General features: G+C 37.2%; 45 protein-coding genes, 2 pseudogenes, 2 riboswitches and 2 other annotated features. Of the genes and pseudogenes, 8 read left to right on the forward strand and 39 right to left on the reverse strand.

Annotated features, from left to right (window positions below; translation table 11 throughout):
• The 4 genes and pseudogenes from ACEVFT_RS24230 to ACEVFT_RS24245 all read right to left on the reverse strand — a co-directional run.
• Positions 1–611 (reverse strand): annotated as a pseudogene (locus tag ACEVFT_RS24230) (ribonucleoside-diphosphate reductase); the annotation flags it as partial.
• Between the two features lie 207 nt (positions 612–818).
• The gene (locus ACEVFT_RS24235) at positions 819–1700 is read right to left on the reverse strand and encodes an endonuclease domain-containing protein (RefSeq protein WP_393951527.1); all 882 of its coding nucleotides are present in this window, start codon (positions 1698–1700) and stop codon (positions 819–821) included.
• Positions 1701–1793: 93 nt separating this feature from the next.
• A pseudogene (locus tag ACEVFT_RS24240) lies at positions 1794–2591 on the reverse strand (ribonucleotide reductase N-terminal alpha domain-containing protein); the annotation flags it as partial.
• 200 nt (positions 2592–2791) lie between these two features.
• Positions 2792–3622 (reverse strand): lipoate--protein ligase family protein, encoded by an 831-nt coding sequence (locus ACEVFT_RS24245; protein WP_009370193.1) that lies wholly within the window; start codon positions 3620–3622, stop codon positions 2792–2794.
• A gap of 212 nt (positions 3623–3834) precedes the next feature.
• On the opposite strand from ACEVFT_RS24245, the gene ACEVFT_RS24250 reads away from it, so the two are divergent.
• Positions 3835–4221, forward strand: a complete 387-nt coding sequence (locus ACEVFT_RS24250; RefSeq protein WP_004231073.1) for a rhodanese-like domain-containing protein — start codon at positions 3835–3837, stop codon at positions 4219–4221.
• Between the two features lie 208 nt (positions 4222–4429).
• Here the strand turns inward: ACEVFT_RS24250 and ACEVFT_RS24255 are convergent, their stop codons facing one another.
• Positions 4430–4945 carry a hypothetical protein gene (locus ACEVFT_RS24255; protein ID WP_342440947.1) on the reverse strand — a complete coding sequence of 172 codons (516 nt, stop codon included), beginning with the start codon at positions 4943–4945 and terminating at the stop codon, positions 4430–4432.
• 304 nt (positions 4946–5249) lie between these two features.
• Positions 5250–5326, forward strand: a riboswitch (glycine riboswitch).
• A 165-nt stretch (positions 5327–5491) separates the two neighbouring features.
• Between ACEVFT_RS24255 and ACEVFT_RS24260 the strand changes: the two genes are divergently transcribed.
• Positions 5492–6829 carry an amino acid permease gene (locus ACEVFT_RS24260; protein ID WP_393951528.1) on the forward strand — a complete coding sequence of 446 codons (1338 nt, stop codon included), beginning with the start codon at positions 5492–5494 and terminating at the stop codon, positions 6827–6829.
• A 33-nt stretch (positions 6830–6862) separates the two neighbouring features.
• On the opposite strand, the gene ACEVFT_RS24265 is transcribed toward ACEVFT_RS24260, so the two are convergent.
• The 19 genes from ACEVFT_RS24265 to comGA form a co-directional block, all read right to left on the reverse strand.
• Complete coding sequence (locus ACEVFT_RS24265; RefSeq protein WP_205444295.1) at positions 6863–7828, reverse strand: glutaminase; 966 nt, start codon at positions 7826–7828, stop codon at positions 6863–6865.
• A gap of 68 nt (positions 7829–7896) precedes the next feature.
• On the reverse strand, positions 7897–9312 hold the full coding sequence (locus tag ACEVFT_RS24270; RefSeq protein WP_342532940.1) for a M20 family metallopeptidase: 1416 nt from the start codon (positions 9310–9312) through the stop codon (positions 7897–7899).
• 19 nt (positions 9313–9331) lie between these two features.
• Positions 9332–10552, reverse strand: coding sequence for an MFS transporter (locus ACEVFT_RS24275; RefSeq protein WP_205444297.1), 1221 nt, complete (start codon positions 10550–10552; stop codon positions 9332–9334).
• Between the two features lie 308 nt (positions 10553–10860).
• A complete protein-coding gene (locus ACEVFT_RS24280; protein ID WP_342440951.1) occupies positions 10861–12162 on the reverse strand; it encodes a hypothetical protein in 1302 nt (433 codons plus the stop codon).
• A gap of 153 nt (positions 12163–12315) precedes the next feature.
• Positions 12316–15162 (reverse strand): hypothetical protein, encoded by a 2847-nt coding sequence (locus tag ACEVFT_RS24285; RefSeq protein WP_393951529.1) that lies wholly within the window; start codon positions 15160–15162, stop codon positions 12316–12318.
• Positions 15163–15438: 276 nt separating this feature from the next.
• A complete protein-coding gene (locus ACEVFT_RS24290) occupies positions 15439–17775 on the reverse strand; it encodes a sensor histidine kinase (protein ID WP_393951545.1) in 2337 nt (778 codons plus the stop codon).
• On the reverse strand, positions 17766–17924 hold the full coding sequence (gene comX / locus ACEVFT_RS24295; protein ID WP_205444302.1) for a competence pheromone ComX: 159 nt from the start codon (positions 17922–17924) through the stop codon (positions 17766–17768). Before comX ends, ACEVFT_RS24290 begins: the two co-directional genes overlap by 10 nt.
• A 268-nt stretch (positions 17925–18192) precedes the next feature.
• Entirely contained in the window at positions 18193–18576 is a 384-nt protein-coding gene (locus tag ACEVFT_RS24300; protein ID WP_393951530.1) for an SMI1/KNR4 family protein, read from the reverse strand.
• Positions 18577–18606: 30 nt separating this feature from the next.
• Positions 18607–19554, reverse strand: coding sequence for an ADP-ribosylglycohydrolase family protein (locus ACEVFT_RS24305; RefSeq protein WP_393951531.1), 948 nt, complete (start codon positions 19552–19554; stop codon positions 18607–18609).
• Positions 19555–19798: 244 nt separating this feature from the next.
• Positions 19799–21262 carry an aminomethyl-transferring glycine dehydrogenase subunit GcvPB gene (gcvPB, locus tag ACEVFT_RS24310; protein ID WP_342440956.1) on the reverse strand — a complete coding sequence of 488 codons (1464 nt, stop codon included), beginning with the start codon at positions 21260–21262 and terminating at the stop codon, positions 19799–19801.
• Positions 21255–22601, reverse strand: a complete 1347-nt coding sequence (gene gcvPA / locus ACEVFT_RS24315) for an aminomethyl-transferring glycine dehydrogenase subunit GcvPA (RefSeq protein ID WP_205444309.1) — start codon at positions 22599–22601, stop codon at positions 21255–21257. The genes gcvPB and gcvPA overlap by 8 nt, the downstream gene beginning before the upstream one ends.
• Before the next feature lie 25 nt (positions 22602–22626).
• On the reverse strand, positions 22627–23730 hold the full coding sequence (gcvT, locus tag ACEVFT_RS24320; RefSeq protein ID WP_393951532.1) for a glycine cleavage system aminomethyltransferase GcvT: 1104 nt from the start codon (positions 23728–23730) through the stop codon (positions 22627–22629).
• 261 nt (positions 23731–23991) lie between these two features.
• Positions 23992–24084: riboswitch (glycine riboswitch) on the reverse strand.
• 144 nt (positions 24085–24228) lie between these two features.
• The gene (locus tag ACEVFT_RS24325) at positions 24229–24744 is read right to left on the reverse strand and encodes a shikimate kinase (RefSeq protein WP_205444312.1); all 516 of its coding nucleotides are present in this window, start codon (positions 24742–24744) and stop codon (positions 24229–24231) included.
• A gap of 198 nt (positions 24745–24942) precedes the next feature.
• On the reverse strand, positions 24943–25368 hold the full coding sequence (gene comGF / locus ACEVFT_RS24330; protein WP_393951533.1) for a competence type IV pilus minor pilin ComGF: 426 nt from the start codon (positions 25366–25368) through the stop codon (positions 24943–24945).
• On the reverse strand, positions 25361–25678 hold the full coding sequence (locus tag ACEVFT_RS24335; RefSeq protein WP_393951534.1) for a hypothetical protein: 318 nt from the start codon (positions 25676–25678) through the stop codon (positions 25361–25363). The genes comGF and ACEVFT_RS24335 overlap by 8 nt, the downstream gene beginning before the upstream one ends.
• The gene (comGD, locus tag ACEVFT_RS24340) at positions 25671–26108 is read right to left on the reverse strand and encodes a competence type IV pilus minor pilin ComGD (protein ID WP_393951536.1); all 438 of its coding nucleotides are present in this window, start codon (positions 26106–26108) and stop codon (positions 25671–25673) included. Before comGD ends, ACEVFT_RS24335 begins: the two co-directional genes overlap by 8 nt.
• Positions 26108–26446, reverse strand: coding sequence for a competence type IV pilus major pilin ComGC (gene comGC, locus ACEVFT_RS24345; protein WP_393951537.1), 339 nt, complete (start codon positions 26444–26446; stop codon positions 26108–26110). The genes comGD and comGC overlap by 1 nt, the downstream gene beginning before the upstream one ends.
• 10 nt (positions 26447–26456) lie before the next feature.
• Entirely contained in the window at positions 26457–27530 is a 1074-nt protein-coding gene (comGB, locus tag ACEVFT_RS24350; RefSeq protein WP_393951538.1) for a competence type IV pilus assembly protein ComGB, read from the reverse strand.
• Positions 27505–28524, reverse strand: coding sequence for a competence type IV pilus ATPase ComGA (gene comGA, locus ACEVFT_RS24355; RefSeq protein ID WP_393951539.1), 1020 nt, complete (start codon positions 28522–28524; stop codon positions 27505–27507). The genes comGB and comGA overlap by 26 nt, the downstream gene beginning before the upstream one ends.
• Before the next feature lie 327 nt (positions 28525–28851).
• Here comGA and ACEVFT_RS24360 point away from each other — a divergent pair, with 327 nt between their 5' ends.
• Complete coding sequence (locus tag ACEVFT_RS24360) at positions 28852–29562, forward strand: helix-turn-helix transcriptional regulator (RefSeq protein ID WP_342440965.1); 711 nt, start codon at positions 28852–28854, stop codon at positions 29560–29562.
• Positions 29563–29679: 117 nt separating this feature from the next.
• Positions 29680–29922: a DUF2626 family protein gene (locus ACEVFT_RS24365; protein ID WP_004231035.1), complete on the forward strand. Its 243-nt coding sequence runs from the start codon at positions 29680–29682 to the stop codon at positions 29920–29922.
• An 84-nt stretch (positions 29923–30006) separates the two neighbouring features.
• On the opposite strand, the gene ACEVFT_RS24370 is transcribed toward ACEVFT_RS24365, so the two are convergent.
• Complete coding sequence (locus tag ACEVFT_RS24370; RefSeq protein ID WP_393951540.1) at positions 30007–30651, reverse strand: MBL fold metallo-hydrolase; 645 nt, start codon at positions 30649–30651, stop codon at positions 30007–30009.
• A 169-nt stretch (positions 30652–30820) separates the two neighbouring features.
• On the opposite strand from ACEVFT_RS24370, the gene ACEVFT_RS24375 reads away from it, so the two are divergent.
• Positions 30821–31000 (forward strand): DUF2759 domain-containing protein, encoded by a 180-nt coding sequence (locus ACEVFT_RS24375; RefSeq protein ID WP_205444344.1) that lies wholly within the window; start codon positions 30821–30823, stop codon positions 30998–31000.
• 56 nt (positions 31001–31056) lie between these two features.
• Here the strand turns inward: ACEVFT_RS24375 and tyrS are convergent, their stop codons facing one another.
• The 5 genes from tyrS to rpmG all read right to left on the reverse strand — a co-directional run bounded on the left by tyrS (position 31057) and on the right by rpmG (position 36189).
• Positions 31057–32271: a tyrosine--tRNA ligase gene (gene tyrS, locus ACEVFT_RS24380; protein WP_393951541.1), complete on the reverse strand. Its 1215-nt coding sequence runs from the start codon at positions 32269–32271 to the stop codon at positions 31057–31059.
• A 142-nt stretch (positions 32272–32413) separates the two neighbouring features.
• Positions 32414–32654, reverse strand: a binding site (T-box leader).
• Between the two features lie 299 nt (positions 32655–32953).
• Positions 32954–34849 (reverse strand): LTA synthase family protein, encoded by a 1896-nt coding sequence (locus ACEVFT_RS24385; protein WP_205444348.1) that lies wholly within the window; start codon positions 34847–34849, stop codon positions 32954–32956.
• Positions 34850–35130: 281 nt separating this feature from the next.
• Complete coding sequence (locus ACEVFT_RS24390; protein ID WP_004231021.1) at positions 35131–35340, reverse strand: YqgQ family protein; 210 nt, start codon at positions 35338–35340, stop codon at positions 35131–35133.
• The gene (locus ACEVFT_RS24395; protein WP_342440968.1) at positions 35333–35926 is read right to left on the reverse strand and encodes a 5-formyltetrahydrofolate cyclo-ligase; all 594 of its coding nucleotides are present in this window, start codon (positions 35924–35926) and stop codon (positions 35333–35335) included. Before ACEVFT_RS24395 ends, ACEVFT_RS24390 begins: the two co-directional genes overlap by 8 nt.
• A 113-nt stretch (positions 35927–36039) precedes the next feature.
• Positions 36040–36189 carry a 50S ribosomal protein L33 gene (rpmG, locus tag ACEVFT_RS24400; protein WP_008408521.1) on the reverse strand — a complete coding sequence of 50 codons (150 nt, stop codon included), beginning with the start codon at positions 36187–36189 and terminating at the stop codon, positions 36040–36042.
• Positions 36190–36369: 180 nt separating this feature from the next.
• Here rpmG and ACEVFT_RS24405 point away from each other — a divergent pair, with 180 nt between their 5' ends.
• Both ACEVFT_RS24405 and ACEVFT_RS24410 read left to right on the forward strand, forming a co-directional pair.
• Positions 36370–36792, forward strand: coding sequence for a hypothetical protein (locus ACEVFT_RS24405; RefSeq protein ID WP_393951542.1), 423 nt, complete (start codon positions 36370–36372; stop codon positions 36790–36792).
• 3 nt (positions 36793–36795) lie between these two features.
• Positions 36796–37275, forward strand: a complete 480-nt coding sequence (locus tag ACEVFT_RS24410) for a hypothetical protein (RefSeq protein ID WP_393951543.1) — start codon at positions 36796–36798, stop codon at positions 37273–37275.
• A gap of 44 nt (positions 37276–37319) precedes the next feature.
• Here ACEVFT_RS24410 and ACEVFT_RS24415 read toward each other — a convergent pair whose 3' ends face one another.
• The 9 genes from ACEVFT_RS24415 to ACEVFT_RS24455 form a co-directional block, all read right to left on the reverse strand.
• Positions 37320–37892, reverse strand: coding sequence for an anthranilate synthase component II (locus ACEVFT_RS24415; protein WP_205444355.1), 573 nt, complete (start codon positions 37890–37892; stop codon positions 37320–37322).
• Complete coding sequence (gene trpE, locus ACEVFT_RS24420; RefSeq protein ID WP_393951544.1) at positions 37889–39274, reverse strand: anthranilate synthase component I; 1386 nt, start codon at positions 39272–39274, stop codon at positions 37889–37891. The genes ACEVFT_RS24415 and trpE overlap by 4 nt, the downstream gene beginning before the upstream one ends.
• A 136-nt stretch (positions 39275–39410) precedes the next feature.
• Positions 39411–39622 (reverse strand) — a binding site (T-box leader).
• A gap of 39 nt (positions 39623–39661) precedes the next feature.
• A complete protein-coding gene (locus ACEVFT_RS24425) occupies positions 39662–40732 on the reverse strand; it encodes a mechanosensitive ion channel family protein (protein WP_342440970.1) in 1071 nt (356 codons plus the stop codon).
• 76 nt (positions 40733–40808) lie between these two features.
• Positions 40809–41681 carry a vWA domain-containing protein gene (locus ACEVFT_RS24430; protein ID WP_342532963.1) on the reverse strand — a complete coding sequence of 291 codons (873 nt, stop codon included), beginning with the start codon at positions 41679–41681 and terminating at the stop codon, positions 40809–40811.
• A 174-nt stretch (positions 41682–41855) separates the two neighbouring features.
• Entirely contained in the window at positions 41856–42515 is a 660-nt protein-coding gene (gene phoU / locus ACEVFT_RS24435) for a phosphate signaling complex protein PhoU (protein ID WP_205444364.1), read from the reverse strand.
• A 14-nt stretch (positions 42516–42529) separates the two neighbouring features.
• Positions 42530–43300: a phosphate ABC transporter ATP-binding protein PstB gene (pstB, locus tag ACEVFT_RS24440; protein ID WP_342534790.1), complete on the reverse strand. Its 771-nt coding sequence runs from the start codon at positions 43298–43300 to the stop codon at positions 42530–42532.
• A 75-nt stretch (positions 43301–43375) separates the two neighbouring features.
• Positions 43376–44254 (reverse strand): phosphate ABC transporter permease PstA, encoded by an 879-nt coding sequence (pstA, locus tag ACEVFT_RS24445; protein WP_205444368.1) that lies wholly within the window; start codon positions 44252–44254, stop codon positions 43376–43378.
• Position 44255: 1 nt separating this feature from the next.
• A complete protein-coding gene (pstC, locus tag ACEVFT_RS24450; protein WP_205444369.1) occupies positions 44256–45203 on the reverse strand; it encodes a phosphate ABC transporter permease subunit PstC in 948 nt (315 codons plus the stop codon).
• A 64-nt stretch (positions 45204–45267) separates the two neighbouring features.
• Positions 45268–46242 carry a PstS family phosphate ABC transporter substrate-binding protein gene (locus tag ACEVFT_RS24455; RefSeq protein ID WP_205444371.1) on the reverse strand — a complete coding sequence of 325 codons (975 nt, stop codon included), beginning with the start codon at positions 46240–46242 and terminating at the stop codon, positions 45268–45270.
• A gap of 244 nt (positions 46243–46486) precedes the next feature.
• On the opposite strand from ACEVFT_RS24455, the gene ACEVFT_RS24460 reads away from it, so the two are divergent.
• Positions 46487–46678, forward strand: coding sequence for a hypothetical protein (locus ACEVFT_RS24460; protein WP_205444373.1), 192 nt, complete (start codon positions 46487–46489; stop codon positions 46676–46678).
• Positions 46679–46858: the final 180 nt, after the last annotated feature.

Consider the following 46858-nt stretch of genomic DNA (forward strand, 5'->3'; position numbering starts at 1 on the left):
TTGTCAATGAAGAAAATACCTGGCTCTGCCGAGTATGTTGCACATACATTAATTAAATTCCATAACTCTTTTGCTTTAATTGTACGGTATGTGCGGACTTTATAGCCCATTTTCTCCCATTCACGAACGTCACCAACTTCATGCCATTTCGTGTTGTAAACGCTCATTTCTTCCTTTGTATATTCTTCAACGGCTGGGAAACGAAGCTCAAAGTCAGCGTCTTTTTCAACTGCTTCCATAAATTCTTTTGTTAATGTCACAGAAATATTGGCACCTGTTAAAAACTCTGGGTTATGAACTGTGTATGTGCCACCATCACGTAATTTATTTTCAGCATCACGAATGATCGCTGTATCGAATCCACCTAAGCCTTCAATATTTTTGTAGTTCACGATGCCTTGATACATCGCTTCTTCTTGCATAGAAAGTGGCTTGAAGTTTAATTTTTCTTTTGCTAGACGAATGATTGTTTCATCCGTTGTATTTTCGATCAGGTAACGCAGAATACGCGGATTTTGCATTTTCGAAATAATAAACTCCACAATATCTGGATGCCAATCTGCTAGCATAATCATTTGTGCCGATTTCTTACGCGGGTTCGCTACACCCACTCTCTATGTCACCATAGAAGTTGAGACCATATCTTACATCTTATTAGATGCCCTCGCACTTCGGAGTGGCTTCACTCCTACTCTACTCACTTCCGCTAACTTAGCGTGTTTTCGATGGTCGTTGAACCTTCCCCTTTAAAAGGAGCTTGGCTGCTGATTGTCTTTATCCCACTACTATTTTCAAGCATTCACGTTTACCGTTTCCGATTACGTTGTAGCTAGCAGTGCATTTATAATGCGTTTTTTAACATTTTCAAAATCATTTTTTATCTCATCTTCCCAAAAACGGAGTAAAGTGTAACCATTAGCTGCTGCAATTTGATTTTTTTCGAGATCCCTAGCTTTTATTCTCTTTTGTACTTCATAAAAAGAGGAATAAAATTTTGGATTCCCATGCCAAAAATCACCATCACATTCAATTAGAATATTTGTCCCAACTAGTAAGAAATCAAATTGTGCACCTTCAAATATAAAGGAATATTTGTAGGTGATTGATTGTTCAACTAAGAAATTCTCTAAATCTTTTTCAATACTAGTTTTTCTAAACGTTTCCCTCTCTATTTGCTTTAATGCAGCTTGTCGAATCTTTTCAATAGTTTCTTTACTATAAACCCCTGTCTTACCGCTATTCCATGAAGGCGTTCCATTTATTTTTCTAGTTTTAGCTGTTTTTGAAATGATATTATTAAAATGAACCTTTTTTTGTTCATTTGGCATGTCATTATGCCACTTACCTGTATTTTGGGATCGAAGTCTACTCGCACACTCTTTACTACAAGTTTTAGTCTGCCGATGTTTTTCATCGAATAGTTTCCCACAAATTACACAAGTTAAAGGCTCACCTTTTCCTCGACAGCTTCTACTACAAAATTGATTAGGAATACCTCGCCTCAGTTTAACCTTTTTATTACATAAACTATATTGACAGATCACCATTTCTATTGGATAAAAATAAGATATTAAATAATTATCTAATGTTAAATTATGCTCATTTTTCAAATGAGACGTAAACCATCCTTGTTTATTATGATTTATTGTAAAATCACATATTAAACAAGTTTGTGGTTGTATCGCATCATAAACATCCATATTTCCCACCTCGATTAAAGTGACAATATTTCCGTTAAAGAGTTTCCAGCAATTCACGAGGTTTGTTTACGCAGAAGCACTTAGATTATGCTTACCTCTGCGGCTACCACCTTGTTCGACAAGATGAGTCAGCTTCGCAATATCATCTAACCATGAGACAGAGCCTGATGATTTACCATTTACACCACGTGCTAATGTGTTGCGTGGACGTAATGTTGAACCATTTGTTCCTACACCACCACCACGACTCATAATTTCCATTACTTGCTTACGGTGATCACTAATCCCTTCACGAGAGTCAGCTACAAATGGCATCACGTAACAGTTAAAAAAAGTTACATCTGTTTCAGATCCAGCTCCATAAATCACTCGTCCTGCAGGAATGAATTTTAAAGATACTAATTGCTTATAAAATTTCTCAAACCATTCTTGGCGTTTTTCTGGTGTTTTTTCAACAGCAGCAAGACCTGTTGCATTTCGTTTCGCGATTTGTTCATAAAAAATCTCAAGAGGCTTTTCTAGCACGTCAATTGAACGCGTAATCACTCCCGTTTCTTGCTCTTGCGGATCGTCTAATGCGCTACGATAATCTTCCTCAATCAAAATATCTGCTGTTTTTGTAGACATGTCCAGCTTTTGAATTGTCCCTAAACCACGTGCAGGAAATTTTGGGTCAGCTTTTACCGTTAATACAACAAAGTCGCCGGCTTTCAATGTTTTCTTTTCTGTGTCTTTAAACGAATAGCGATCGATCATGACGAGTCTTGATACACCTTTGTGTGTAATATGCATATCAGATGTTACGGGGTGTACCTGTGGGAATTGTTCGATATCTTTGTTTAACTGTTCAAATTGATTGTTTACTTCGGGTTGATGATTTGTGAGTACCATCGTTTTGCCTCCCTTGTTTTCTTCATTACAAAATAAATACACAATATCTCGTGTCGTTAAACACTACATATTGTGTATATGTCTTTAAAAAAGATACTATATATAGTTTTTTAATTCAACTCTTGCTTTTTTTAATAGATTCCGAACTACTTGTTATGACTAGGGTTGAACATTAAAAAATATTTTTTCCATACCATTTTTTACTTTTTAAAGTTCCACTCATCAGAAGCATATTTTTTTTCTTCTAAAGCTCGGACATATTCTAATTGCTCCTCAGAAAGTGTAAATGGTTTTAATTCAATTTGCAACGATTTTGCAAAGCCGTCTCGAAAAGCTGTCACACACTGCTCAACTGTCACAGGCTCTTTTACAAGACTATTGATGGCAACAGCCTTTTCTGGTAGCTTTCTGCGCATACGATTCTTCGCTTCTTCACTTGAGAAATTAAATACGGATAATAATTTCTCCTGATCCAAATCTAATAAAATGGCGCCATGCTGTAAAATAACACCCTTTTGACGTGTTTGGGCACTTCCCGCTATTTTTTTTCCTTCAACGACAAGTTCATACCAACTTGGTGCATCAAAGCAAACAGCACTTTTCGGACTCTTCAAGTCAGCTCTTTTCTCCTCTGTATCAGGTACACTAAAATAGGCATCCATACCTAGGTTATGGAAACCTTGCAAGATTCCCTCACTTAACACACGATAGGCCTCTGTCACAGACTCTGGCATATTCGGATAGCTTTCCGTCACAATAACACTATAAGTTAACTCATGTTCATGCAAGACAGCTCGTCCACCAGTAGGACGTCGTACAAAACCTAAGCCTTGTTCACGTACAGCATCTAAATTAATATCTCTTTTGGCTTGTTGAAAATAACCAATCGATAATGTTGCAGGTTCCCACTCATAGAAACGAATCACCGGTGGAATTAATCCCTCACTATGCCAATCAAGTAATGCTTCATCTAGTGCCATGTTAAAAGAAGGACTACATTTCCCTGAATTTAAAAAATACCAAGTTGTCATATGTTCATCTCCTACAAATATAAAATGATCCATCAGGCCCCACCTGTGGTTCAACTTTAACGAATAATATTCTACAGTTCAAGTTGCGAACGATTGCTTGTGTAACGAGATAAATGAATTCGCCACAACCTAGTTAATTTTATCAAACTCATTGGACTATCGCTAGCGCATCTTTTATAATAATAGAGAAGATAGAAAGGGGTAAGAAAATCTTGGACATACTTATCACAATCGGTGTCGTTTTAGTAGTCACAATTGCATATATCGGTATTAATGCACTACGACTCAAAAAAGCTGTAACCAACCTAACGCAAGAGCAATTCATAGAAGGCTATCGTAAAGCCCAGCTGATCGATGTTCGTGAGCAAAAAGAATTTGATGCTGGTCACATTCTTGGTGCACGAAATGTTCCTTCGACAACACTACGTCAACGTTATAAAGAAATCCGCCCAGATTTACCAGTATATCTATACTGTCAAAATACAGGCCGTAGCTCACGTGCTGCATTATTTCTTAAAAAACGTGGGTACAACCAAATTTACCAACTTCAAGGTGGTTTCAAAACTTGGACAGGTAAAATAAAAGCAAAAAAATATTAATGCTCTCATGTAAAGAAGTCGTCTCAAAGAACTATGAGACGGCTTCTTTTTTAAAAAATCCAGAGTTTCTACTATATTATATCTATTGCAAATGATGATCTGCCAGCTTTGTGTATACTAAGTCCCTAATCATGCATTGGACAGAAAAAGATAAAGCAACGAGACGCAATATAATCCACTTTTTGATACCAAGTCGTTGAGCGGATTTTCACATAAGTATGAGCGCTTTGGCACCTTTTTTGAGCGGGGTCCTTATAAGTATGAGCACCTTGATACTCTTTTGGAGCGGCTTCCTCATAAGGAGGAGCGCTTTGATACTCTTTTGGAGCGGCTTCCTCATATGTTTGAGCGCTTTCACACCTTTTTGGAGTAGCTTTCTCATATGTTTGAGCGCTTTGATACTCTTTGAAAGCGGGTTTCTTATAAAGATGAGCACTTTGATACTCTTTTGAAGCTGTTTCCTCATAAGTATGAGCACTTTCACACCTTTTTGGAGCAGCTTTCTCATATGTATGAGCGCTTCGACACACTTTTGGGTCGGCTTCCTCATAAGGATGAGCGCTTCGACACACTTTTGGGTCGGCTTCCTCATAAGGATGAGCGCTTCGACACACTTTTGGAGCGGCTTCCTCATAAGGAGGAGCGCTTGGACACTTACTATGAGCGATCTTCCAATAAGTATGAGCACTTCGCTTCTCTCCAGAGCATACCTAATAAAATTCATCACTTTCTACTCCATTTAAAGTAGTCCCCTCAGAATATTGCTCATTATCACTATATTAGCTTCCATAGAATCAGCCTCTACACCTCACATTTTAAACACCCCATCATCAAACACTTTGTATGACCAAAAATCCTATTTTTCGTTAGAGATATACCAGTTACGAACCCTATTCTTCTATTTTTCTGAAAATAGTCAAAATTTATTGTTGAATAATTTTGGAAGCACTGATAGGATGTATAGTATCTTACAATAATATTTGATTATGAAATTAATAAGCTATGAATGCTATGGATCAAACTATAGCAGGAGCAGTTCTGGAGAGAGCGCACATTGCGTCGCCGAAGGGTTCACTATCTCAGGCAAAAGGACAGAGGAGTAATAGCAGCTTTTATAAGCGATGCTACATGTAATATTCAACCTATTTCATGTAGACATCTGCAAGTAAATGGTATTTGTTATTCTGACGTTTTTCCGAGACTAGTGTCACAACTAGTCTCTTTTTATTTTTCCAGTCATAGTTTTTTATGCATCTTGAGGGGGATTAACGTGGAACAGCAACAATTAAAACGTGATTTAAAAAATCGCCATGTGCAGCTTATTGCCATTGGTGGAACAATTGGGACTGGTTTATTTTTAGGTTCTGGGAAAGCCATTGCCTTAGCAGGACCTTCGATCATCCTAGCCTACTTAATTGTAGGTACTGCGCTATTTTTTGTGATGCGTGCCTTAGGTGAATTGTTACTATCCAATGCAGGCTATACATCATTTACGGATTTTGCATCCGAATACATAGGGCCTTGGGCAGGTTATGTAACAGGCTGGACATATTGGTTCTGTTGGATTATGACGGCGATGGCAGACATTATTGCAGTGGGGGTTTATACACAATATTGGTTTGATATCCCACAATGGGTGCCCGCTATTGGTTGTCTCGTATTGTTGTTACTACTCAATCTATTAACGGTTAAGCTTTTTGGTGAGTTAGAGTTTTGGTTCGCTATTATTAAAGTTATTACGATTGTGGCACTTATCATCATTGGTCTTATTATGTTAGTGACAGGCTTTCAAACTAGCTCGGGAACAGTATCAGTTGAAAATCTGTGGGCACATGGGGGTATGTTCCCAAATGGTATATATGGCTTTTTAATGGCCTTCCAAATGGTTGTCTTTGCATTTGTTGGTGTGGAATTAGTGGGAGTTTCAGCAGCTGAAACAGCAGATCCTCAAAAAAATATTCCATCTGCCATTAATAAAATTCCATTTCGTATTTTGCTCTTTTATGTAGGGGCATTATTTGTCATTCTATGTATTAACCCATGGTATGAAATGTCTGCCTCAAGCAGTCCATTTGTCCAAGTATTTACATTAGCGGGTATCCCTATTGCTGCTGGTATTATAAACTTTGTTGTCCTTACTTCAGCCGCTTCAGCAGGTAACAGTGGTTTATTTTCCACAAGTCGGATGCTCTATACTCTTGGCAACAACAAACAGGCATCTCTAGCATTTGCAAAGCTCAACAGAAATAGTGTGCCAAGTAATGCACTCGTTATATCTGCTATTGTTGTATCAGTTGGCGCTCTATTAAGTAAGTTGATGCCAGAGAACGCCTTTAGTATTGTGACGACGATTAGTGCGATTTGTTTTATATGGGTGTGGAGCATTATCATCATTTCGCACATCATCTACAAACGAAAAAAACGTGCCTTACATGAAGCTTCAACCTTCAAAGCACCGCTGACACCTTTTATCAACTATGTCGTGCTTGCGTTCTTTGCCTTTCTATTAATTGTGATGTTTATTTCTGAGGCTACGCGTACAGCACTGCTATTAACACCGATTTGGTTTATCGCTTTATTTATTATTTACAAAATGAAAAAAAGATGACTTCAGACAAAGCGCTGAAATCATCTTCACTTATTAAAATATTGTCATATCCCATTCTGTTGCTAGATGTTTCAGCAACTGTACACCTGCCACACTGTTTCCTATTGGATCAATCGCTGGTCCGTAAATTCCGATACCACAGCCAGTAGGAAACGGGGAGTTCAGGCTTGCATGGCCTGGAACAGCGGCAAGAATCGCACCTGATACACCACTTTTTGCGGGGAGGCCAATAAATGCTGCAAACTTCCCTGAGGCATTGTACATACCACATGTCACCATCAAAGCCTTCGCTAATTTCGCCACTTGTTTAGGGAATAGCTGTTTCTTTAACAGTGGGTGATAGCCATCATTGGCAATAACTAAGCCAATCATAGCTAAATCTGATACATTGACTTCAATTGCACATTGCTTCAAATAAACCTCAAGGGCCGCATCTACTGAACAATCTAGAAAGCCAGAATCCATTAAGTAGTACGCCAATGCTCGATTACGATTAGCCGTTTGCCACTCTGACTCAAACACTTCTTCATTGATACTTAATTGCTTGCCGATGATTTGTTCTAAAAATTGTAGAATCTTTGTGACCTTCTCTTGTGGAGAATGACCAGCCAACATGGAGGACACCGTAATAGCCCCAGCATTAATCATCGGATTAAAGGGTTTACCTGGCTGATGGCTTTCTAAGCGAATAATTGAGTTAAAGGTATCTCCTGTTGGTTCAACATCTACTCTTTCTAAAACATATGGCAAGCCTCGATCCATACAGGCTAATATAAATGTGATGACCTTGGAAACGCTTTGAAGGGTAAATAGTTCTTCGGTATTTCCTGCTTTGATTTCATGGCCATCTGTCCCAATAATTGCCACAGCTAATTGGTTGGGATCTTTTTGGGCTAAGGCAGGGATATAACTAGCACATTGCCCTTCGTTGGCAGCTGCACGATACTGTGATACCCACTGTGCTACAAGATGATGCTGATGATTGGGTTGTGTTGACATGTCGCGTTCTCCTTTCAAATGAGGCAAAAACAGAGCCTTCATAGTTCTCCTATGAAGACTCTATCCTGTTAGCGCTTAGGTGGCTGTGTGCCCTCTGGAATTAATGATTGATATGTTTCTCCATCAAGCCGTTCTTGCCATTCCTTTTTCGCTTCTTCAATGTATACGGGATTTTCCAGCAACGCTAAAGCTGTACAAGCCATAATTTTAGCAGCCTGTAGCATACCTTTATGCGCAATTGGCATAACTCCCTGAGACACCACCTGCCATGTGTGTAATGGTGTCCCTAATGCCATACATACCGTTGTACACTGCACAGTTGGTACGTTCCAGCTGACATCTCCAACATCTGTAGAGCCACCCATAATAAATTCAGGTAGCATGCCTGGAACATGATCAGCTATCACTTTTCCTTGTAATTGTTTGACATCCTCTTTACGCAAGCCTACTAATGAAGCAGCCTGTACTTCTGGCGTAAATGTATTGAAAATAGCCTGCGCGTACTGTTCATCCTCTATTGTATAGTCTGGCATGCCAATTTCAAGTATTTGTTGATACATTACATCATAAAGCGTTTTATTTGTAATCAAATCCGAAGCAGCTCCTTCAAACTCAATGTCCACTGACGTCCCTGTCATCATTGTGGCACCCTTTGCAATATGTTCTACGCGCTGATAAATTTCCTGCACTTGCTGCTTTTTAGGTGCTCTAACAAGATACGTTACCTCTGCATATGGTTGAACTACATTTGGCGAAGTTCCACCTGAATTCGTAATGGCATAATGCACACGCGCTTCAGGAATGATGTGTTCTCGTAAGTAGTTTACCCCAACATTCATAAGCTCAACAGCATCTAAAGCACTTCGCCCAAGATGTGGTGCAGCCGCCGCATGCGCACTTTTGCCCGTAAACTTAAAGGTTGCGGCATAGTTTGCTAGAGAACTACACGTCATCACGGTCGAAAAAGTACCTGGATGCCAAGAAATCGCGATGTCAACATCATCGAAAAGACCAGCTTTTGCCATATAAGCTTTACCAGATCCATTCTCCTCTGCAGGGCAACCGTAAAAACGGATTGTTGCTGATTGATGATTTTGCGCTAAATAATCCTTCACAGCTACAGCAGCTGCGAATGCGCCTGTACCTAATAAGTTATGACCACAACCATGTCCGCTTCCACCCTCCACAAGAGGTTCATGTTGTGTTGCCCCACCTTTTTGACTCAAGCCGGGAAGCGCATCATATTCACCTAGAAAGGCAATGACAGGCTTTCCAGAACCATAAGTTCCAACAAGCGCCGTTTCAAGACCAGCAACACCAACGTCTGTTTGAAAGCCCTCTTTTTCTAGTGCCTCTTTCATATATTGCATCGATTTTTTTTCTTGAAAATGAAGCTCAGGCACAGCCCAAATTGCATCGCTTAATGCTACCGTAGCTTGCTGTTTTGCTTCAATTAATGCCGAAATTTTTTCATGATAACTCATTTTCATTCCTCCACTTTCATTATGCTTTTAACAGTGTTCCTTTTTGGTCGTTTAGCGTGACAAGCGACACGATACAGATAAGCGCAAAGCCAATTAACATCCAAAAGGCTGCATCAAAGGAGCCATTAAAGGCATCAACCATAAAGCCAATCGCCATTGGTGTGACAAACCCAGCTAATTGCCCCCCTGTATTGGCAATCCCCATTGCAGAACCTGTGATAGAAGAAGGTAATTTCTTCAGTACAATAACAGGTAGTAATGTAATGACAAATGCAATAAAGATTGACACGACCGTTTGGTAGCCAATAAATAACGTTACTGTTTCGGCAGTAAACATTAAATACAATAAAAGACCAATAACTGCGCAGGAGATAGAGCCTAACACTTTATCCATCCCTTTTGGTAACTTATCAATGATATATCCGCTACCATAAACACCTATGATCGTTGTAATGGCAGGTATTGTTTGTGCCCAACCAATGGACATTAAATCCAAGCCTCGATTTTTTTGAAGATATGTTGGAATCCAAGAAACTAATCCCCAGTTCACTGCATAAATACAAAAATAAGCAATAATTAAATTCCACATTAGTGGTGTTTTCAATAACTCTTTAAAATTCACTTTATTCGCAGGATTTTCTGTTTCAGCTGTAGCTGTTTCGTCTTGCGGAAGTTTAATATATTTCCAATATAAAAAGGCAACTATTGCACCAATGGCCCCAATGATAATAAACATCATGCGCCAGCCAATCGTTCCTAATAAATAGGCAGCTAGCAGCGGCACGATGAGTGAGACAATCCCACCAGAAGTAAGCATAATGGACATTGCTCTGCCTCTTTCTTCTTTCGGGAAGATCGTAGCTATAATCTTAGAGCTTGATGGCTGAAATCCACCCTCGCCAATGCCAAATAAAAAGCGAATCACAATCATCGCTGTTAAAGACCAAGCAATCGCCGTTAGGCCCGTGAAAATAGACCACATGATAACCGCCATCAATAAAACTCGTTTTGCACCAAATTTATCAGCAAGCCAGCCACCCGGTATTTGCATAATGGCATAGCCTAAAAAGAAAGCGCTTAAAATAATTCCCGTAGAAGATGCATCCAATTGCAAATCCCCTGTAATCGAAACGACTGCATAGTTCATAATGTAGCGATCCAAATTCCCTAAAGACCAGCCTAAAAATAATAGTGCAAGGATGACATTTCTAGATTTTTTCGTTACTTCATTTGTTGTCATTCATATCCCTCCCATATATAGACATCTTCTCTTTATTGCCCTGACGGTTTTTGATTATCATTACCCCCTGTCAACAAATCCCCTCTTATATACCGACATTTTCGTTATATATTCGTATAATAATCAAAGTTCAATGAAAAAACAATATTTTTTTGAAAATTTCTAATAGATAATCGTCTTCGCATCCCCTTATTATTTACCTAAAAAGTCGCTGAATTCGTTGATTTATCTGTATTAAGAGCTTCTTCTAAAAAAAGCACAAAAAATGTCCCACACCACTTATTGGCATGGGACATTATTATAAATTTTTAGACAAGTTGATACATTTTTATAGGTCTACCTCGAGTATGCTGCAATTCTTCTCCACAAATTCTCGCTAAATCGACATTACATAAATCTGCCACGATTCGTTGGGCATTTCTTTCGCTCATTTGCAACTGTGTCGCTAAATCCTTTGTCGTAAAATGCTTCCAGCGCATTTTCTGTACGAGTGCATGTATTTTCATATAGGTTTTAATACTAATATTCCCTTTTTTTAGTTTTTCTAAAATATAAGGGTCTTCTGCTCGGTAGGAATAAGATAGCTCTTCTACATTTCCTACCGATTCAATAATGGTGCCATCATCCTGTATCATCACGATATCAATAGCTTCATTTTCCTTTGTCTGTCTTAGTCCTCGGTGAGCATGTAACTCGGCATTGAACACTGTTTGAGCAAAACCAATACCTGCTGTCACCTTTGCCTCCATTTCAATCGATAACTGATACATTTTTTCTTGTAAAAATCGTATTTGCCCTTCAATAGCTCCTCTTGTACTAAAGATCGTATATTTACCGTTCCCCTCTTCAATAAGAGAACCATCAATCTGTTCACAAAGCTGTAGTAGATTTTCCTTCGTACGCAACTCTAAATATTGAATACGATAGCCTTGCTTCATGCGCTCTTTTAATGAATCGAAGTCCTTTATTTCAAGCATGACCGCACCAATTTGCGTTTCTTTATAATAGGACGTTTTGATCTTTTCTGTAAAAAGCTGAACCGTATGATAAATTTCTGTTTTTGTCGGAGAAACCCAATAAGACGGAACACCACGTTTCTTCAGCTCTTCATCAACAGAAGGATAACAAGTAATCGCAAAATCAATCTTTTTCGCCTGCCAAAGACTATAGTGGAAATCAAATAACTCTTGTGGATCAATAGCCACATCAAATTCCTTTAGATACATGTGATGAACATTATTCTGAATCTCCGCAAGACTTTCTGAAGCCATTTCAGAAGGCGAGGGGATAATGTCAATACTGACATTTTCAATAAACTTTTTTTGTTGATAGGACTGCTCTAAAAACCCTCGATAAATGGCCGCTTCGGAAAAAATAATATGGGTCAATTTATCTTTGGAAACATTTGTTTGACTGGCAATTTTATAGGGAATGTAGCCAGAAAATAGCCAGAAATCTACAGCCTGATTATGTGTCTCCACAAGATGCTTTGTTTCCGTCGCCACTTTATATATATACGGAATAAATTCCATATCCTGTTCGATTTCTCGCGCTAATCCAATGATTCTTTCAACGGATTGAATGGGACCAACAACACCTATTTTATACATCTTTTGTTCCTACCTTCTTTGTGAAACTACCATCTTTATGTAAACTATTTCTTCCTTTGTTGTACCTAGTATAGCGGACAATCAAATTACTAGACAAATCTTATGTATAAAGAAAAGCCTCGAAAACTGTTCGAGGCCATCTAGAAGTAACTATTATTGCTCAGTTGGATACATTTTTGTATAAAGTAATTCTAATCTTTTAGAGAGCTTACCATAGGCAGTTTTCCATGCTTTTCGCGCTGTTTCATCGCCCCCTGCTGGTTCGTATTTAGTATGCACCTCGTCAACCTTTTTCAAATCACCCTCTGCTTGTGTGAGCTTCGAATAATTTTTAACAACCTTCTTATCAGCATCACTCAAAGCATCATAGGCTTTACGGATTTCACTTACTTTATCCTGCAAACCATCAATATATTCACCTTTTTCAAGAAGTAAATTGATCGATTCAATTAGCGACAACGCATTTTCATTCGTTTGCTGTTGTCCTTTTTGCTGATCAATAATCAATTGTCGAGTCCCTGCATCAATCAGGCTCACTTGTTTAGATGTAAGCTTTTCAAATGCCTTGATAACGGTGCTTGGATTAGTCGCAAAGGATTTCTCATAGGTCTTCATAAAGCTTTCCACTTTTTTCACATCTGCAAGCGCTGTTTTTAAAATATCATAATTCGTAATCAACTTTTTATCACTTGAACTAAGACTACTATACTGCGTAGAAAGATTTTTAATTGTTTCAATCGTTACGCCATAGAGATTATTGGAAACAATTGTAGCAATGTCATTATTTAGCTGTGTGAGCTTCGATGCATTTTCATCGATATTTTGATTTTTTAATAAAGCTTCATATTGTTCTTTTGCTAAATGCTGCTGATTCGCTGGTAATTTTGCATAAGCTTTTTGCACTGTTTCAATTTTTTTAGCTTTTTTCGCAGCATCTGTTTCTTCTCTAGCAGTCTGTATTTTTTTATAGAATGTTTTCACACCCGTAATATCCTTCTTTGCCGCCGTTAATAAATAATAATTTGTCACATATTTTCTTGCAGCTGAAGACAATTTTTTATAAGATTCGGTAGCTGTATCAACAGCCGTTTCTAATTGATTGAATGAATATTTCGTCACATCCGCAAATTTGGCGATATCTGTCTTTAACGCCTCTGCTGCTGCTTTATCAGTAGGCACTTTACCATTGCCATCAACAGAAATCTTTGGCGTGTTTAGTAAAAAATCTTCAGCATTATATACAAGTGACTGCTGTAAATTCGTAAGATTATTATAAGCTTTTAAAGTACTTGTATAGCTTGAATTAAGTTTACTTTCCGTAACACCAGTGGTTGCAGATAACTTTTGATACGCATCCATATCTTTATTTACTTTTTCGGCTGCTTTTAAATCTTTCTGTAAGGTAACAAGACTATCATAGCCAATAATTTGTGCTGCTGAGGCTTTCGTTAAGCTCTTGTATTCTTTAATCATTTGATTGACATTATTGACATGACTTTGCCATGAACCAGCAGACGGATCGAACGGATAGACATCATCACCAATATAGCTATCTATATCATGATTTAGTTTTGTAATTTGGCTTTCTTCAGCACGTTCTGCTGTAGTCAAACGTTGCACATACGCATCTGGCACTAATTTTAATTGTTTATACGTTAATTTTTCATAGGCTGTTCGAATGGATTTAGCCGTCGTCACTTGTTTATTCGGTGTAATATTTGTAGCTAATTTATCAAATGATTTAATAAATTGCTCGACCTTTTTAATATCCGATTTAGCCTCAGTCAAAATGGCTTGGTTTTGAACAGCAGCTCGGTAGCTTTGTGATAGTTTCTCAATATCTGCTTCAAGCGTCTTCACAATCTCCTGTAAGGAATCAACATCAGCAGCTACATATTTCACAAGTGAATTCTCATAAGTTAGTAAATTAATAATGGCTTGATTGAGACTTCTCACTGCTTTTATCTCTTCAAGATCATTTGGCTCATTTAATAGATTTTTAATGCTCTTATATAAGGTCTCATTTACATCTAAGCTACGCTGTAACAGATCTAGCTTATTATAAGCCTCTTCTATTTCCTTAATTTCTTTTTCATTACTAGTCTCTATTTTGCTCCATTTTTCATTTAACTTATTTATTAATTCAACATCAGCAAGCGCTCGCTTTAAGACATCGTAATTGGACACATTCCCTTTAGCTGCTGCTGATAAAGATTGATAGTTTTTTTCTAGTTCTGCAACTTTAGCACTGAATGCTTCTAAGCTTGATACATTGTATTTATTGTCATTGATCAGTAAAGTTTCAATTTCGGTAGTTAAAGTATCAGTAGATTCTTTTGATACTGTAATGGTATCCGATAGTTTAGATTCTGCAAAAGAAAGACCCACTTTTGCTTTAACTGTAACAGCAATATTCTTAATATCCTTTTCAATTGCATCCTTTGGGATCGTATAGGTACTACCTGTAGCTCCCTCTATGATAGTAAAGGAGTTATCACCCAGTTTATAAAACCATTGATAACTATATGTAATTTGACCACTTTGCAATTCTGCACCATTCTTATCAGTTACAGTAATACCAGCTACTTTCACTGTTTCCCCAGGTGCTGCAAAACCAGAAGATTGACCTTCTAACGTTGGAAGGGTGATTTCAAGATCTAATGGCTGAATTTTGCGTGGTTCACTTTGAAATTTTTTATTTTCTGTCGTAGTTGCTTCCACAAAAATGGTTTTTCCAGCTGCTTCGATGGGTACTTTTAAGGAAATGGACGTAGCACCAGGAATCGGCTTATTTGTTGAACCCTCTTCACCAGTAATTTCCTCTAGGTAATACCATTGATAAGCATTGACGATAGCTTCATTTGGTAATTTATCCACTTTCAATGTTTCATTGACAATATTTTTCCCACTGACTGAAACTAGTTCAGTTGCACCTGCTACAGTTGGAACAATAAGTGCTACAGGAATAGCTGCTGCTGTTAAAAATAATTTTTTATTCAAATCTATTGACCTCCTCAATCCTTCTAATGAATTATATCGGTCATATGGCCATAATTTCCTTGATTCTACGGTAAGTATTGTAAAAAGTGTATTTTCTCCTGATTCTCATTTTGCAAAATAATATTTTTTTGATATCATTTTATTATTTTTGATTTATTAATGCATTTAAATAAACACAACTTCAAACAAAAGCCTTCTAACCCGCATTCGTAGCATCTACGATGAGATTAAAATGTGTTAAAAAAATGTATGCACTTATGCTTCCGCTTCATCTGGTTATCCTCGTATCATATAAGTTGGTCGGGTCAGGGTCCTATAGGCATAGGGATTCGTATGTTGGGTTTCACTTACTCGAATATGAATCGTCATCCCTTCTCCTACTTTGCTGTCTAAGGCGAATTTCCCATTAAAAGCTTGAACTCGCTCCTGCATACCTTGTATGCCCATGGAATCGGCAAGTAGAATATCATCTATATTACAACCTACACCATCATCACTGTACAAAATTTGAAAGCCTTCTTCAGTGCCTAGTAAATGTATTTCAACAGTATTGGCATAGGAATGTTTTAAAGCATTATTTAATAATTCTTGGAACAGGCGATAAATCATTAAATTTAAGCGTTCATCCTCTAAATAGAGACGGTCAATCGTATAAATCAAAACAAATTTAGCACGTTTATGGATTTTTTGGATTAATTTTTCGAGGGCTGCATTTAAGCCCAATGTATCTAGCAGAGGTGGCTTTAAATTTTCACAATAGCCCCTTAAATCATTCAGTGAGATAATCATATGTTCATGAAGTTTTATAAGTTTAGATGGGATCTCCTCTTTTTCTTTTGCATGCATGAGGACATCCATTTCCCTTGCGATGTGCAGTTGTTCTTGTAAAATCGTATCATGAAGTTCCTGTGCTAACTGATATTTTTCCTCCTCGAAACGTAGCCAAAGTAATTTATTGAGCCATGGTAGCTGTCGATTATCAGCCTCTTTCATATGCTTTAACTGATTCAAAAGCTCCTCAACCATTTTCGTGTTTTCGATAAAATTATTTAAATAGAGCAATAACAATTCTAACCAGAGTAATTCCTCATCCTTGAGATAAATCGTTTTATTATGGTCCACAACAAGGATTCGTTTATAGTTCACATCTTGATGAATAAAGGCGATATAGAAATGATCTGTTTTTTTAATATCCCCTAAGCCTAATCGTTCAACTAGTACCTCGTCTATTTGATGCTGCGTGTATTCTTTGGATTTATTTGTTAAGGTAACTTGATGTGTTTGAAAATCGTAAGTGAGCACATACACACTTTCCATCTCAAGCTGGACCACAACCTCCTGCACAAATCTCTCCAATAAATCCTCAATCTTCACCACTCTACCAATACTCTCAACGGTCGTATACAAGCGGTGGATGTAGTCCCCTTTTGTAGAGAATAAAATTTTCCGTTTACGGTAATCAATCCGCTCTTTTATGTAAAACAACGCCATTAACGATAGAAAGGCAAAAAAGAAAATCTCCGTCATTCGTGAAATGGATAGATCCGCAAATAAATAGAGACCGATTAACAGCCATATCGTAAAGCCAAATGAGAAATTGAAATAATAACGTAATCGAGAAATGAAATACTCCATATCGAAAATACGTTCAGTTAGTTGTGTGAAAATGAAGCTATATGGGATAAGCATTAAAAATAAAGAACATATATCTGCAGAAATTACATACTGATTAAACAAAATTACAGGTACTGCATATAAAAAGAGAAATGGTAAAAACGGTGTAATAACACTTATTAACAATAGTTTCAATTGAGAGGATTTATATCTATAGTATCCTACAATTAAAATACTTAGATTGGAAATTAATAATATAAAAAATGTCCATAATATAACAGTAGAAAATAATGGGTTAATTTTCGGGAAAATTATGCTAATGATACTTATAAAGATTGCTATTAAAGGTAATACGTAAAGAATGGAAATATTTTTAATAAAAATCCATTTTAAATTTAAAAAAGAAAAATATTTTTTTAAAAAATGAATTAATATTACTAAACAAAGTAACATACTCCCACGATTAATAATCATACTTAGATTATCTAGTCGTCCAGATGCACCGCTACTTACATAAGCTATTGAAATAACTAACATAAAATACATTAGTAAATTTAAAAGTGTTGTTCCTTTTTGGGTTATTTTTAAATAAAAAGTAATCAATAACGTAAGGAAAAAGAAACATGCAGGAAAAAAAAAGAGATAATAAAATTGTTGGGGAATATCTAAGTGATTTATTTGAACATAGAGAATTTCACCATTTTGCTTTAAAATCTCTAATGTATTTGCTGCTCGAATTTTGGAATCATATGTAATATTTGAAACTTCATCGACTTTGACTCCATCGACATTAATAACAATATCTCCAACAGATATTTTTTGATCAGTTGCCCATTCTTTATAATATGGTTCTTTAATAATCCATTGTCCATTTTCTTCCTGTATTTTTATGCTTACAAAAGGCGTGCTGTAGGTAACATAAAGGACATAAAAGCCTAGAGTTAAATAAATACCTACAGCAAGCCAAAACCATTTCTCTTTAATTAATGTCAATACCAAATTCCATTTTCTAAACATACATCTTCATCAAACGAATCCAAAATTGCCTTTTGTTCTAATGCTGTTACACCAATGAGAGAAGCTTTTTTTTCTTTTAACAATGTCACCAGCGTCGGATTTTGCTCTAAATATTGAATCATGTTAATCATTAAAATCGCCTCATTTCTTCATTTTATAAGATTATAGTCACTATTTTATACCAATAAATCCTTATATAAAGGAATTATTAACCATATATGTAACTATATTTTCATTATACTATCTCTCTCCAATAATTCAACATAATTTTCTAAAAAATTCAAAAAATAATAGAATACGTAATAATTTTGCTTTATTTTCAATTGTTTTTCTCCAAAAATAGACAAATGAAAAGCTCCTTCCTTATAGTAGGAAGAAGCTTTTCATTTGTCTCTCTTGCTAATACTGACAACCTTCTTGTAGCCACTTGCATAAATCAGAAGTAACCAATGTAGCATGTTGCGGATTCATATCACCGCCATCTACTGCAAAAACACGATAATTCTCTGCCTTTATCGCCATTAAAAAGACCATTCCTCCACTATCATCACCAATGGCAATATAGCCTTTTGCATATTCCGCCACTTCCCAAGTCTCATTTCTTTCTAAAATCTCCTCTGTACCATAAATGAACACACCATTCGTAAACGATAAACCGTTACTTTCCTTTAATACATGTCTATACGCACTTGGAAGTTGACAAATCAACCTATTTTCTATGTGTAAAATTTGGTGATCTGTTGCTGGTGGATATGTCGTATAGCTATTATGTATAGGTAACATTTCGTCACCGTCCTTTCTAATAAATTTTTTTCACATCTGTGCTGTACAAAATTCATAAAATGCCGTGATTAAGTCATCAATCTCCTGTTTTTTAATAATTTGATTCAACCATTCATCTGGAATCTCATTCAACCAACTACTCATACCCGCTATGGCACCTGTAATTGCGGCAATTGTATCTGTATCTTCTCCTAAATTAACAGCTTTTAGAATCGCTTCGTTAAATGTTCGTGCATTACCAACACACCATATCGCAGCTTCTAGAGAATGGACAATATAGCCACTTGAGTGAATGTCATCTTCAGGAATACTAAAAAAGTTGTCGTGAAATATTCTTGCGTATGTGTTTAATTCTGCTTTCAGTTCGTCCTGCAAATGATTTTCAAGCAATGAAAATATTTCAACTAAGGCAGCTTCTAGCGAATTATTTCGATATAAGCTTAATAATAGCTCAATATAAATGATAGACCCCACGATGGAACGTGGGTGGGCATGTGTAATCTCTGTATATTGTTGAATCAATGCTTTTCTTTTACTAAAATCAAACTCATTCATTACCACAAATACTAAAGGTGCTATCCTCATAAGCGTCCCATTGCCATTATCAAACTCGCCCGTTTTTCCACAATGCTCAGGCAAAACACCTTTTTTATAGTTTGAAACGGCTTCAGCAGTCGTGATGCCGATATCAAACATTTCTCCAAATGGTGTGAGATAGCCTTCTTCCATGTATCGTACAAACTTATCCATTAAATGAGTTGTATTGCCTTTTTCAATGATGTTTTTGACTAAGCAAAGTGTTAAAGAAGTATCATCAGACCAAGTGCCAGGTGGTTGATTGTACGTACCGTATCCTATTACATCTTGCACATGGAAAGTTCCTCTTTTCTTAAATTCAACAGGTACGCCCATTAGATCTCCGACAATCCCACCATATAAAGTAGCAAATACTCGCTCCCTCATCTTTGAACCTACCATAAGATCTCACTTCTCCTTTCCAAGTCAAACATAATACAACGAAGTCTGTTAGTGGAAGTGTGAAATTTACTAAGTTGGTAAATTCACCCTTCCATCCTATAAAATTAAATACGTTCAATTTACCCACGTTCTTACAATAGTAATACCTCAATATCTTCTTACAAAAACATATTTACTTTCACTAACACATAAAAAAACCGTTCAATAAGTATAATCATACTCATTGAACGGTTACTTCTGTTCATTATGCTTTTTGATAGCGTAGCACTGGTGTACGTGCAGCGCGTGTTTCGTCTAGACGAGATACGACTGTTGTATGCGGTGCTTCTTGAACGATTGATGGATTTTCTTCTGCTTCTTTGGCAATTTGAATCATCACATCACAGAATGCATCTAATGTTTCTTTAGATTCTGTTTCTGTTGGCTCGATCATTAATGCCTCTTCCACATTTAATGGGAAGTATGTTGTTGGTGGATGGTAGCCAAAGTCTAACAGACGTTTTGCGATATCTAATGTACGAACGCCCAGTTTCTTCTGACGACGACCTGATAAGACAAATTCGTGTTTACAGTGACGGTTATATGGCAGTTCGTAGAATGGCTCTAAGCGACGCATCATGTAGTTTGCGTTTAATACAGCATATTCTGTAACAGCTTTTAAACCATCTGGCCCCATTGTACGAATGTACGTATAAGCACGAACATTGATACCAAAGTTACCATAGTAAGGTTTTACGCGTCCGATAGATTGTGGACGATCGTAATCGAAGTGGTATGTTCCTTCTTCTGTTCTCACTAGAACTGGTTTTGGTAGGAATGGAATTAAATCTGCTTTTACGCCTACTGGACCAGAACCTGGACCACCGCCACCATGTGGACCTGTAAATGTTTTGTGCAGATTTAAATGTACACAGTCAAAGCCCATATCGCCAGGACGTGCTTTACTCATAACGGCATTGAGGTTCGCACCATCATAGTACACTTTACCGCCTACAGAGTGAATAAGCTCTGCCATTTCGATAATGTTTTCTTCAAATAAGCCTAGTGTATTCGGGTTAGTTAACATTAGCGCAGCTGTATCAGAACCTACTACTTTGCGAAGGTCTTCGATATCAACTAAGCCATTTTCATCCGATTTAACAGTGATTGTTTCAAAGCCTGCTACTGTCGCTGATGCTGGGTTTGTACCGTGAGCCGAGTCAGGAACGATGACTTTGTTACGGTGACCTTCGCCATTTGCTTCATGGAATGCACGAATCATCATTAACGCTGTCCATTCACCATGAGCACCTGCAGCAGGTTGTAATGTCACTTCATCCATCCCTGTAATTTCTACTAAAGAAGTTTGAAGATCATAAAGAAGCTCCATTGCCCCTTGTGCTGTTGATTCATCCTGTAATGGGTGAACATTGGCAAAGCCTGAAAGACGTGCAACTGCTTCGTTAATTTTCGGATTATATTTCATCGTACAAGAGCCAAGCGGATAGAAGCCAGAGTCTACTCCATGGTTTCTACGAGAAAGTGCTGTATAATGACGCATAATATCAAGCTCAGACACTTCAGGTAGTTCTGCTGCCTCTGTACGTACTAAGTTTGCAGGTAATAAATCTGCTAGGTCTACCTCAGGTACATCTAGTGCTTCTAAATTATAGCCAACGCGACCTTCTTTTGAAATTTCAAAAATGAGTGTTTGATTTTCGTTATGCATGAAGAGCCCCCATTTCTGCAACAAGTGCATCAATTTCTTCTTTTGTGCGTAATTCAGTCACTGCGATTAGCACATGATTTTTAAGAGAGTCATAATTTTGACCTAAAGGATATCCACCGATAATACCTTTTTCGATTAAACCTTTATTGATTTCCTTCACACATTTATTCGTTTTCACAACGATTTCGTTAAAGTGTGCGCCTTGGAATGCGACTGTAAAGCCTGCTGCTTCAAAGGCATTTTTTGCATAACGTGTTTTTGCAATATTTTGAGTAGCCATTTCACGAATACCTTGTTTTCCTAGAGCAGTCATCGCTACAGAAGCTGCAAGTGCAAGAAGGGCTTGGTTCGAGCAAATATTTGAAGTGGCTTTATCACGACGGATATGTTGTTCACGTGCTTGTAGTGTTAATACGTACCCACGACGGCCTTCACCATCCACTGTTTCACCAACAAGACGTCCTGGCACCTTACGCATTAATTTCGTTGTCACCGCAAAGAAACCACAGTGTGGGCCACCGAAAGCTTCAGAGATACCGAATACTTGTGCATCACCTACACAAATATCAGCACCTAGCTTACCAGGAGGCGTTAAAATGCCTAATGCAAGTGGATTAGAAGATACAACAAGTAAGCTTTTTGCAGCATGTGCAATATCCCCGATCACTTGAATGTCTTCCACTTGACCAAAGAAGTTTGGATATTGTGCAATAACAGCTGCTGTGTTGTCATCGATTAACTCTTTTAATGCTTCCACATCTGTCACACCATCTTTTTGTGGAATTGTCACGATCTCAATGGATTGACCATAGGCATATGTAGCAACTACATCGCGATATTCTGGGTGCACTGCTTCAGACACTAAAATTTTCTTACGACGCGTATGACCAGCTGCCAGCATACCTGCCTCTGCTAATGCTGTACCTCCGTCATACATAGAAGAGTTCGCAAGATCCATACCTGTTAGCTCGGCAATCATCGTTTGGAATTCAAAGATCGCTTGTAGCTCACCTTGTGAAATCTCTGGTTGATATGGCGTATAAGCTGTATAAAACTCTGAACGAGAAATAACATGGTCTACGATCACTGGTTTATAGTGGTTGTAAACGCCTGCTCCTAAAAATGATACATTAGCATTTGTGTCCTTATTTTTTGCAGCAAGGGCCGTTAACTCTTTTAATAAAGCAGATTCTGATTTTGCTTCCTTAATATCATAAAGGCCTTTAAAACGGACTTTCTCAGGAATATCCTCGAATAATTCATCGACTGAGGATACACCGATTACGTCTAACATTTCTTTTTGATCTTGCTCCGTCATAGGTAAATAACGATGTTTCATAAATGTAGGTCCCTCTTTTCAACTATTATTTTGAACGCTTGTAAAACGGTGTTTCTACTGTTATTACCTTTAAGTGCTTACCGCGAATTTCGATTTCTAGCTCAGTTCCGATTGTTGTGAATTGACTGTCAATTATTGCGTGACCAACGTTACGTTTAGATGAAGGAAGTTGTGTACCCGTTGTCACTTCACCGATTTCTTGACCATCTTTAAACACTTTGTAGCCATGGCGTGGGATGCCTTTATCGATCATTTCAATTCCTACAAGTTTGCGTGGTAGTCCATTTTCTTTTTGTGCTACTAATGCTTCATGACCAATAAAGTCTTCTTTACTTAATTTCACAGCAAAGCCAATACCAGCCTCTAGTGGAGAAATTGTTGCTGATAGCTCTTGACCATATAATGGTAGCCCTGCTTCAAAACGAAGTGTATCGCGACAACCTAGTCCAGCTGGAACTACACCTTTTTCTTGACCAGCATCTAAAATTTTACCCCAAAGCGCTTTAATATCTTCTGGAGCGCCATATAATTCAAAGCCATCTTCACCTGTGTAGCCACTACGAGAAACTAATACGTTATGACCTGCAACCTCAACATTCTCTTGGAAGCGGAAAAATTTAATGGCACTTACATCAGTCGAAGTAAGGGATTGAAGAACTTCTTCTGCTAATGGTCCTTGAAGAGCAATTTGTGCATAGGCATCAGATTGGTTATCAATCGTCACATCATATTGATGTTGATTTTCCATCATCCAGTCAAAGTCTTTTTCGATGTTGGCAGCATTGACACATAGTAAATAGTGATTGTCAGCTAATTTATATGTTAGTAAATCATCAACAACGCCACCATCTTCATAGCACATTGCTGTGTACTGCGCTTGGCCGTCAACAATTTTTGAGACATCATTTGATAAAAGATTTTGTAAAAATCCTAATGCATCGGGACCAGTTACTAAAATCTCTCCCATATGTGATACATCAAATAAGCCTGCACGATTACGAACTGCATCGTGTTCTTCTTTAATAGAAGAGAATTGAACAGGTAATTCCCATCCACCGAAGTCAACTGTTTTTGCACCATATTTCGCGTATTCTTCAAATAGAGGTGTACGTTTTAATTCATTCGCCATTCTTTTTTGCCCCCTTATTGTTAGTTACATTTTTACTGGTAGTAGTTCGTCTGCTTTTTGTATTCCTACAGCCAATGCATGCAGTCAACCGCATAAAACACGCTATAGACATAAAAAAAGACAGACGAACCCCTTTTCGGGATTCTCTGTCCTTGCACCTGAAAGTTACACCAGACTGGCTCGCAAGCTTTACTATTGCCAATCAGTCGGCTTTCCCCTTTGGTGGCTGTTATTGTTATACTACAGCTCTCTCCAGAGTTGCGTCTTGTACGAGTCCTTTTACCTGAGAGATTCATAGCCCATTGCTACTTGCTCCTTCGGTGGCGTCTACACGCTCTCTCCCCGCACAATCATCCGCCCAAGATAAATCTTGGTACTATTTAGTATTCAATGAACATTTAGTTACTTATTTGTCTATATCCTAACATTAAATGCATTGAAAAGGCAATCATTTTTTAAAAGATAATAAAATACGAACATTAATACATCTAAAACATTTCATCGTTCGTTTTTTAATCTTTTCACTTGAAATACTAAATACTCTAGAATTTGACGAATCGTTCTACCTTCTGTCAGTACCTGAATATGACCTGCATCACGGTAAAATTTCCTTCTGTAGTGATACAGACTTTCTAGCTCCTCTTTTGTAGAGCTCTGTACAATGGGTCTATTTGGATCATGCTGAACTCGTTTATAAATATCCTCAAACGACGCATCTAAAAAAAACACCAATCCACTACGTCTCATAATTTTTCGATTTTCAGCATTCATGGCAACGCCACCACCAGTCGAAATAATACAAGCCTCGTCCCTGAAATTTTTCAAAAATTCTGTTTCTATTTCTCGAAAATGGGCCTCGCCGTATTTTTCAAAAATTTGTGGAATTGTCATCCCCTGCTGTCGCACAATCTCATGATCCATATCATAATATGGCATCTTCAATAAATAGCTTAAACGTCTTCCTAACGCACTTTTTCCACTACCCATAAAACCAACAAAATATATTTTTCGCAATTCGAATCACCTTCTTATAACTACGATTCTACACTGTCTGACAAAATTTGTCCCAATAAATTTATCGTAGCTCGAACATTCAATTTTTCTATCCCATCATATGTTCGATACTGCATTTCATAAGACATACAATACGCAAGAACAAAAGTAGTTACAAAAAATAATAATGCAATTGCGACCAAAAAAATAGCCCCTCTGTCATTTTTCAATAATTGGCACATAAAAGGTTCGCTCCTTTTGAATACCGCTAGCCATTTCGACAGCTACCGTCAGCATATTTTCGGAATAGTTAAAATAACATTTATTGATTCCTATTAACATAGGAACATGTCCACCGTTTACCTGCTCACGAATAATATTGGAGTAGCAATCAATATGATGGAGTGTATTTGCTGTTTGGAAAGTCATTCTTTTTTGATCTTCACGAACAGAAAATGTGGAAATATCTTTTAGAGAGCGATTTAAATCAGAAACAAATAGTTCCCACTTGGTTTGTTCATCGGTTAGCATAGTGGATCTCATTTCAGCAAACCACAGCATCATAAGGACAAAGAGATGAGAAATAAGCACAAAAACGACTAATTGAAACATAGCTTCTAGTAATGTATAGCCCTTCTCATTCATGAACTTCACCTGTCGCTTGGATACATTTTTGACGAGGCTCATGTAAATTTTGAAAACGGACACAAACTTGCTGTCCATCAACTATCCAGTGATAAGCAACTTGTTCAATGGTTCGAGAGCCCTCTGTTTGCTGAATAGCCTGGTACTTTTTTAAACCTTCGTAGGCTGTTTCAGCTGCAATTAGCTCCATTTTTTTATTAGCAAGATTTGTTTTCATCGTATAGGTAATGGGTATCAATGAGGTACAAAGTATCATCAAAATACCCACACCTAAAATAGTTTCTACAAAAGAATAGCCTGACTCATTCAATCCTAGCTCTCCCTCGTCCTAATGTTATGATTACTTTTTTCTTGCCCTGCGGTGTTTTAAATGCCATGGTACCAGCTGTCATCACATTGCCGCTGTAGTTATAGATTAGTGTGTAAATCGAACTCTCTGCGGGCAAAAATTCAATCCCTTTTGGAAAAGAACGTTCATATAAAGTAGTATAAAAATCTTTTTGAATAATATAACGATTCGTTGAACTTTCCATTTTCATGGCTATATATTGCCGTTGGCTCATACTATAGGTTTGAATATATTGAATATCGAGTTGCAATTGCGTGAAAAATCGTTCTAATTCCTTGGCTTCTGCTATTTTGAATGAAAATTTGCCAACAATCGCAGTTAAACTCATAACAAGAAATAAGACGACTAGCATTTCAAGAATCGTAAAACCACCATTTTTATCATTATTCATTAGCTCTCAGAACCTGTTTCCAAATTGACATTAGCTGGACGTACCTCTCCCTCATTTGTAATCACTATTTCTTCTTTATTGGGGCATGTTGTTTCATTTTCTTTTAAATAGCCTTTTGCCACTAAATCATCTAAGGTAGGATACGCCATATAATCTACACGATAAGCCTCTACTTGACCTTGTACCATGCTAATATAAGCCGTACAGCCTTTTTTATCTATTGTAGCGAAATGCTTTGTTACATTTGGGATCGTAATTAAAATTAGAACAGATATAATTAACAAGACAATTAGCATCTCGATTAAAGTGAAACCAGCTTGTTGGTTAATACGTTTCATTATCTTCCTCCTAAACTAATTCAATCATGTGATAGATGGGTAATAATAAACTGATATAAGCTGCTACTATACAAACAGCAATCAGGATAAAGAAACTAGGCTGCACAAAAGCTAATATTTTTTGCAAAAGCTGTTCCTGCTTTTCCATTAATAATTCGCTATATAATACTAATTCTTTTCCTAAATAACCGCTGTGCTCACCATGCTCAACGAACATTGGAAAATCTTTTTGAAAAACTGCCATCATCGTTACCGCCTGTGTCAGTGATTCCCCAAAGATGACTCTTTCTTTTATACGCTGTGAAAGAATTTGGAGATATGGTTGGAGTTGTTGTTCTTCTAATAGCTGAAGGCTTGCTTGTAATGAAAATCCACTTTGTAGTAAACTGCCCAAATAAGCAGCAAATTGTCTTGTCAATGTTAGCCTAAAATAGCGTTGCATAATGGGGATCTTTAATAAAATTGTTAGTTGATGAGCAACAGCTTGTCGTTTGAGATAGAATCGAAAAATGAATAAGCTGCCTATTACTATGAACATGGTCGAGATGACTATATCTGGAACATGTAATAACATATTGGACAATGCAATACTGGTCTCCTCTGCTTCAGAGGTACGACTGACGACCATTCTTTCAATATTCGGTAAAAAAAATGTACGAAACACAAAAAATAACAATAGTAAAAAGATAATCAGTGTGACAGGATAGATCAGCAGCTTGATTAGCTTTTTCTTAGTCTTTTCACCTACCGTTAACTGCTTCGCCACACCTTTAAACGCCTCTATCATATGGCCATTATTTTCTGCCACCTTAATCGCCATTAAATAATGTTTCCCCAGTTGTAATGTTTCAAGTATCCCTGCAACACCTACTCCTTGTCTGAGTCTTTCATCAATTTGCTGCTGTATGTCTTCATGTGCCTCGATATGATGAGGTAGAAGCATGGAAATAGCTTGTGGAAATAAATATCCTTCCTGCATCAATACACATAATCGATTGAAAAACTGAGCTTGCTCCTTTACCCGCCATTTCGTAGCCCTATTGTAAAAAAGAAGCAATTTATCGATGTATGTTTGTAACTGCATAAAGGCTCTCCGCTAATTCTTTTTGCCCCATTAATGTTAAGTCATAAGGAAGTTTGTAATTGCCCTTATCCTTGATGGCAGTGATGGCTCTTGTTAGATGATCATCATGTAAAATTTCATAGACTGCACGACGTTCATCATGTAAAGCTGCCGTCTGAACAAGCATTTGCGCAACAATACCGATAACCGTTTGGCGAAGCTCCTCTATCGACACGCCTAAATCCATTAAACGATAAAGACAATTAATGGCGTCTTTTGCATGAATAGTCGAGACAACTAAATGCCCTGTTAGGGAGGCTTGGATTGCAATATTTGCCGTTTCTTTATCCCGAATTTCACCAATCATGATGACATCAGGTGAATGGCGTAAAATGGCTTTTAGTCCTGCAGCATATGTAACACCCGCTCGCTCGTTTACTTGAATTTGAAGTAAATTCGCTTGGCTGTTTTCTACAGGATCTTCTAAAGAAATCACATGTCGATTCAATTCTGTGGAACAGTAGTGGATTAAGGAATAGAGTGAAGTAGACTTGCCAGAGCCTGTTGCTCCCGTAAAAAATAGAAGACCTTGTCGGTTTTGTACCAGCTCCATGAGTTTGTGAGCTGCGCTTTTGGAAAAGCTTAGGGAAGTTAGTGGAAATGCATGATTTTGGAGAAGTAAACGAATAATTAAGCTTTCTTTTAAAAATACAGAAGGCAGTGTGGATACTCGAAACGAATACGAACTTTGCTCCATTGCTTTTTGAAAGGCGCCGCTTTGAGGTTTACGCCGCTCACTGATGTCTAATTCTGCAAGAAATTTATAATAAGAGATCATTCTTTCTGCAAGTTCATTCGGTAGCTCACCAGCGTGGAGAAGTTTATCATATTTTCGAAAATAGATCCGATATTTTATGTTTCCTGGAACCAGCAATAAATCGGATGCTCCAAAATGATAGGCCTTTAGTAAAAGTTGCTCACATCTTTGTTCGACAACTGTTTCAAAACTCTGCATATATGCACCTCTCTTTTAGTTCATTCGAATAAGACCGCTCTATTCGTTATTTCCTAGTATAAGGAGGAACTTGCCACGAGAAAAGCCCTTTTCCGAAAATAAAAATTTGCAAGATAATTTTCTGCCAATAATGTTTTTTGCTATAAAAATGTGGATAAAGTGCAATTTTCCACTAAAAAAGAATATAAATACATGAAAAACTTAATATTTATGCCGAAATGAACTGTATCTTTTTCAATAATACAATATAATAGTATCAACATGATTATTTTCCTAACACTTGGTAGACGAACATAATTTTTATAATAAATTAAAGAGGTGAAGCTCATGATCCATCCATTAAAAATTACTAGTACACTAGCCGATGAAACAAGATACTCTATTTATGAGTACATATTGCAAGAGAAAAAAACAGTTACTGTACAACATATTGCTGATAAATTCGGTATCCATCCTAACGTTGCTCGACTTCATTTAACGAAGCTTTCAGAAATAAACATTATTACTGCTGATTATGTAAAAACAGGTAAAGGTGGCAGACCTGGACGTGTTTATAAAGCTTCAGAGAAAGGCGTTTCACTTACATTTCCAAGACGTGATGAAGATCGTTTATTAAAATGGACAATTCAATTAATTGAAGACTTTGGTCCATCTGCATTAACAAAGTGCCAGGAAATTAGCTACCAAGACGGCTACCAGCAAATGAAAAATTATATGAATGCTGAATTGACATTAAGTAATTCTCTTTCCTTCGATGAAAAACTTCAGCTATTAACGGACAATGCCGCTTTAATTGGCTATATTCCACAAATTCAACAAACTGAGCATGGAAAAAAAGTGATCTTCTCCATTTTCAATTGTCCATTCCAGGAGCAACTGACTGCCCATTCTGAAATTGTTTGTTCATTACATGAATCCTATTTAAAAGGACAATTAGATGCACTGTTTACGAACAATGAATTTGTGCAAATTGAAAGTATGATACATAATTGCGATTTATGTAAATATGAAATAAACGTGACAGAAATCGATCGCTAGATTAAAAATCCATTTGTTTGTCACAAACACGGAGAAGTTCCAGTTTACAGACACCTTTCATATCATTTATAATGAGTAAGAGATTATTGTGTCGTGGGCAAAAGGAGGGGAAATTTCATGGATAATATGTATAAAGTTATGGCATTCTGGACAGGTATTTTTGCCGTTATGTTCTACCTTGGAGGTATGAACGAGGTATCGCTATTATTCTTAGGTAATACAGGTTTATTCTTATTATTAGGCTTCTTAAACCTTTCAGAACGTATGTACATGTACATTTTCGGAGCATATTTAACTGTATTCTTCGCTGGCTTCACGTACTATACAACATTCATTCACGTACCTGGTGGCGGTCATTAATACAAAGAAAATCGCGTATCTCACGATTGGTGAGATACGCTTTTTTATGTGCTAAGTGATAATTTTAGCTAATTCGCCATTTTTTTAAAATCCATTTAAAAAAGGATTTGTCTCCATTTCTGCACCTACAGTTGTATAATTACCGTGGCCAGGATAGATAATAGTATCCTCAGGTAATGACAACAGCTTATTATGGATAGATTCCAATAATATTTTGGTTGATCCACCTAATAGATCTGTACGTCCTACACCTTGTTCAAATAATGTATCTCCTACGATGGCAAAACCATCCTGTTCAAAGATATAGGAAATACTACCAGGCGAATGCCCTGGTGTAAAAACAGCTTGAAAAACAAAATTACTCACTTCAAATTGCTGTTCTTTTTTGATGATTGTGTCTTGTGCTGGTGCAGCTACCCTATAATCTGGTAATGCAGCATATTTACTAGAGCCATTCTTCGTTGGATCGGAAAGCCAACTAACTTCCTTTTCATGAATCCATACAGGAACGTCAAATACCTCACGCACAGCATCCACTGCCCCTATATGATCAAAATGGGCATGTGTTAAAAAGATAGCAAGAGGTTTTAAGCCGTTGCTACGGATTGTTTTAATTAGACGCTCCGCTTCCTCACCTGGATCAAATACGATACATTCTTTTTCTTTATTCGATACGATATAGCAATTCGTTTGGATGGGACCAAGAGAATAACTTCGTACGTTCATCATAGTTATCACCTCAACTTCCTATTATACAGGCTTTGCCACAATTTGACGATAAATGTTCATAGTTTGCAGTATTTTAGTCCTCGACAAAAACAAGTAGAACGTTTACAATTAAGGAGGAATATTGTTTGCGACATTCATTTTCTGATGTCGAAAGGAGTGTCTATTTTTAATGAACTTATTAATGGTTATTTTTGGTCTAGTAGCGATTTTAGCTGTAGTTGGTACATTCCAAGCAATTAAAGAAAAGAACCTATTAAGCGTTGTTTTCAACTTATTAAGTGCTGCTGTATTCGGATGGTTCGTCATCATGACGATTGTTAACAGCGGTTACCCACCAAAATTACACTAAAATTCAGACAAAAAAAGAGCAGTCTCCTCGGAGATTGCTCTTTTTTTTGTTTATCATTACTTATTAAATTGAAGGAATCGTTTCTTGCCAATTTGTAGGACATCACCATTCATCAATACTTGTGATAGATCATCCATTGCTATTTTTTCTCCATTCAAGGATACACCATTTTGCTTGATTAACCGCAAAAACTCACTCTTACTCTGAATAAAGCCCATTGCCACTAGTTGTGGCATAATATCCACGATTCTTTCCTTATCAATTTCTAAGAGCAGTATAGGAATGTTTTTTGGTATTTCCTTTCTTTGAAATGCTGCTTCAAAATAAGATTTTGCTTCCTCCATTGCTGTAGCTCCATGGTATAAATTCGTAATAATTTCTGCTAATTGAAATTTCAGATCACAGGGATTCTCTCCCATTTGTAGTCTATCTTGAATAGCCTGCACTTGTAGTGGATGTTCATCTGTTGCTAATTCAAAATATTTGATAATTAAAGTATCTGGTATTTCCATCACCTTTTTAAACATAATCTCAGGTGCTTCATTGACACCAATATAATTGCCTAAGCTTTTACTCATTTTTTCAATGCCATCTAATCCCTCGAGTAACGGCATAAAAATAGCAATTTGTTTTTCTAATCCCCGATGCTTTTGTAAGGTGCGTCCCATTAGAATATTGAACGTCTGATCTGTTCCACCTAACTCTATATCAGCCTCTAGCTCTACCGAATCATATGCTTGCATAAGTGGGTAGAAAAACTCATGAATGCCAATTGGGATTTGCTGATGGTAACGTTTCTGAAAATCTTCGCGCTCTAAAAGTCGAGCAACAGATGTCGTGGCTGCCAGCTGAATGACTTCTTCAAATGACAGCTTTGCTAACCATTCACTATTAAAACGAACCGTTGTCTTGTTCTCATCTAGCACTTTAAAAATTTGCTCACAATATGTTTGGGCGTTTTTCTTCACTGTATCATCATTTAAGGCTGTTCGCCCCTTTGCTTTACCTGTAGGATCGCCAATTCGTCCTGTAAAATCACCGATAACAATAACTGCATGATGCCCTAAATCTTGCATTTGCTTGATTTTCCGTAGAACGACTGCATGACCTAAATGAATATCTGGTGCAGATGGATCGAGCCCTAGCTTAATTGTTAAAGGTCGCTGATTTTTATACGATCGCTCTAATTTTTCAAGTAAATCCTGCTCATCAACAATTTTGTTAGCACCCTTCTTGATAATCGCTATTTGCTCCTTTGGTGTTAAAAACATACGAAACATCTCCTTGTAATATTAAATATTAATATTGCAAGTTCTATAAGAGTTAATGGATTACCGACTGTTGTAAAGGCTTTAATAACTTTTGTACACGTTTCTGCTTAGAAGGCATAAAAAAAACGCCTTTAGGAAATTCCTAAAGGACGTAGATAAACGTGTTACCACCTTTTTTCAAGAGCTATTCACATAGCCCTCCTCAACAAGTACAGCCGTAGCGATACTTTTGCAATGATTACGGATGCAACCCCGTCGTAGCCTACTAAAGTTTCGGTACGCAGCTCCAAGATGTATTCACTTTAATATCCCTTGTGCCTCTCAACAACCGGCTACTCTCTGTCAGTTCCATTAAAGTTACTCGTTCTTTTCCATGCCTTTCACTCTTATACTCCGAAATGCGAAAAACAAATCTTCGTTATGCAGATATTTAAAATTATTATAATCGTATTTTTCTATTTGTCAATAAAAAGAGAGGTCCAATAAAGTGTTTTCACTTTACATAGCAATGTAAAACAAAGGAAATCTTTAAATTTTATGAAAGGTGTTTTCTTTAGCATAAGATTCACAAATTATATGAATGGTTGTCGTGACTAATTCCTTCTCCATATTTAAAATAGAAGCCAATGGTCTTTTTAAAACAATATAAAAAGAGAGATCCCTATACGAGATCTCTCTTTGATTATTTAACTGACTCCTGCTTTAAATTACCTGTTTTTTCATCATAGAATCGTAGCAAGTCTCCATTGATGATAGCATCGGAATTTTCCAGCTCCATTGTTGCACGATCAGCATAAGACTGACATGGCTCACCCTCTATTTCTTCACCAGTTGCTTTGTCATAGCAAGCTTCACCAGCATAGACGTATTTATCTGTAATAAAGCGTCCATCACGGAAGACTACAAAGTCCTCATGCTCTGGAGAGAATAAATCTGCACCCATTTGCATATCTTTTGACGTTTCAACGCCAAGAAGGTGTAAGATCGTTGGACGTAAATCCATTTGTCCTGAAATCTCTGTCATTTCTTTTCCATCGCCAGCTCCTGGGATGTGGATGAATAAAGGTACTTCTTGAAGCATGGCATTATCCATTGGTGTAATTTGATCTTTACCTAAATATTGTGCCATTGCTTTATTATGGTTCTCAGAAATACCATAGTGATCCCCATACATCACGATAATAGAGTTATCATAGACACCTTGATCTTTTAACTGTTGGAAGAAGTCTTTTAAAGCTTCATCCATGTATCGTACTGTTTGGAAGTAACGATTTAATGTACCTGAATTTGAATCATATTCAGGAATCATAATATCTTCTGGGTCCAATGTAAATGGATAATGGTTCGTTAATGTAATAAGTCTAGAGTAGAATGGCTGTGGCATATCTTTCATTAAAGCAGCTGATTGCTCTAAGAATGGAACATCTTTCATCCCCCAGTTTACAGCTTGCCCCTCTTCCACAGTATATGAATCTATATCGTAGAATTTATTAATTTTTAACGATTGATACATCATGTCACGGTTCCAGAATGATTTATTATTAGGGTGCATGACATTTGTAAAGTATCCATTTTCTCCAAGGCGTTCAGCCATTGAATTATACGTATTTCCACCATGCGTGAAGAATACAGCACCTCGACCTAATCCAAACAATGAGTTTTCAACAATAAACTCAGAGTCAGATGTTTTTCCTAGACCTGTCTGATGATAGAAGTTGCTGAAATAATACGTATCTTTATCTTTTGTTAAAGAGTTTAAGAATGGCGTGATTTCATGACCATTCATGTCATTATTGATGACAAAGTTTTGTAAAGACTCCATCGACACAACAATTAAGTTACGACCTTTATATTTCCCAAACATCTCTGGATTCACAGCAGCCTGATTAGAGCGTATATAGTTATTCACTTCTACTAGCTCACTACCATCGGCTAACGCACGTTGCGCAGATGATTTAGATTGAATATAAATGTCATACAAGTGGTAATTGTACGTACCAATGTTTTTTACTAATAATTCGCGGTCAAAACTACGTGTTAGTAATTGCGGACGCTCAGTTTCTGCTAATCCTAGGTTTAAGAATGTCATTGCTATCGCTAGCACAAAGAATGCACGACGGAACTCAACATTCACTTTAAATACTTCTTTCATTTTCGGTAAAAATTTATTCGCTAAGATTAAAATAACGACATCAACGAAATATAATACATCCCAAGGCTCCACTATCGCTGCTACTGATGTTCCTAAGTCACTAAAGTTACTTGTTTGGAATAATACTGGTAGCGTAATAAAATCATTGTAGAATCGATAGAACGCTACATTTCCGTATAAGACTATGGACAAAATAACACTGACCGTAATCAAATAACGATTTCTAGCTTTTGCTGATTTAAAGAATAGTGATAAACCATACGTAAATAGCAAGAAGCTTAGTGGATTAATAAATAAAATAAATTGTTGCATTGCATTTTCAAGTTTCATTTCAAAGCTTGTGTGGTAAACAATGACCGTTTTGATCCAAGTTGCTATAATTGCTAGTATCATAAATGAATGTTTAGGCCACTTTATTGATTTCATTCCTAACATCCTCCCTACTTCCTTACAAAAAAAATAATAATTTTTTACATTTTGTTACTGAAACAAAATATATCTTAATCCTTTTTTAACAGATAATCAACACATATCTTATGGAAAATTTTTTCTCCTCGCTCTTTCTATGCACTAGATATCTATATATACGTTTTGCAATGTAAAAAGTTTCGTAAAAACATAAAAACAGCGGAAACCCACTGTTTTTAAGAATATTACATACATGTTACATTAATTTTACAATACCCAATTACATTATATTTCAAACATTACTTTTTATGCTCTTCCATACGAAGTCTTGTTGTTTCTTGTCGAATTAGTAGCAAGGCCATTTGATAATCTTTTATGTCTAGTACATTTGCTTTATAGAGTTCACGTATTTCATCCTCCATTAACATCAAATCGCCAATTGGATCACGTGTATAAATATAAGTACCATATGTTTTCAAGAGTTCATAAATATCTAACATTTTATCCATTTTCGTTCGCTCCTCGTTGTGCAAGACAGTCAATACGTTTTGTGGGTGTCACAATGATATCTACTGGGCAATCATGTGCTTCGGTAGGAACGCAATCAATGATTTGTTCATCAAAGAGCAGCGACATCAGCTTACCCTTATTATAGTTTAATACATAGCGGTCATAATAACCACCGCCATAGCCGATTCGATAGCCATATCGATCAAAAACAACGCCTGGTACTACAATGATATCCATCTCATTTGCGTCAACAAACTCACATCTTGCTGGAATGGGCTCACGCAAATGCATATATACAGTTTCAAGCTGAGCAAATGATTCAATGGCGTAAAATGACATTTCTCTTGTTTTTGGGTGGCATTTAGGAACTGCGACCTTTTTACCTAGTGCCCATAACTCCTCAATCAAAAGAATCGTGTCGACTTCTGGCTTATTTGAAATGGTCATGCCAATTGTATTTGCTTCTATTATATATGGTTCCTGTAGCACCTTTTTTAAAACAGCTAATGATTGACGCTGATAGTCTGCATCCGTCATAGTGGCAAGGGCTTGGCGTACCGTGTTTCGTAAAGTTGTTTTATCCATCTAGGCTACCTCCTCTATCGTAAAACTTCATATCCTCTTGGAGTCGTTACATCGAAATGATGTCATAAAATGTAGAAAGCCAAAACCACTTGTGGTTTTGGCTTAATGAGCGATTACTTAGTTTCACGGTGAAGAGTGTATTTCTTCTCGCGAGAGCAATATTTTTTAAGTTCAAGACGCTCTGGATTGTTACGCTTGTTCTTTTTAGAAATGTAGTTACGTTCGCCGCAATCTGTGCAAGCTAAAGTAATGTTTACGCGCATCATTAACCCTCCCACTCTATATCAAGAATTTAAATTTGAGCATGATTTATACGACTAACCTATTATAACATAAACTGAAAAAAAATCTACCTTCATTTCATATTAAGTTTGCATATGGTAAAATATCTTATAATTACATACTACATTGAGGTGAAACTATTGGATTTATCCATCGTATTAATGAGTATCGGGATTTTTCTGATCATCGTTTCGTTCTTTTTCAAAAATAGCTCGAAAAAAATCGAACAAGATGTCGAAGAATTATCTATCTCCATCTTCCAAGAAACAAATAATTTAAAACGTCGCCTAAAAATTGTTGAGGAAGAACTTTTATTAGAGCCTGAGTTCCAAGTGAAATCAAAATCAAGTATACACCCAAAAGGACAAAATCCTAAAGTACAACAAGTCATGCAAGCCGTTCAACAGGCAGCCCAGGCTTCAAAAGTTGGACAAACAACAGCACAAGCAAAACCCATTCATCAAATTATCGTTAGTCAGGTACTGGAATTAAATAAACAGGGTCTTTCGGTAGCAGATATCAGTATTCGCTCAAATTTAACAGAAGAGCAAGTTCGGCAAGTGATTGCAAACGGGGGGCGTTGATTGATGAATAAGTCTGCCATCCGTGCATTTGGCATGGCCATTTTTCTTATTGGGGCATTGCTCGCACTCGCAAGCCGCTTCGATGTAAATATTGTTCCTACCAAGGAATTTTCCAATCATCAACAGGTAGAGGAACTGCAAAATAAATTAAATAAGGCCAATCAAGAAAACGCTTCGTTAAAGGAACAATTAAAGCAAGTAAATACGACTGAAAAAACTTCTACTACAGATTCATCTGAACAAGCTGTTGAACAAACAGATACGGAAGTGACATCGATGTCACTGCAAATCTATAGTGGCATCACACCATATAGTGTGGCACAAAAGCTTGAAGATGGTGGTATTATTACCAATAGTGTTGAAATGGAGTTACTACTCGCTAATCCTAAATATGCTAGAAGCTTACAAATCGGCTCCTATGAGGTCCATTCTTCCATGACTTTAGAAGAAATAGCTAATTTAATTACTGGCAAGAAACAATAACTTTAAAAGCTGTCGCCCATTCATATTAGGCGACAGCTTTTTTATTACGCTATACTTTCTAGGAAGGCTTTCATCATCATACTGCCTTCTTTTGTGCCGATTGATTCGGGATGAAACTGCAGCCCATAAAGAGGATATTCTTTATGTTGAATGGCCATAATCTCTCCATCATCACCCGATGTTGCGAGTATGTTAAAATCCTTGTGTAATGTTTGTTCTTCAATAATAAGCGAATGATAACGCATGACTTCAATGTCTCCATCTAATTGGGCAAATAATCCTGTTTTCTCGTATTGTAGCGGGGACAGCTTTCCATGCATAATGTTTTTGGCCTGCACAATTTTTGCCCCAAAAGCCTGCCCTATGGATTGGTGTCCAAGACAAATACCCAAAATAGGGAATTTTTGATAGAGTTCTTTGATGACCTCTATCGTTATACCTGCTTCATTTGGCGTTCCTGGTCCTGGTGATAAAATTATGGCTTCTGGCGACAATTTTTGAATTTCTTCTATAGTAATGGCATCGTTTCGCAAGACCTTGACGCTTTTCCCAAGCATACTGATTTGTTGAAACAGATTATAGGTAAAAGAATCGTAATTATCAATTAATAAAATCATTTTTTTACCTCCAATAGCGCACGGGCTTTATTCAGCGTTTCCTCATATTCTGACAATGGAATAGAATCGTAAACAATACCTGCTCCTGCCTGTACATGGGCCTTTTGATCCTTAATGAGCATTGTGCGAATCGCGAGGGCCAAGTCCATGTCACCTGTTGTCGAAATATAGCCTACTGCTCCTGCATAGACCCCTCGCTTTACTGGTTCTAATTCATTAATCAATTGCATGGCACGAATCTTAGGTGCTCCTGACACTGTACCAGCAGGTAAACAAGCACGAAGTACATCCAGTACATGGAGGTCATCTCGTAATTCGGCTATAACCTCAGACACCATATGCATCACATATTTATAGCGCTCAATACTCATGTATTTGGTTAGTTTGACAGAACCGACTTTGGCAATACGTCCAAGATCATTGCGACCTAAATCCACTAACATACGGTGCTCCGCTATTTCCTTGCTATCTTCTAATAGCGCATTTGCGATGGCTTCGTCCTGTTCTATTGTCGCGCCACGCGGCTTTGTACCTGCTATTGGATTGGTTGTCACCTTTCTATTTTTTACCTTTACAAGACTTTCAGGGGAGGTTCCTAAAATGACATAGGCTCCATAATCCATATAGAACATATAGGGTGACGGGTTAGATGTGCGCAATTGACGATAGAGCGAGAATGGCGAACCCGTAAACGGCGCAGAAAAACGTTGTGATAACACAATTTGGAAAATATCGCCTCTCAAAATATGCTCCTTAGCACGTTCCACCAAAGTAACAAATCGCTCCTTTGAAATCATTGGCTTAAACTGTAGCTCATCCACTTTTAATGCCTCAAAGGTTGAGCCTGCACAAAGCTGTTGCTCCATCGTCGCTACAGCTGCCTCCATCTCCTCTAATGAACGCCCCTCGTGAAACAGATCAATCGAAGCTAATGTAATTTCCTGCGTTACATGATCAAAAACAATAAATGTATCATAGAAAAAAACATGCACATCAGGCATAGCTAAATCATCCTGTAAATAGTCTCCGATTTTTTCTGTGTAGAACGCTGTTTCATAGCCAAAGAAACCTATGGCTCCTCCAAAGAAAGCGAAAGGATAGTTTTCTTCATGAAAGGGTATTACTTCTTTTAATTGATCGAGCACATTGCCACTGACCTTGTCATTTTCCATTCCTTTTGAAAAGACGAATTCTTCGTTGTTTCCTTTTAGTTCAGCCACTGGATTGATGGCGATAAAGGAGTATCGCCCACTCTCCTCATGTTTTGCTGAAGATTCGAACAACATTTTATGCTGCCCTCTAAGTGATTGATACACAGAGATCGGGGTCATCATATCCCCCTGTAATACTTTCATAGCATACTTTCTAAGCTCAACTGTCATACTCTTCTCTCCTTCTCTAAGCTCTGCTCTTCTACACCTCATATATCCTTGGCATCATTGATCTGCCAAATGCTTTCTCTTCATTCAGCTAAATCATTTGCTGTATAAAGATAAATATAAAAAGGCCTTTCCATCACAAAAGGACGGAAAAGCCGTGGTGCCACCTTCATTGGTCTCCTAATTAAGAAGACCCTCTTTAAGCCTTATAACGTAGGCATCCGCTAATCCGTACTATTTTCAGGATTAGAGCTCCGAAGTCCATTCACCAAACATTTGTACTAGTTTCCACCAACCACTAGCTCTCTATAACAAATTGTACTAGCTACTATTCTTCATCAAAGCTGATTTCTTGGTAATATTGTAAAGCAATCTATCTTACAATTCAATTTATTTTTTATTTCGTAGACTTTCATCTTCATGAGGGCTAACCAACGTAATCGATAACTCCTCCACTATTTGACGAATGGCAAATAAAATATCCTGTCGCACTTCCAGCATAACAGCGGTATCATTTGTAGCAACAAAGAAACGGACAAGGACACGATAGGAATCGTGATGAAATTCATCTATAAATACATGAATCATGTCTTTCTCTGTTTTTGCATGTAAATAAATTTCCTTATGAATGGCCGTTAAAGCGCTGCGTATACCGTCCTCGTCATTATCGGAAGCGACATATAAAAATTGCTCACATTTCCGTTTTTCTCTTCTAGATAAATTATAAAGTGGTCGATTAACTAAATAGGAGTTCGGCACATACACAAGTCCTTTGTCTCCTGTTTGAATTAAGGTACTTCTTAAATTGATATCCTCAATCGTTCCTTCAATTTTTTGATCCTCTGTCGCAATCCAATCCCCTATTTGGAATGGATTATCTAATGCTACGGACATGCCACCAAATACATGCGCTAATGTATCACGAATACCAAAGGCAATCGCCACGCCCGTTAAACCAATTCCTGTTAAGAAGCCATTGAGATTAAAATCCCAAAAGGAAGCAATCGTAAACATAGCAAAAATCATGATGAGTACTTTACCGATTCGTAGGAAAAACGGTAATAAGACATTCTGATCCTCTTCGCTCGTTAATTCGAATGGTTGTTTCGTATAAAAATTCAATACATCATAAACCCCTTTAAAAGCAAAAAACACCATAATAGACAATACAAAATTCTTTGTTGATGGATGCGTAAATAAAGGAACCTTTATTAAATAAGATAAGCTTAGCACAATGACCGTCGTCATAAAGGCATAGCCAATTGCTTTACTAAATTGCGCCAGTACATTTGCTTGGAAGTTGCGCTGACGATCCTTTAAAAATATCACTGCTCGATGAATAATTTTTTTGATGATGAAACGTTGAATAAGCCACCCAACTAAACAAATAATGACGGCAATTAAACCATCTATCCAAGTTGGGACTGTAAATTTAGGTAACAACCAATGTAATGAATCCATGTATTTCTCCTTTATAACTACCTATGTATCGCCAGCAAAAAGGAGCTGACCTTCAGTAATGGTTAGCCCCTTTTTGTTATTGTATGGCATCATCTGCAAAAAAAGCCTTACTAGCAAACCAAAATTGCTGTTTATTAAAATTATGTTCATGCATGGCAATCACTGAAAATTCAGCATGATATTTTTGCTTCATTTCCTCTAGCATGATTTTCGCTTGCTTGCCAACGAGATGTTGCCCATCAATAGGTGTTCCTTCTGTAAAAATAATCACATCTGCTTCTGTGCCTAGTTGATTTTCCTGTAGTAATGCTTTCACAAACTGTAAAACAGGAAAAATGGCAGCCTCTCCCTTTGCCTTATATTCGATAAAACTCTTAAAATCAGCTAAATTTAAATGACCATTTTCAAAGCGGTAGTGGACATGAATCTGACGATCATACGGAACAATATATAAATCACGGCCTTCCCGATGTGCATTCATAAATAATGCTAAAATCATACTTTTACAAATCTCAGAGTAAGCTGCCATCCCTGTCGTTTGTTCTAAACATATAATCATCGGACCAGAGTCTTGTTGATAGTCATGAAAGGGCACATAGTAAATATTTCCGCTTTTCGTTGTCTGCTGCTTGAGCTTTTGACGTCTTAGCTCTAACCATTTTCGTTCATAATACTGGCGTTGCTCTTTGCCGTTTGCTAAGCGTTCAGCTTTCTCAATAGCAGGGATATTTTCTCGGATTTCATGCATGATATCTGTCAATTCTAGTGCAAATGCTGCCATATTTCGTAATGGCTCACTCTTGAAAAAATAATCGATAAAATAATGTTGTTCTCCTTCACTTAACTCCTCTATATGTAGGTTTTCGTAGAGAAAACGTAAATAGTCAAGTTGTTCGATTGTCATCTGCTGGTCAAATTGCTTGATGAGGGATTCAATTGCATCTTTCACTTAGCAGCACCTCCTAAGCACCACATTTTTTGGATAATGTCTATAGTATAACCAAAAAAAAATTTTGACAATACAAAAACGCTCGCTATAAAGACGCTACAGAAAAAACAATGTTGCTACTTCAGGAATTTTTTTTGCAAAAGAAAAGAAGAGCTAAAAAGCAGCTCTTCTCTCTTAATTATTTAATTCATAATGTTTGCCTTTTACTAAGTAAAATAGATGTTCTGCAATATTTGTTGCATGATCAGCAGAACGTTCTAAATAGCGGCAAATAAATGTGAGGTGTGTAATCTGCGAAATATGGGATGGGTTTTCTACCCCTGCACGAAGTAAAAGTGTAATCGTTGCCCCGTATAAATCGTCCACATAATCATCTAATTCAGCGATTTCTTTAGCGCGTACCGTATCTTCCTCGGTAAAGGCCTTCATGATGCTCTCTAGCATTTCTACTGTTTTATTACACATAGTTTGTAGATTCGTTATCGGGAATATCATTGGTTCTTTGCCAATTCGAATCGCTTCTTTAGCAATATTGACCGCATAGTCGCCTACTCTTTCCATATCCGATGCTGCTTTTACAAGAACCATGAGACGGCGTAAATCTGTTGCTACTGGTTGTTGCTTGGCAATCATTAGTATTACATGGTCATTAATTTCTTCTTCAAGGCGATTAATAATTAAATCGTCTTCCAAAATTTTTAATGCCTTTTCTAAATCCTGCTCTACTAATGCTTCAAAAGCTGTTTTTAATGCAAAGATACTGCTGTTGGCAATTGCAAGAAATTGTCCCTGTACCTCTTTTAACTCTTGTTCAAAACGTTCACGTACGATCATCCAATTGCTCCTCCTTAGCCGAAACGTCCCGAAATATAGTCTTCTGTCCGTTGATCTGCTGGTGTTTGGAAAATAACATCCGTTTTATCGTATTCGACAACCTCTCCACTTAGGAAGAATGCTGTACGATCAGAAATACGTGCTGCTTGCTGCATATTATGTGTCACGATAACAATGGAATAATCTTTTTTCAATTCTTGTACAAGCTCTTCCACTTTCAATGTAGAGATAGGGTCTAAAGCAGATGTTGGCTCATCCATTAGAATGACATCAGGTTCAATCGCCAAGCAACGCGCAATACAAATACGTTGTTGCTGACCACCTGATAATCCGTAGGCATTTTGATTTAAACGATCTTTTACCTCATCCCAGATGGCTGCCCCTCTTAGTGATTTCTCCACAATTTCATCTAGAATTTTTTTATTTTTAATGCCATGGATTCTTGGTCCATAGGCAATGTTATCATAAATAGATTTTGGGAACGGGTTTGGCTTTTGGAACACCATTCCTACACGTGTTCTTAATTCCTCTACCGTATAGTTTTTATCTAAAATATTACGCTCACGATATAAAATTTCCCCTGATGTACGAACGATTGGTACAAGTTCAACCATTCTATTTAATGTTTTTAGATACGTAGATTTACCACAACCAGATGGCCCAATAATAGCCGTTACTTCATTTTCATAGATGCTTAAATTAACATCTTTTAAGCCATGGTGATCACCATACCATAAGTTTAAATTTCGTGTATCGTAGACAATGTTTTTCGCCACATCTGTCATAGACTTAGTTGTTGCTTGATTCAATTTGACAATTGTTTTTTCCTCTTTTAAATCTAGTACCATAAGGTCACCTCATTAATAACGTTTTTGGAATTTATTTCGAATATAGATGGCAATAGAATTCATCAACAACAGCACCGTCATCAGCACTAAAATACCTGCTGCCGCTACATACTGAAAGGCTTCTTGTGGTCGTTTTGCCCAGTCATAGATTTGCATCGGTAATGCTGTAAATTGACTCAATAAACCATTCGGTAAAAACTGCAGGATAACTGGAATCCCAATAACAACTAGTGGAGCTGTTTCTCCTATGGCACGAGACAAGGCTAAAATACTTCCTGTTAAAATACCTGGGATGGCGGCTGGTAATACAACACGCAAAATCGTTTGCCATTTCGTTGCTCCCATACCATAGGAAGCCTCACGTTGTTCATTTGGCACTGCACGAATGGCCTCTTGAGCCGCTACAATGATAACAGGTAAAATTAACAAACTCATTGTAAAGCCCGCAGCTAAAATACTTTTTCCTAAACCCATCATACGTACGAAAATAGTTAATCCAAGTAATCCAAAAACAATGGAAGGAACACCTGCTAGATTGGATATATTCATGCGAATAAAATCATTGATTCTATTTTTCTTGGCATACTCCTCTAAATAAATCGCAGTACCCACACCTAAAATAATCGATACTGGCGCTACAACTGCCATTAACCAAAGCGAACCGATCAAGGCAGCTTTGATACCTGCCTTATCCGCAAATCGTGATGCAAAATTCATCAAGAAATCGATGTTTAAGTAATCGATACCCTGTGTCACAATGCGGTACAGTAAAACAGCTAAAGTTACAAGTGCAAACGTAGTAGCTAAGAAAAATAGGGTTTTCCAAACTTTATTTGCTGTAATACGCTTTGTCATTCGTTTCATGACGACCGTGTCATCCATATAGCGCATGCTAGTAAACCTCCCTGAAGCGTTTCGAAATATAGTGAGCAAGTAAATTCATTACTAGTGTAAAGATAAATAGTGTGAATCCTACTGAATAAATAGAGTAATAAATGGTTGTACCATAACCCGCATCACCCGTTGAAACCTGTACAATGTATGCAGTCATTGTTTGAATAGAGTCTGTCACATTGAGATCAAATTTCGGTGTCGATCCACCTGCAAGCGATACAATCATTGTTTCACCTATTGCCCGGGAAATAGCTAACACAACGGAAGCCACAATCCCAGAAAGTGCAGCGGGTAGTACTACTTTGATTGCTACCTCAAATTTCGTCGCACCTAGGGCTAAAGCCCCTTCACGCATACTATTTGGTACAGATGACATGGCATCTTCTGAAAGAGATGTAATCATTGGTAAAATCATAATTCCTACAACAATACCAGGACTTAATGCATTAAATAGTTTGAGTCCAGGTACAATTTCTTGTAGGATTGGTGTGACAAATGTTAAAGCGAAGAAGCCATAAACAATTGTTGGCACACCTGCTAATACCTCTAAAATAGGTTTCACTGTACGTCTTGTTTTCTCACTTGCATATTCACTTAAATAGATAGCTGAAGCAATTCCAAATGGTACAGCTACTACAACTGCAATAAGTGTCACTTTTAATGTACCAGCGATTAATGGCAAAATCCCAAATAACGGTTCATTACCTGAAAATGGTAACCATTTTGTACCGAAAAGGAAATCCGTAATCGACACACGTTTAAAGAATTCAAACGTTTCAAAAATAAGGGTGAAAACAATGCCAAATGTTGTTAAAATCGAAATAATTGCTGCAGAAAATAATAGAGCTGGCATGGCTTTTTCCACTATTTTCTTTGTTTTTTGATTGCGCGAATTTGCAATTAATTGCTGCACAGATGATGTCTTATCTTCCTTTTGAGAAACCATTGGGAGCTCCTTTCAAATAAGTGAGGGAAAGAGCATACATCTCTTTCCCTCTATGCATGTCTTCTTATTTTAAGCCTTCTAAAGTTTTTAAGCCTTCAGTATATTTTTCTTCAGGTAAACGAACATAGCCAACTGCTTCAGCCATATCGCCTGCGTTTTCAAGTGTAAATTTAATGAAGTCGTAGGCTGCTTCATTGTCCTTCATAGCACTATTTTTTACGTATGTGAATAGTGGGCGTGAAAGTGGTGTATATTCGCCACCTTCAATTGTTTCATTAGTTGGCTCTACTCCATTTACTTTTACAATGTTTAATTTATCTTTATTTTCAAGGTAGTAAGCATAACCGAAGAAACCGATAGCGTTTTTATCACCAGCCACACCTTGCACTAGCATATTATCATCCTCTGATAATGTTGCTGAGCTTACTAGATCCGCCCCATCTAAAATGACTTCATCGAAGTAATCATATGTGCCTGAATCCGTACCTGGTGAATAGTAAATGATTTTTTCATCTGGCCAAGATGGATCAATATCAGACCATTTTTTCTCTTTTCCATCTTCAACCCAAATTTTTTGTAATTGTTCTACAGTTAAATCCTTCGCCCAATCATTTTCCGGATTCACCACTACTGATAAACCGTCATATGCTAAAGCTAGCTCTGTAAAATCAATGCCCGCTTCTTCTAATTTCGTTTTCTCTTCATCTTTTATATTACGAGATGCATTTGAAAAGTCTGTTTCACCTGCGATGAATTTTTCAAAACCACCACCAGTACCAGAAACCCCCACTGATACTTTGACATCTGGTTGTGTACCTGCATACTCTTCAACAACTGCCTCAATGATTGGTGCTACTGTTGATGAGCCATCTCCAGCTACAGACCCTTGTAGCTTTTCATCAGCAGCTTCTTGTCCTGAGCTTGCTGGTGCGTTCGTTTCTGCATTGTTTCCATTTTGTGCAGAATCGCTACCACATGCACCTAGCATTAATGCAGAACCCATTACTGCTGTCATCGTTAAGTACTTCCACTTTTTCATCTCATTTGCCTCCGTCATGAACTGTTTTATAGTTATTTGTCTTACAATCTTTACTATAATGACTGATTGTTGAAGTCGTATAAACGGTTCGTAAAAGAGATGTAAAGGAATGTAATGCTTTGTAAACGATTGTAAAGATGCATTTACAATCGAAGAAACTTGCTTCCCATTGGAAAGGTGCTATAATAAGCAATTGTGTCAGGAAATATAATATTTTAATGATAAGGAGAGTTTGACCTTTGTCATGAAACATGCAAAAGTACAAAATGCTGATTATTTTAAAACATATTTATCATTAGTAATGGAACATCGGGACTTCACACTTCAAGAGGCGATTGATTTTATGGTAGCTTCTTATTTCTATCACAATATAGAACTTTATGGAGTAAAGCCAAGAGAGCAATTTGAATTAGCCATTCAGCACTTATCTGCGTAAAGGTACTAAATATCATAAAGGGGCGTTTTGCTATGCAAACGCCCTTTTCATGTTGTTGAAAAACATACATAGACTTTTTGTGAAAGGTGAAAAATGGATTTCTGTGGGCGAGCGTCGAACGGCTTTCTCCGCTACCGCTCCGTGCAGGGGCTCGCCTGACTCACTTCCCTCAGGAGTCAA

It is taken from the genome of Lysinibacillus sp. PWR01 (genome assembly GCF_043359455.1).
GTDB classification, from domain to species: domain Bacteria; phylum Bacillota; class Bacilli; order Bacillales_A; family Planococcaceae; genus Lysinibacillus; species Lysinibacillus fusiformis_F.

Coding starts and splice junctions, on each gene's coding strand:
- ACEVFT_RS24415 (WP_205444355.1), bottom strand. CDS start 37,892: ATGATTTTATTAATTGATAATTACGATTCTTTTACCTATAATCTGTTT.
- ACEVFT_RS24390 (WP_004231021.1), bottom strand. CDS start 35,340: ATGGATAAAATGTTAGATATTTATGAACTCTTGAAAACATATGGTACT.
- tyrS (WP_393951541.1), bottom strand. CDS start 32,271: ATGTTTTTAACACCAAAGGAGCAAATAGCGATTATCAAGAAGGGTGCT.
- comGD (WP_393951536.1), bottom strand. CDS start 26,108: ATGAATAATGATAAAAATGGTGGTTTTACGATTCTTGAAATGCTAGTC.
- pstB (WP_342534790.1), bottom strand. CDS start 43,300: ATGACAGATGTGGCGAAAAACATTGTCTACGATACACGAAATTTAAAC.
- ACEVFT_RS24425 (WP_342440970.1), bottom strand. CDS start 40,732: ATGGATTCATTACATTGGTTGTTACCTAAATTTACAGTCCCAACTTGG.
- ACEVFT_RS24275 (WP_205444297.1), bottom strand. CDS start 10,552: ATGACAACAAATGAAGTAACGAAAAAATCTAGAAATGTCATCCTTGCA.
- pstC (WP_205444369.1), bottom strand. CDS start 45,203: ATGGTTTCTCAAAAGGAAGATAAGACATCATCTGTGCAGCAATTAATT.
- ACEVFT_RS24305 (WP_393951531.1), bottom strand. CDS start 19,554: ATGGTAGGTTCAAAGATGAGGGAGCGAGTATTTGCTACTTTATATGGT.
- pstA (WP_205444368.1), bottom strand. CDS start 44,254: ATGCGCTATATGGATGACACGGTCGTCATGAAACGAATGACAAAGCGT.
- ACEVFT_RS24235 (WP_393951527.1), bottom strand. CDS start 1,700: ATGGATGTTTATGATGCGATACAACCACAAACTTGTTTAATATGTGAT.
- gcvT (WP_393951532.1), bottom strand. CDS start 23,730: ATGGCGAATGAATTAAAACGTACACCTCTATTTGAAGAATACGCGAAA.
- ACEVFT_RS24270 (WP_342532940.1), bottom strand. CDS start 9,312: ATGAGTTATCATGAAAAAATTTCGGCATTAATTGAAGCAAAACAGCAA.
- phoU (WP_205444364.1), bottom strand. CDS start 42,515: ATGATCGTACGTGAACGTTTTGAACAAGAGTTAAAAGAGGTACAGGGA.
- comX (WP_205444302.1), bottom strand. CDS start 17,924: ATGATTAACATGATTCAATATTTAGAGCAAAATCCGACGCTGGTGACA.
- ACEVFT_RS24460 (WP_205444373.1), top strand. CDS start 46,487: ATGAAACATGCAAAAGTACAAAATGCTGATTATTTTAAAACATATTTA.
- ACEVFT_RS24280 (WP_342440951.1), bottom strand. CDS start 12,162: ATGTATAAAATAGGTGTTGTTGGTCCCATTCAATCCGTTGAAAGAATC.
- comGB (WP_393951538.1), bottom strand. CDS start 27,530: ATGCAGTTACAAACATACATCGATAAATTGCTTCTTTTTTACAATAGG.
- ACEVFT_RS24265 (WP_205444295.1), bottom strand. CDS start 7,828: ATGTCAACACAACCCAATCATCAGCATCATCTTGTAGCACAGTGGGTA.
- gcvPA (WP_205444309.1), bottom strand. CDS start 22,601: ATGAAACATCGTTATTTACCTATGACGGAGCAAGATCAAAAAGAAATG.
- ACEVFT_RS24365 (WP_004231035.1), top strand. CDS start 29,680: ATGGATAATATGTATAAAGTTATGGCATTCTGGACAGGTATTTTTGCC.
- comGF (WP_393951533.1), bottom strand. CDS start 25,368: ATGAATGAGAAGGGCTATACATTACTAGAAGCTATGTTTCAATTAGTC.
- trpE (WP_393951544.1), bottom strand. CDS start 39,274: ATGACAGTTGAGCTTAGAAAGTATGCTATGAAAGTATTACAGGGGGAT.
- ACEVFT_RS24375 (WP_205444344.1), top strand. CDS start 30,821: ATGAACTTATTAATGGTTATTTTTGGTCTAGTAGCGATTTTAGCTGTA.
- ACEVFT_RS24395 (WP_342440968.1), bottom strand. CDS start 35,926: ATGGATAAAACAACTTTACGAAACACGGTACGCCAAGCCCTTGCCACT.
- comGC (WP_393951537.1), bottom strand. CDS start 26,446: ATGAAACGTATTAACCAACAAGCTGGTTTCACTTTAATCGAGATGCTA.
- ACEVFT_RS24360 (WP_342440965.1), top strand. CDS start 28,852: ATGATCCATCCATTAAAAATTACTAGTACACTAGCCGATGAAACAAGA.
- ACEVFT_RS24405 (WP_393951542.1), top strand. CDS start 36,370: ATGAGTATCGGGATTTTTCTGATCATCGTTTCGTTCTTTTTCAAAAAT.
- ACEVFT_RS24245 (WP_009370193.1), bottom strand. CDS start 3,622: ATGACAACTTGGTATTTTTTAAATTCAGGGAAATGTAGTCCTTCTTTT.
- gcvPB (WP_342440956.1), bottom strand. CDS start 21,262: ATGCATAACGAAAATCAAACACTCATTTTTGAAATTTCAAAAGAAGGT.
- ACEVFT_RS24385 (WP_205444348.1), bottom strand. CDS start 34,849: ATGAAATCAATAAAGTGGCCTAAACATTCATTTATGATACTAGCAATT.
- ACEVFT_RS24300 (WP_393951530.1), bottom strand. CDS start 18,576: ATGTTACCTATACATAATAGCTATACGACATATCCACCAGCAACAGAT.
- ACEVFT_RS24410 (WP_393951543.1), top strand. CDS start 36,796: ATGAATAAGTCTGCCATCCGTGCATTTGGCATGGCCATTTTTCTTATT.
- ACEVFT_RS24370 (WP_393951540.1), bottom strand. CDS start 30,651: ATGATGAACGTACGAAGTTATTCTCTTGGTCCCATCCAAACGAATTGC.
- ACEVFT_RS24255 (WP_342440947.1), bottom strand. CDS start 4,945: ATGAATTTTATTAGGTATGCTCTGGAGAGAAGCGAAGTGCTCATACTT.
- comGA (WP_393951539.1), bottom strand. CDS start 28,524: ATGCAGAGTTTTGAAACAGTTGTCGAACAAAGATGTGAGCAACTTTTA.
- rpmG (WP_008408521.1), bottom strand. CDS start 36,189: ATGCGCGTAAACATTACTTTAGCTTGCACAGATTGCGGCGAACGTAAC.
- ACEVFT_RS24455 (WP_205444371.1), bottom strand. CDS start 46,242: ATGAAAAAGTGGAAGTACTTAACGATGACAGCAGTAATGGGTTCTGCA.